At 31.1% G+C, this 57,535-nt stretch carries 71 protein-coding genes and 2 pseudogenes (2 of these 73 cut by a window edge); 4 read left to right on the top strand and 69 right to left on the bottom strand.

What is annotated here, in order from left to right:
• From ACREV6_RS20355 to ACREV6_RS20425, 15 genes and pseudogenes are all read right to left on the bottom strand, one after another.
• Nucleotides 1-155 carry the beginning of a GNAT family N-acetyltransferase gene (locus tag ACREV6_RS20355; RefSeq protein WP_431579874.1) on the bottom strand. The gene continues 361 nt to the left of window position 1, outside the view, so only the first 155 of its 516 coding nucleotides appear in the window; it begins with the start codon at nt 153-155; its stop codon lies off the left edge, out of view.
• Nucleotides 156-493: 338 nt separating this feature from the next.
• On the bottom strand, nt 494-760 hold the full coding sequence (locus tag ACREV6_RS20360; protein ID WP_431579875.1) for a YnaG family membrane protein: 267 nt from the start codon (nt 758-760) through the stop codon (nt 494-496).
• Between the two features lie 39 nt (nt 761-799).
• Nucleotides 800-991: a hypothetical protein gene (locus ACREV6_RS20365; RefSeq protein ID WP_431579876.1), complete on the bottom strand. Its 192-nt coding sequence runs from the start codon at nt 989-991 to the stop codon at nt 800-802.
• Nucleotides 992-1,074: 83 nt separating this feature from the next.
• On the bottom strand, nt 1,075-1,551 hold the full coding sequence (locus ACREV6_RS20370; RefSeq protein WP_431579877.1) for a DUF3888 domain-containing protein: 477 nt from the start codon (nt 1,549-1,551) through the stop codon (nt 1,075-1,077).
• 273 nt (nt 1,552-1,824) lie between these two features.
• Entirely contained in the window at nt 1,825-2,349 is a 525-nt protein-coding gene (locus tag ACREV6_RS20375; protein WP_431579878.1) for a 50S ribosomal protein L7ae, read from the bottom strand.
• 124 nt (nt 2,350-2,473) lie between these two features.
• Nucleotides 2,474-2,629, bottom strand: a complete 156-nt coding sequence (locus tag ACREV6_RS20380) for a CD1375 family protein (RefSeq protein WP_431579879.1) — start codon at nt 2,627-2,629, stop codon at nt 2,474-2,476.
• A gap of 1 nt (nt 2,630) precedes the next feature.
• Nucleotides 2,631-2,897, bottom strand: coding sequence for a hypothetical protein (locus ACREV6_RS20385; RefSeq protein WP_431579880.1), 267 nt, complete (start codon nt 2,895-2,897; stop codon nt 2,631-2,633).
• 17 nt (nt 2,898-2,914) lie between these two features.
• Nucleotides 2,915-3,724 (bottom strand): hypothetical protein, encoded by an 810-nt coding sequence (locus tag ACREV6_RS20390; protein WP_431579881.1) that lies wholly within the window; start codon nt 3,722-3,724, stop codon nt 2,915-2,917.
• Nucleotides 3,725-4,102 (bottom strand): hypothetical protein, encoded by a 378-nt coding sequence (locus ACREV6_RS20395; RefSeq protein ID WP_431579882.1) that lies wholly within the window; start codon nt 4,100-4,102, stop codon nt 3,725-3,727.
• Nucleotides 4,103-4,195: 93 nt separating this feature from the next.
• Nucleotides 4,196-4,405: a hypothetical protein gene (locus ACREV6_RS20400; protein WP_431579883.1), complete on the bottom strand. Its 210-nt coding sequence runs from the start codon at nt 4,403-4,405 to the stop codon at nt 4,196-4,198.
• Between the two features lie 18 nt (nt 4,406-4,423).
• Nucleotides 4,424-4,549, bottom strand: coding sequence for a hypothetical protein (locus ACREV6_RS20405; protein ID WP_431579884.1), 126 nt, complete (start codon nt 4,547-4,549; stop codon nt 4,424-4,426).
• Nucleotides 4,550-4,638: 89 nt separating this feature from the next.
• Nucleotides 4,639-4,767: pseudogene (locus ACREV6_RS20410) on the bottom strand (Gp37-like protein); the annotation flags it as partial.
• 145 nt (nt 4,768-4,912) lie between these two features.
• Entirely contained in the window at nt 4,913-5,359 is a 447-nt protein-coding gene (locus tag ACREV6_RS20415; RefSeq protein ID WP_431579885.1) for an HNH endonuclease, read from the bottom strand.
• Between the two features lie 55 nt (nt 5,360-5,414).
• Nucleotides 5,415-5,657 (bottom strand): hypothetical protein, encoded by a 243-nt coding sequence (locus ACREV6_RS20420; protein ID WP_431579886.1) that lies wholly within the window; start codon nt 5,655-5,657, stop codon nt 5,415-5,417.
• Between the two features lie 134 nt (nt 5,658-5,791).
• Nucleotides 5,792-5,929 (bottom strand): hypothetical protein, encoded by a 138-nt coding sequence (locus tag ACREV6_RS20425; protein WP_216298391.1) that lies wholly within the window; start codon nt 5,927-5,929, stop codon nt 5,792-5,794.
• A 639-nt stretch (nt 5,930-6,568) separates the two neighbouring features.
• Between ACREV6_RS20425 and ACREV6_RS20430 the strand changes: the two are divergent.
• Nucleotides 6,569-7,428 (top strand): annotated as a pseudogene (locus ACREV6_RS20430) (IS3 family transposase).
• Here ACREV6_RS20430 and ACREV6_RS20435 read toward each other — a convergent pair.
• The 29 genes from ACREV6_RS20435 to hflX all read right to left on the bottom strand — a co-directional run bounded on the left by ACREV6_RS20435 (nt 7,425) and on the right by hflX (nt 28,651).
• Complete coding sequence (locus tag ACREV6_RS20435; RefSeq protein WP_431579887.1) at nt 7,425-7,730, bottom strand: tyrosine-type recombinase/integrase; 306 nt, start codon at nt 7,728-7,730, stop codon at nt 7,425-7,427. The pseudogene ACREV6_RS20430 and the gene ACREV6_RS20435 overlap by 4 nt on opposite strands.
• Complete coding sequence (locus tag ACREV6_RS20440) at nt 7,727-8,002, bottom strand: site-specific integrase (protein ID WP_431579888.1); 276 nt, start codon at nt 8,000-8,002, stop codon at nt 7,727-7,729. Before ACREV6_RS20440 ends, ACREV6_RS20435 begins: the two co-directional genes overlap by 4 nt.
• A gap of 148 nt (nt 8,003-8,150) precedes the next feature.
• Complete coding sequence (locus ACREV6_RS20445) at nt 8,151-8,306, bottom strand: hypothetical protein (protein ID WP_431579889.1); 156 nt, start codon at nt 8,304-8,306, stop codon at nt 8,151-8,153.
• A gap of 3 nt (nt 8,307-8,309) precedes the next feature.
• The gene (locus ACREV6_RS20450; RefSeq protein ID WP_431580054.1) at nt 8,310-8,468 is read right to left on the bottom strand and encodes a hypothetical protein; all 159 of its coding nucleotides are present in this window, start codon (nt 8,466-8,468) and stop codon (nt 8,310-8,312) included.
• Nucleotides 8,401-8,571 (bottom strand): SH3 domain-containing protein, encoded by a 171-nt coding sequence (locus ACREV6_RS20455; RefSeq protein WP_431580048.1) that lies wholly within the window; start codon nt 8,569-8,571, stop codon nt 8,401-8,403. Before ACREV6_RS20455 ends, ACREV6_RS20450 begins: the two co-directional genes overlap by 68 nt.
• 138 nt (nt 8,572-8,709) lie before the next feature.
• Nucleotides 8,710-9,564, bottom strand: coding sequence for a hypothetical protein (locus tag ACREV6_RS20460; protein ID WP_431579890.1), 855 nt, complete (start codon nt 9,562-9,564; stop codon nt 8,710-8,712).
• Nucleotides 9,561-9,761 (bottom strand): hypothetical protein, encoded by a 201-nt coding sequence (locus ACREV6_RS20465; RefSeq protein ID WP_431579891.1) that lies wholly within the window; start codon nt 9,759-9,761, stop codon nt 9,561-9,563. The genes ACREV6_RS20460 and ACREV6_RS20465 overlap by 4 nt, the downstream gene beginning before the upstream one ends.
• Before the next feature lie 645 nt (nt 9,762-10,406).
• Entirely contained in the window at nt 10,407-11,018 is a 612-nt protein-coding gene (locus ACREV6_RS20470; RefSeq protein ID WP_431579892.1) for a recombinase family protein, read from the bottom strand.
• Between the two features lie 252 nt (nt 11,019-11,270).
• Nucleotides 11,271-11,459 carry a metalloprotease family protein gene (locus tag ACREV6_RS20475; protein ID WP_431579893.1) on the bottom strand — a complete coding sequence of 63 codons (189 nt, stop codon included), beginning with the start codon at nt 11,457-11,459 and terminating at the stop codon, nt 11,271-11,273.
• Between the two features lie 447 nt (nt 11,460-11,906).
• Nucleotides 11,907-12,767, bottom strand: coding sequence for a hypothetical protein (locus ACREV6_RS20480; protein ID WP_431579894.1), 861 nt, complete (start codon nt 12,765-12,767; stop codon nt 11,907-11,909).
• 117 nt (nt 12,768-12,884) lie between these two features.
• Nucleotides 12,885-13,016: a hypothetical protein gene (locus ACREV6_RS20485; protein WP_431579895.1), complete on the bottom strand. Its 132-nt coding sequence runs from the start codon at nt 13,014-13,016 to the stop codon at nt 12,885-12,887.
• 432 nt (nt 13,017-13,448) lie between these two features.
• Nucleotides 13,449-14,303: an SHOCT domain-containing protein gene (locus ACREV6_RS20490; protein WP_431579896.1), complete on the bottom strand. Its 855-nt coding sequence runs from the start codon at nt 14,301-14,303 to the stop codon at nt 13,449-13,451.
• 187 nt (nt 14,304-14,490) lie between these two features.
• Entirely contained in the window at nt 14,491-14,877 is a 387-nt protein-coding gene (locus ACREV6_RS20495; RefSeq protein ID WP_431579897.1) for a hypothetical protein, read from the bottom strand.
• Nucleotides 14,878-15,201: 324 nt separating this feature from the next.
• Nucleotides 15,202-15,582, bottom strand: a complete 381-nt coding sequence (locus tag ACREV6_RS20500; protein WP_431579898.1) for a hypothetical protein — start codon at nt 15,580-15,582, stop codon at nt 15,202-15,204.
• A 166-nt stretch (nt 15,583-15,748) separates the two neighbouring features.
• Nucleotides 15,749-15,988 (bottom strand): hypothetical protein, encoded by a 240-nt coding sequence (locus ACREV6_RS20505; RefSeq protein WP_431579899.1) that lies wholly within the window; start codon nt 15,986-15,988, stop codon nt 15,749-15,751.
• Between the two features lie 9 nt (nt 15,989-15,997).
• On the bottom strand, nt 15,998-16,261 hold the full coding sequence (locus tag ACREV6_RS20510) for a DUF2442 domain-containing protein (RefSeq protein ID WP_431579900.1): 264 nt from the start codon (nt 16,259-16,261) through the stop codon (nt 15,998-16,000).
• A 148-nt stretch (nt 16,262-16,409) separates the two neighbouring features.
• The gene (locus ACREV6_RS20515) at nt 16,410-16,652 is read right to left on the bottom strand and encodes a hypothetical protein (protein ID WP_431579901.1); all 243 of its coding nucleotides are present in this window, start codon (nt 16,650-16,652) and stop codon (nt 16,410-16,412) included.
• A complete protein-coding gene (locus tag ACREV6_RS20520) occupies nt 16,646-16,777 on the bottom strand; it encodes a hypothetical protein (protein WP_431579902.1) in 132 nt (43 codons plus the stop codon). The genes ACREV6_RS20515 and ACREV6_RS20520 overlap by 7 nt, the downstream gene beginning before the upstream one ends.
• Before the next feature lie 327 nt (nt 16,778-17,104).
• On the bottom strand, nt 17,105-18,457 hold the full coding sequence (locus ACREV6_RS20525) for a hypothetical protein (RefSeq protein WP_431579903.1): 1,353 nt from the start codon (nt 18,455-18,457) through the stop codon (nt 17,105-17,107).
• Nucleotides 18,458-18,770: 313 nt separating this feature from the next.
• A complete protein-coding gene (locus ACREV6_RS20530) occupies nt 18,771-19,643 on the bottom strand; it encodes a hypothetical protein (RefSeq protein WP_431579904.1) in 873 nt (290 codons plus the stop codon).
• Between the two features lie 455 nt (nt 19,644-20,098).
• Complete coding sequence (locus ACREV6_RS20535) at nt 20,099-20,998, bottom strand: tyrosine-type recombinase/integrase (protein ID WP_431579905.1); 900 nt, start codon at nt 20,996-20,998, stop codon at nt 20,099-20,101.
• Between the two features lie 180 nt (nt 20,999-21,178).
• Nucleotides 21,179-21,919 carry a YebC/PmpR family DNA-binding transcriptional regulator gene (locus ACREV6_RS20540; protein ID WP_431579906.1) on the bottom strand — a complete coding sequence of 247 codons (741 nt, stop codon included), beginning with the start codon at nt 21,917-21,919 and terminating at the stop codon, nt 21,179-21,181.
• A gap of 196 nt (nt 21,920-22,115) precedes the next feature.
• Entirely contained in the window at nt 22,116-22,757 is a 642-nt protein-coding gene (locus ACREV6_RS20545) for a YigZ family protein (RefSeq protein ID WP_431579907.1), read from the bottom strand.
• 14 nt (nt 22,758-22,771) lie between these two features.
• Nucleotides 22,772-23,431 (bottom strand): HEAT repeat domain-containing protein, encoded by a 660-nt coding sequence (locus tag ACREV6_RS20550; RefSeq protein WP_431579908.1) that lies wholly within the window; start codon nt 23,429-23,431, stop codon nt 22,772-22,774.
• A gap of 12 nt (nt 23,432-23,443) precedes the next feature.
• A complete protein-coding gene (pdxR, locus tag ACREV6_RS20555; protein ID WP_431579909.1) occupies nt 23,444-24,859 on the bottom strand; it encodes a MocR-like pyridoxine biosynthesis transcription factor PdxR in 1,416 nt (471 codons plus the stop codon).
• Nucleotides 24,860-24,885: 26 nt separating this feature from the next.
• Nucleotides 24,886-25,782 carry a nucleotidyltransferase domain-containing protein gene (locus ACREV6_RS20560; RefSeq protein ID WP_431579910.1) on the bottom strand — a complete coding sequence of 299 codons (897 nt, stop codon included), beginning with the start codon at nt 25,780-25,782 and terminating at the stop codon, nt 24,886-24,888.
• Nucleotides 25,783-25,834: 52 nt separating this feature from the next.
• Nucleotides 25,835-26,056 (bottom strand): hypothetical protein, encoded by a 222-nt coding sequence (locus ACREV6_RS20565; RefSeq protein ID WP_431579911.1) that lies wholly within the window; start codon nt 26,054-26,056, stop codon nt 25,835-25,837.
• Between the two features lie 131 nt (nt 26,057-26,187).
• Nucleotides 26,188-26,718 carry a hypothetical protein gene (locus ACREV6_RS20570; RefSeq protein ID WP_431579912.1) on the bottom strand — a complete coding sequence of 177 codons (531 nt, stop codon included), beginning with the start codon at nt 26,716-26,718 and terminating at the stop codon, nt 26,188-26,190.
• 145 nt (nt 26,719-26,863) lie between these two features.
• Nucleotides 26,864-28,651 (bottom strand): GTPase HflX, encoded by a 1,788-nt coding sequence (gene hflX, locus ACREV6_RS20575; RefSeq protein ID WP_431580049.1) that lies wholly within the window; start codon nt 28,649-28,651, stop codon nt 26,864-26,866.
• 104 nt (nt 28,652-28,755) lie between these two features.
• Here hflX and hpt point away from each other — a divergent pair, with 104 nt between their 5' ends.
• The gene (gene hpt / locus ACREV6_RS20580; protein WP_431579913.1) at nt 28,756-29,298 is read left to right on the top strand and encodes a hypoxanthine phosphoribosyltransferase; all 543 of its coding nucleotides are present in this window, start codon (nt 28,756-28,758) and stop codon (nt 29,296-29,298) included.
• A 91-nt stretch (nt 29,299-29,389) separates the two neighbouring features.
• Here hpt and yunB read toward each other — a convergent pair whose 3' ends face one another.
• Nucleotides 29,390-30,079 (bottom strand): sporulation protein YunB, encoded by a 690-nt coding sequence (gene yunB / locus ACREV6_RS20585; RefSeq protein WP_431579914.1) that lies wholly within the window; start codon nt 30,077-30,079, stop codon nt 29,390-29,392.
• Between the two features lie 196 nt (nt 30,080-30,275).
• On the opposite strand from yunB, the gene ACREV6_RS20590 reads away from it, so the two are divergent.
• Nucleotides 30,276-32,780 (top strand): transglycosylase domain-containing protein, encoded by a 2,505-nt coding sequence (locus ACREV6_RS20590; protein WP_431579915.1) that lies wholly within the window; start codon nt 30,276-30,278, stop codon nt 32,778-32,780.
• A 52-nt stretch (nt 32,781-32,832) separates the two neighbouring features.
• On the opposite strand, the gene spoVAE is transcribed toward ACREV6_RS20590, so the two are convergent.
• The 6 genes from spoVAE to spoIIAA form a co-directional block, all read right to left on the bottom strand.
• Nucleotides 32,833-33,192: a stage V sporulation protein AE gene (spoVAE, locus tag ACREV6_RS20595; RefSeq protein WP_431579916.1), complete on the bottom strand. Its 360-nt coding sequence runs from the start codon at nt 33,190-33,192 to the stop codon at nt 32,833-32,835.
• Between the two features lie 4 nt (nt 33,193-33,196).
• Nucleotides 33,197-34,213, bottom strand: a complete 1,017-nt coding sequence (gene spoVAD / locus ACREV6_RS20600) for a stage V sporulation protein AD (RefSeq protein WP_431579917.1) — start codon at nt 34,211-34,213, stop codon at nt 33,197-33,199.
• 6 nt (nt 34,214-34,219) lie between these two features.
• Complete coding sequence (gene spoVAC, locus ACREV6_RS20605; protein WP_431579918.1) at nt 34,220-34,672, bottom strand: stage V sporulation protein AC; 453 nt, start codon at nt 34,670-34,672, stop codon at nt 34,220-34,222.
• 189 nt (nt 34,673-34,861) lie between these two features.
• A complete protein-coding gene (gene sigF, locus ACREV6_RS20610; RefSeq protein WP_431579919.1) occupies nt 34,862-35,617 on the bottom strand; it encodes an RNA polymerase sporulation sigma factor SigF in 756 nt (251 codons plus the stop codon).
• A gap of 10 nt (nt 35,618-35,627) precedes the next feature.
• On the bottom strand, nt 35,628-36,056 hold the full coding sequence (spoIIAB, locus tag ACREV6_RS20615; protein ID WP_431579920.1) for an anti-sigma F factor: 429 nt from the start codon (nt 36,054-36,056) through the stop codon (nt 35,628-35,630).
• A gap of 13 nt (nt 36,057-36,069) precedes the next feature.
• Nucleotides 36,070-36,405 carry an anti-sigma F factor antagonist gene (gene spoIIAA, locus ACREV6_RS20620; RefSeq protein ID WP_431579921.1) on the bottom strand — a complete coding sequence of 112 codons (336 nt, stop codon included), beginning with the start codon at nt 36,403-36,405 and terminating at the stop codon, nt 36,070-36,072.
• Between the two features lie 336 nt (nt 36,406-36,741).
• Between spoIIAA and speE the strand changes: the two genes are divergently transcribed.
• Complete coding sequence (speE, locus tag ACREV6_RS20625) at nt 36,742-37,569, top strand: polyamine aminopropyltransferase (RefSeq protein ID WP_431579922.1); 828 nt, start codon at nt 36,742-36,744, stop codon at nt 37,567-37,569.
• Nucleotides 37,570-37,584: 15 nt separating this feature from the next.
• Here speE and ACREV6_RS20630 read toward each other — a convergent pair whose 3' ends face one another.
• The 18 genes from ACREV6_RS20630 to ACREV6_RS20715 form a co-directional block, all read right to left on the bottom strand.
• Nucleotides 37,585-39,333, bottom strand: coding sequence for an Eco57I restriction-modification methylase domain-containing protein (locus ACREV6_RS20630; RefSeq protein WP_431579923.1), 1,749 nt, complete (start codon nt 39,331-39,333; stop codon nt 37,585-37,587).
• A gap of 258 nt (nt 39,334-39,591) precedes the next feature.
• Nucleotides 39,592-40,752, bottom strand: coding sequence for a CD0519/CD1768 family membrane protein (locus tag ACREV6_RS20635; RefSeq protein WP_431579924.1), 1,161 nt, complete (start codon nt 40,750-40,752; stop codon nt 39,592-39,594).
• 34 nt (nt 40,753-40,786) lie between these two features.
• Nucleotides 40,787-41,422 (bottom strand): cyclodeaminase/cyclohydrolase family protein, encoded by a 636-nt coding sequence (locus ACREV6_RS20640; protein ID WP_431579925.1) that lies wholly within the window; start codon nt 41,420-41,422, stop codon nt 40,787-40,789.
• Between the two features lie 135 nt (nt 41,423-41,557).
• Nucleotides 41,558-42,802 carry an imidazolonepropionase gene (hutI, locus tag ACREV6_RS20645; protein ID WP_431579926.1) on the bottom strand — a complete coding sequence of 415 codons (1,245 nt, stop codon included), beginning with the start codon at nt 42,800-42,802 and terminating at the stop codon, nt 41,558-41,560.
• 73 nt (nt 42,803-42,875) lie between these two features.
• Nucleotides 42,876-43,772, bottom strand: a complete 897-nt coding sequence (ftcD, locus tag ACREV6_RS20650) for a glutamate formimidoyltransferase (RefSeq protein ID WP_431579927.1) — start codon at nt 43,770-43,772, stop codon at nt 42,876-42,878.
• A 50-nt stretch (nt 43,773-43,822) separates the two neighbouring features.
• Nucleotides 43,823-45,346 carry a histidine ammonia-lyase gene (hutH, locus tag ACREV6_RS20655; RefSeq protein WP_431579928.1) on the bottom strand — a complete coding sequence of 508 codons (1,524 nt, stop codon included), beginning with the start codon at nt 45,344-45,346 and terminating at the stop codon, nt 43,823-43,825.
• 312 nt (nt 45,347-45,658) lie between these two features.
• Nucleotides 45,659-46,201 (bottom strand): nitroreductase family protein, encoded by a 543-nt coding sequence (locus tag ACREV6_RS20660; protein ID WP_431579929.1) that lies wholly within the window; start codon nt 46,199-46,201, stop codon nt 45,659-45,661.
• A 53-nt stretch (nt 46,202-46,254) separates the two neighbouring features.
• Complete coding sequence (gene murJ, locus ACREV6_RS20665; protein ID WP_431579930.1) at nt 46,255-47,808, bottom strand: murein biosynthesis integral membrane protein MurJ; 1,554 nt, start codon at nt 47,806-47,808, stop codon at nt 46,255-46,257.
• A gap of 90 nt (nt 47,809-47,898) precedes the next feature.
• Entirely contained in the window at nt 47,899-49,050 is a 1,152-nt protein-coding gene (locus ACREV6_RS20670) for a glycosyltransferase (protein WP_431579931.1), read from the bottom strand.
• A gap of 1 nt (nt 49,051) precedes the next feature.
• Nucleotides 49,052-49,771: a WecB/TagA/CpsF family glycosyltransferase gene (locus tag ACREV6_RS20675; RefSeq protein ID WP_431579932.1), complete on the bottom strand. Its 720-nt coding sequence runs from the start codon at nt 49,769-49,771 to the stop codon at nt 49,052-49,054.
• A 112-nt stretch (nt 49,772-49,883) separates the two neighbouring features.
• Complete coding sequence (locus tag ACREV6_RS20680; protein WP_431579933.1) at nt 49,884-50,537, bottom strand: sugar transferase; 654 nt, start codon at nt 50,535-50,537, stop codon at nt 49,884-49,886.
• A 50-nt stretch (nt 50,538-50,587) separates the two neighbouring features.
• Nucleotides 50,588-51,829 (bottom strand): O-antigen ligase family protein, encoded by a 1,242-nt coding sequence (locus ACREV6_RS20685; protein WP_431579934.1) that lies wholly within the window; start codon nt 51,827-51,829, stop codon nt 50,588-50,590.
• A 28-nt stretch (nt 51,830-51,857) separates the two neighbouring features.
• Nucleotides 51,858-52,889, bottom strand: coding sequence for a glycosyltransferase family 2 protein (locus ACREV6_RS20690; protein WP_431579935.1), 1,032 nt, complete (start codon nt 52,887-52,889; stop codon nt 51,858-51,860).
• 74 nt (nt 52,890-52,963) lie between these two features.
• On the bottom strand, nt 52,964-54,034 hold the full coding sequence (locus ACREV6_RS20695; protein ID WP_431579936.1) for a glycosyltransferase family 4 protein: 1,071 nt from the start codon (nt 54,032-54,034) through the stop codon (nt 52,964-52,966).
• An 11-nt stretch (nt 54,035-54,045) separates the two neighbouring features.
• Nucleotides 54,046-55,095: a non-hydrolyzing UDP-N-acetylglucosamine 2-epimerase gene (gene wecB / locus ACREV6_RS20700; RefSeq protein ID WP_431579937.1), complete on the bottom strand. Its 1,050-nt coding sequence runs from the start codon at nt 55,093-55,095 to the stop codon at nt 54,046-54,048.
• A 19-nt stretch (nt 55,096-55,114) separates the two neighbouring features.
• Entirely contained in the window at nt 55,115-56,104 is a 990-nt protein-coding gene (locus ACREV6_RS20705) for a D-glucuronyl C5-epimerase family protein (RefSeq protein WP_431579938.1), read from the bottom strand.
• A gap of 53 nt (nt 56,105-56,157) precedes the next feature.
• Nucleotides 56,158-57,492, bottom strand: a complete 1,335-nt coding sequence (locus ACREV6_RS20710) for a glycosyltransferase family 4 protein (protein WP_431579939.1) — start codon at nt 57,490-57,492, stop codon at nt 56,158-56,160.
• A gap of 19 nt (nt 57,493-57,511) precedes the next feature.
• Nucleotides 57,512-57,535, bottom strand: partial view of an O-antigen ligase family protein gene (locus ACREV6_RS20715; RefSeq protein WP_431579940.1) — the end only. 1,476 nt of this gene lie beyond the right edge of the window; only the last 24 of its 1,500 coding nucleotides appear in the window; the start codon falls outside the window, past its right edge — the gene reads right to left on this strand; it ends in the stop codon at nt 57,512-57,514.

A 57,535-nucleotide genomic window follows, 5' to 3' on the forward strand; every position in this document is an offset into this window, starting at 1 on the left:
TTACGCGAATTTTTGTAATTATCGTATTTTATAAATATATCATAGGACCTTGTATCATCAAATGCATATGTTGTGACGTGGTTATCCTCATATTCGTCATATGCTTCAATATATGATTTCAAGTATTTTTCATTCGGTTCTGTAAGTCTAATCATAACTATCCCCCTCGATAAAATACTATTTGTCTGCATATTTTGTAAATAATCTTTACTTCGTCTTTGAATACGATTCCGAATCTTTATTACCATTATATAACATAACAGTAAGAATTGGAATAGTCCAAACTTTACTGCACCATAGTTTCCTAAGTCGTCATAAGTAAAAACGCCACAAACTTTTATTTTTTGTGACGGCTAATAAGAATATTGCTCATCAACAAAAGTAGATACTTTTATTTTATTTTTTGTGAAAAAATCATAAACGACCGTTTTTGATACAGTAATTTTTTAATATATTACATTTGTGAATTTCTATTCTCTCCAAATTAAAGCTCCTACATCCAAAGAATTATTGGCCAAAATAATAATATAAAATTAATTGCTATTAACAGTAACCCTAATTTTGTTTTGTGTTTAATTAATCCAACTATTGAAAGTATTCCACCAATAATTGCAAATATAAATGGTCCATAATATAATAAAAAGCCTTCTAAATGTGTAGAATGAGTCGGTATTAGTTGAATAAACTCATTTACTAATACCAAAAGGGATACTATTAAAATACCTAATGAACATTTTGTAAATATGTTTTCTTTTTTCATAGGATACCTCCTTAAACTATAAATAATTTTCACTTTACTTTACTGTGACGTATTATATTTATTTTTACAAAAATACTTTATTGCCGAACCAATTAGTACATCCAAATATAAAATCATACTTGTTACTAATAAATTTTTTCTATGATTTGACCAATAACTTAGAACCACTATAAAGGGTATACATGAAACTATAGCCAGAGGTTTCAACATATAATTTAAAAATTTCTTCATAAGTTCACCTCATTTTAATTGATGTACAATATTTTACCAGTGTGACAGACTTTAAGAACATTCCGAACATATTAACATTTATATTAAGGCAATTTTTTCTTTATAATATCTTGATAATACGGTGGTAACTCAGAACTATTGATATGTTCGAATTTCTCTACTTTTACATTATCAACTGGATTTACTCTTAAAGTAATATAATCAGTTCCAACATCAAGGTGTGGACCTACATATGGATGGATCTTTATTTTTAATCGAAAATCAAATCCTCTATAACCATTAACTCGATCAACCTTTAATATGTAAACACCATATGGCGCTACGCCAGGTAAAGTAGTTAAATATTCTTTGTAGTATTTGTCTACTTCATCTTGGATATAGGGTAAAAGTAAAGTCATAAAAATGTCTTGATACAATTCTTCTCGTGATTTCTCTGGTGGAATGTATGGGCTGCTGACTAAAGGCTTTATTCTATCTACGCCTACATAAGCATAGCAGTTAGATGCTGGACTGAAAACAAACACTAGTGTCATAAATGCTATTATTGCTTTTTTCTTCATTGATAACACCCTCCTCAGTAACTTTTATAATAGTATTTCCTATTTATAAAAATTACTGATTGGCAATTGTTTCATAAATATTTGTACCTGTTATTAATTCGCTGTTTTCTACGATTCCGAATCATTATTACCATTATATAACATAACAGTAAGGATTGGAATAGTCCAAACTTTACTGCACCATATTTTCCTAAGTCGTCACAAGTAAAAACGCCACAAACTTTTATTGTTTGTGACGTCTAATTAGAAACATCCGAATTAACAAATTCTAAATTAGTACTGTATTTTTTTTAATGTACCTTTCTCTATATGCAATTCAAGATTAATATCTGCTTCATTGTAGCCTACTACTTTTATACGGTTATTACCTTTCTTAATGGGTACAGTTATTGATGCTGGTCCCTTTATAGTAGCTTTCGCTGTATTTTCTACAAGATCAACAACTGTATTGTCAGGTAATATTAAAACAATTTTTGCCTTTTCGCTTTTTACTGATAAGCTATATGGAACTTTCAAATCAAAATCTGTACTACTTTCGTATGTCCAAATAGTTCCACTTCCACTTAATTTCAATTTCCCCTTATATGTTCCTGATTCTATTGTTTCATTAGTTCCATCTAATATAGTATGACCCTTATCTATGGAATAAAAATCAGATTCATCTGCTATTTCACTATTGTCATTATAGATTTTATTAAATTTATCCATATTAATATCATTATTGCTACCACATCCAATTAATAGGATGAGAGTCATAATTACCATAGCGATTAATACTGTTCTTTTTTTAGTAATCATTTTTATTCTCCTTTCTATAAAATAAATAATCTTCATCATTTTCAACGATTCCGAATCATTGTTACCATTATATAACATAACAGTAAAAATTGGAATAGTCCAAACTTTACTGTACCATATATTCCTAAATCGCAACAATTTCTCCTGTAGCCAAATACATAGCAACACTGCCTCTATAATTCTCAGGTACTACTTTCTTTGTGCTACCTTCCACTGGTTCCAAATCCCACACATTTACCTTAACCAAATAACCATAAGCCTTTATTAAATAATCTTTCATATTATTTTGCCTCCAATTCATTTATTTTTTGTGATAATTCTATTATAAGTTCAGCCATCTCAACTTTGGCTAAGTCAACTGGTTGGAATATTATTGGTTCTAGATGTTCGCTAAATGTCTTAGTTTTCTCGTCATAATCCCAACCACCTTCAATACCCTCATTACCAGTTATTTCTACCAAAACAATGTTTGATGCAAAATCGGGCTTTTCTTCTGCTTCAAAAATCCAATGTGCTCTGTTGCCTACTATTTGTGCGAATTTTTTCATAATTTATTTCCCCCTTATTAACTCCAAATTATAGTCAAGGCACCATTTTTGCCAGCTGAACCCCCTTGCCCACCTGTGCCTCCTTGCCCACCTTGACTATATAGGCTCGACATACCAAGAGTGCCCGCATTTCCATAAGCGCCTGCCACACCATAAACACTACCGCCTTGACCCCCTTGCCCACCATTACCGCCTTTGTCTGTGCCATTCCAACTATTACCACCTGCACCTCCTTGACCTCCTTGACCTCCTTGACCTCCTTGACCTCCTTGACCGCCTGCTCCAACAGTTATTAGCATAACTTCTCCTGGAGTAACCATTACAGGAGAATTAAATATCGTACCACCACAATATCCATAATCTCCACTTGCTCCATCTGGGCCTTTGAGACTGTAAGTGCCAGGCGATGAACCACCTGAACCACCTAAACCACCACTTCCACCATTACTGCCGCCAAGGCCATATCTACTCCAACCACTGGTATCCTTCAGATTATTACTATAAATTGATAACAATGACCCAAAACTTGTTACGCCACCATTATTTTGGCTTCCTGGGTAACCCATAGAACCATCGGCACCTCGACTTCCAGAATAGGAAGTTCCTGAACCACCTGTACCTCCTTGGCCGCCGGTGCTTCCATTTCCACCTGAAATTGCGGATATATGGACAACAAAAACTCCTTCTGGAACTTTCCACTGATATGTTCCAGGGGATATAAACGAGGCGCTCTTAACGTTACTCTTAACAGCGGCCAATATATTGTCAGCTGTAGTTTTAACTAAATCCAATGTTACCTTATCTGCAATAAAAATTTCTCCTACCAATTATAAAACCTCCTTATAATATAATAATCCATTTAAAATACCTAGTTGATAATGTTTTGAAGTTCCAACATCCAACATTCTGTTAACATGCTTCGAGTTATCAGTCGAGTGCGACGCTAGACTTTCACCTAAACTTGCTATATTTTTAGTATTTTTATTAATTAAATTAGTTAAATTACCAGCTATATCTCCATTTAATTGTCCTTGAATTGTTGCAAACCGTGTTTTAAAATTGCTTTGAAATGTTGCTTGATTTGCTATCATTTCAATATTATAATTATTTGATTGAGCAGTAAACCATGCTTGATATTGATTAAAAATTGCTGTGGTATCTGCTTGAATAAGCGAGTTTACCCAACCACAATAAGTGGTATTCATTCTTAAATCTGTTATATTAGCCTGACTTATACTCGCTACACCATTACTAATTAATATATCTGCTATTCCTAATTCAAAAGCATCAGCATCCCTTTACAAAACTGTAGCTATCGGAGAACTTGCAAATATACCTTTCTTGACTTTAGCAGTAATATTTCTATCTATTGTATTGAATTGTATTACAAGCCTATCTATCCTTTTTAATACACCGTCAGCCACTGATATAGGTAATATTAAATCGCTATCATTAATGTAGCAATAACCATTAATCCAAGCCTTACCTGCTTTAACTGTTAAGGTCATGTTATTATTACTTATGACTTATAAATTAGTGCTTGGGTTAGGAAATACACCATTAGTAAGTAGCGAATTAAAATAACTTGCGAAATCACTAGCTTTATATTTTCTGTCTCCTTCTACACTATTAAAAAAACTACTTTTCTCCATTACTATCTCACTTCCTTTTTGTTATTTTTTTTAATATCTGTTATGAAGTTAGGGACACTCGTTCCAAATATTACATTTAAACTAAAACCTCAAACTTCTTTTATTTCTATTATTCTACTGTGCATTATTAACCTCCAATTTTTATCTATTATAGTTACTATATCTCCCAAATTCCAATCTTTACGATAGACAAAAGAATTTGAATTTGAAGTAACATCACACTCAAAAGACTCCTAAACCTTAAATTCTTCAATACTTAGAAAAAGGGGTAAAACTTTATATATACCCCTCCCCTTGCTTTTCAACAATTAATAGACAAATAAAAAAGACATTAAATGAATAATATCCATTAGTTTCCATATATTAGCAATAATCTTCTTCCCATCTCTTAATCAATTCAAACAACATATCTTTCATATCCTTCTTATCCTTATCACTTCTATTGTAGGCACTATGTATCATTGAGTGTGTATTAGTATCAACATATAATAGATTACTTATGTCATACGCTCTACCTATATTATCCTCTACTAGTTCCACGTAATGGGAAATTATTTCATATACGATAGCACCTAAAACATAGTAACTATAAATATCTAATCCATTAAACTTATTCTTACATAGTTCTCTTAGTTGATGCCATATCTTATTAGCATACACATTAGCATGTTGCCTTATGTTCTTATCATAATACCTATTTCTATCAGCCTTATCCTTCTTAACCTTTGGTTCACATTCGCTGCAATACTTATGTGTGTAGTCTATAACCTTTCCACATCTACATAACTTCTTTAGTGTGATACTATTCACCTCCAAACAAATAAGGCAACTACATTACATAGTTACCTTACTTTTATTAATAATTTCATATTTTATTAAGCCTTTCTTTTGCAAGTTCCTTTTGTGTTTTTAAAAATTCCTCATATTTTCTTTTATCCTCTTCGGAATCTTGATATCCAATTAAGTTATACAAACTTCCACTCACATTAATTTCATCATTCTTTAAATCAAATATAATTTTTGACACTTCCGCATTCATATAATAAGTTAGTTCAACTATTTGATTTTCTTTATCTAATTTTGTATATTCAGATTTTATATCTGTCATTGTTTCATCTCCATTCATTATATTTTTATTATTCTTATAATCTTTTATTCTATACCTTTTCTTTAGATAAAATAAAAAAGCACCCAAATTAATGGATACTCTCTAAAAATTACTAGCATAATACTATTACCATCTTATTTGTTACATTCATTCCTAAGCGTGTTTATAAACTTAGCTATTTCTATTGCCATTTCTTCACTATTTGCTTTATTTTTAATCAATCCATTTTCTATTGCTGCTATTGTAATTTCTTTCAAATATTCTTCATCCATATTTTCACCTCCCCTCTATAAAACTGTATATACACTACATAATTCTATATAAGGAAGTGTTATCCTTTGTAAATCGATTCCAAAAACAAAATAAAAGCACCTGAATTAATAAGTACTTTATTTAATGATTTTATTATGTCTATATTTTCTAAGTTTTACTTTTACATTTCTGTTTAGTAACTGCTACTTTTTGTTGAGCCTTTCTAAGTTCTTCATCTCTTGTATTTCCCATTTTAATATTATTAGTGTATAGTGTATATACATATTGCTAATTTCAATTTCTCTATAATTCATTAATTCATTAATTCATTAATTCATTAATTCATTATTATCACATCTCAAAAAGTTTTTTAAATTTTAACTAAATATTTTTTTACTGGTGATAAATCTTTATAATGAAAATATAAAAAAGGTAACAGAATTTCTCTGTCGCCCTTTAGTGAATAATCTGCTTTTATAGATATGTAAACTCCTAAATTGTTCTTACAAAATCTATGTAATTCAAATCTTTATCTACTATAATATAAGCCCGACCCCAACATCCGCCATGTTCTTCATTGTGATGGACACTTAGAAAAAAAGTGTTTGGACTATAGGTACTTTTTCTGTATAATTTATATAAGGATAGGATGGTGTCAAATGAGTAAGATTTTATTTACCAAAGAAAATATTACAAAACTTAAAAACAATAAAAATGTTTTAAAAGTTAGTGAATGTGCAATCACATATGAGTATGAATTTAAAATATTATTTATAGATGAATATATGGCTGGAAAACTACCAAGACAGATTTTTGCCGAAAATGGATTTGATATAAATGTAATAGGATTAAACAGAATCGAGCAATCAGCGTATAGGTGGAAGGTAGCATACAAAAGGGATGGAATAATAGGGCTAGAAGATACTAGGAAAACGGCAAGTGGTAGGCCACGCTCTACCGAGCTTTCTAAGGAAGAAATAATAGAAAGGTAAAAAATATTTTAAATCGTGAATTTAAGCAGGCTACGCCAGGAAAGGTCCTTCTTACTGATATAACATATTTGCCCTATAGTAATGGTAAAATGGCATATTTATCAACAATTAAGGATTCTTCAACAAATGAGATATTATCCTATAAAGTTTCAGATAGAATAACACTTGATATAGCATTAGATACAATAGAAAAACTAGTTAAGACTAAACGTGTAACGTTAACAGAAGATGCATTTATTCATTCAGATCAAGGTAGTCATTATACAAGTCCTATATTTCAAAAATTGCTAAACAAGCACGGATTAGGACAGTCAATGTCACGTAGAGCTAACTGTTGGGATAATGCTCCTCAGGAATCATTTTTTGGTCATATGAAAGATGAGATAAATCTAAAATCCTGTACTACATTTGAATCCATTAAGAAAATGATAAATAAATATATCATATATTATAATAATTATAGATACCAATGGAACTTAAAAAAGATGACTCCCGTACAATACAGAAATCATCTTTTAGCTTCTTAACACTCTTTTTTATATTGTCCTTGACAAGGGTACCATATTAATCCGACTTGCCTTTCTTTATTACCTTTGCCTTGAATTAAAACATAATTGTCTTTTATGTTATTACTTAATATGCTACAGGTTTCAGCATTTCTTGCTCCTGTATCTACAAGAAAGGCTATAATAGTTTTGTTTCTTGCATTTAAATAATTTAAATAGTTAAAAGCATTTACCATATTTATTACTTCCAAATCAGTAAATGTATTTATTAAAGTTTTAGATTGCCTTTGCCATGACACTTTCAAATATGGATTTTTAATCACATACTCCTCATTAATACAATATACAAAAATGCCCTCATACACTTCAAAATTCCATTTGCATAAGTTTCTGCAAGCCCCTTATCTATTAAAAATCGAAAATATTGTTTAATATGCAAATGAGAAAATTCTTCTAGTTCAGTAATATTAAATTCCTTTTCAACATAGTTAAAAAACCTCAGATTATTGTTTCTATAATTTTTTAAAGTCCTCGGATTAATTTTTCTTATCTCACAATCAAATATAAATTCTTTTAAAGCATCATTTATTAACATAAAAAAACACCCTCTCATATTGATTAATTATCAATATAATAAGGTGTTCAAATAGTACATCCATAACTGAACTACATTAACCTACTCGTATACCATCATATAACGATTTTCTTAAACGTTTACCATCATACGATTGCCTCTCAGCCCCCTATCCCTCAAATTCCTCAGGGAACTCTGCATTATGATAGACATCCTGTACATCGTCATCTTTATGAAGATGCCAAGCAGTTAAACTCAGTGTTTTCAACGGGTTACACGTATCTCTATACTTAAAAACAACTCTCAAAAGTTGTATGTTTGTCATCGTCTACGACGTTCTAAAACCATAGTCAATCATATGTATATCATACTCTAAACAATAACTTATAGCAATAGAAAAGGCAGGATTTTCCCTGCTCTTAGTTAAATCTATTAATGTATCTAGTAAATACCCACCCCATATAATTGCAATTATCTTTTCCGTCAAATTGGATTTTTGTCCATTTTCTATTTTTTTCTATAATCGTAACTATTTCACCTAACGATAATTTGTATATTATAGAAGATTTAATGTTATTGCTTGCTTTCACATATAAGGACTTTTGATTAACTACACCAAAATTGCTATGGAAAATTTCATCAATCAATTCACTTTTAAATTCGTCTTTAATTGAATTTTTAATTTGCCTTTCAATTAATTTTATAGTCCTTTTTCTATCATTTAAAATTTAATCTGAATATTTGATACTTTCCTTTTGTTTTTTTGCAACATACTTAATTATTCCTATTATATACGGTATCATAAAAAGCATTAAAGGATACTGCCCTGGATATTTTGTTGCAATATCATCTATTGCCCCACCACATTTAATCGGAAGTGTAAAAAGAAATAGAGAAAGTTTTGCCATTTCTTCTAAACCATATTCAATATTTTTATTTAAGTCTGCCAGATTTTCAGCAATCTGATGTTCAATGGAATTATCTTCGGATGGCAAATTGTAGGATTTGGGGTATATGCTTATAAATAGTACAAACAAAAAAGCATATATTATTATACTAATTTTAGAATTTAATTTTTCGTGGTGTTCAGTATTTTGTTCAACTTCTTGTTGATTTGATACATCTTCAATGAAATACGAATTTACCTCTTCTACAACATCTTCAATATTGATAGTTTCATTTAAATAATCAATTGTTCCATTTTCATTTATTCTTATGTTACTAAAATCTACATTCTTGTAATATTTGCCCCAATTGTTTTGCATCTCTGCTAACACTGAACTTATGCCCATGAACGGTGTCATACTTGCCGCAACCCCACTAATGTCCTTGAACTGACTTCCAAACTTGTTTTGCATCTCTGCTAACGCTGAACTTATGCCCATGAACGGTGTCATACTTGCCGCAACCCCACTAATGTCCTTGAACTGACTTCCAAACTTGTTTTGCATCTCTGCTAACACTGAACTTATGCCCATGAACGGTGTCATACTTGCCGCAACCCCACTAATGTCCTTGAACTGACTTCCAAACTTGTTTTGCATCTCTGCTAACACTGAACTTATGCCCATGAACGGTGTCATACTTGCCGAACCCCACTAATGTCCTTGAACTGACTTCCCAACTTGTTTTGCATCTCTGCTAACGCTGAACTTATGCCCATGAACGGTGTCATACTTGCTGAAATTCCAACAATGTCTTTGAACTGTTTGTCTAACTTATCAAATTGCTTTTTCGATGCTTCTTCATTTTCTTCGTCATTACCCTCTTGATTTCCCACTATTTAATCCTCCACTTCATTAGTAATTTACATCTAAAAATAATTTTTCCCCATTTTCTATTACACAGCCGAACATATCACATATGTCTATTATACAATTAATGGTACAACCTTACAACTTAACTCTCACTAATCTTCTTTGAAAGATTTCCGTATTAGTATAGTAGTTTTATCCTGTCCTAGTAATACTCTATATCATTTATAGACTCAGTGTTGGAGGTACTATACCTATATATAGAGTGGGGCATGTGAAAACATATTGTTAAGTACCCCCCACCTCTTTCATATACCTTGAATCTGCTATAAATTAGCGTTATTTCAACAGGCAATCATTTATTCATATTCAATTGTATTGAATGATTGTATCGGTAACTGAAGGGTTACGGGCGTTATTGACGATACTTTCACGGTATATAGTTACATTACTTTGATTTACTAGCGTAGCTGATTGACAACGTCAACATTAAATAATTTCCAACGTGATGGATGTGGATATCAACACTTTCGAAGCAAAATAAAAAGGATATATCCATCGATACACCCCCTTAACCATATATTATTCTCCCACTTCCTTATCCTGTTCAATCCGTATCTCAATGCCTGCATCTGTCTTCCAACCCTTACTTTATCCTTTGACAATATTATTTAACAATTTGTAACATAATTGCCTTCATGTTGTTTTACTAATTTGTAGAATGTATTCTTCTTTAGTCCTAATTGCTCCATTGAGTTTACTGCCGTTATTTCGCCTTCTTTCCACTTTACATATACTTTCTCCCAATCCTTCGGATACTCTGCCTTTGGTCTACCTAAATGCTTACCCTTCGCTTTTGCGATTGCAATACCTTCCGATTGTCTTGTCCTTATGTTTATTCTTTCTTGCTCTGCCATTGTGCTTAATACCTCTAACAATAGATTGTTAATCATATCTATTAACCATTCTTGTCCTTCTTGTATATCCATCATAGTTGTTGGTATATCTAGTATCTTTACCCTTATACCTTCTGACTTATAGTATTCTAATTCATCTTTTATCTGTTGTTTATTCCTTCCTAACCTATCCAATGACTTTATATATATTGTGTCACCTCTCTGTGCAATCTTCCTAAGTAATTGATATTGTGGTCTGTCCATATCTTTCCCACTTTGCTTATCAGTGAATATGTATTTTTCATCAACATACTTTTCCAATTCTATTGTCTGCCTATCTAGGTTCTGTTCCTTAGTGCTTACTCTTGCATATCCATATATTCTCATTTGTCCAACCTCCAACGTTTGTTTACCTTATGTAAATAATATACCACTGGTGTTTGTAAAGGTCAATGCATTATTAAAAACGTTTCTAAATTATTTTTGTACCTTTTCAAACAATACGAATGCGTTGGATTGGTCAATTTTATTTTGTCCTTTAAGGTATACCTTTATAAACTAAATTGTGACTATTAGTTTTGACTATATTCAATTCATTGACACTACGTCATATCCATGATTTCTATCTATAACCCCACTTCAACTATCTAGCTTCATCAAAGAGAATGCCATTAACAAGTCGCCACTTGAACCTAACAGATTTAAAAAGAAAATCATTCCACCAACCCATAGTGGAAGAAACAGAGAAACCACCGATATCACAGTAACAGGCAAGAGCAACACAATTAGAAACTTCACTCTTTGTATAGGCTTTGCAGACACCTCCATTGTATAGACATATACACCTCTAAACCCTCATCTAACCTTTCCACCAAAGATAGTATACGCAATGCCATGCAATGCTTCATGCACCGCCATAATAGGCACTAGCAACGTTAAAACTACGACATAGAAGTTCACAATAATAAACTTTGTAGGGTACTCAACAAAACCCTGCATGATAAAGTTTTCATCTATCACATTCGCAGTGTCTCAAAGAATCAAAACGATAATGGCACTTATGAAAGAGCATGTCAAATGGGTTTTCCAAGTAATTTAAAAAGACATATCCAATCACTTCATTAATGAGATCGGACATGTCTTTCATTATATATTAAAATTATTTATTAAAACTCATTTAAACCGCTTCATAAGTGTTCAAGTTTGACGTTGATTATTCTTTTGTTAATTCAGTCTATCATAATACATGATATGCAAAAGATCTTATACCTCATCTTAAAATATGTCTACTTTGAAAAACTTATAAATAGGGTCAATCATTCTTATATGAGGTGAATCTATATACCCGCCAATTCTTTCAGGTGAAAATTCTAGTAACGCTTCTTTTAAAAACTCATTGAAATCATTGATAAAAATCTCTTCCCCACTCATGGTATATTTTATAATGTTTAGGGGTGCCAATATAAACATTACCATTTTAATATCTTCACTTATATCCATTGGTGGTATGCCATCCGCAATCATATACGCCTTGTAAAATTCGTTATACTCTTCTATGTTTACATATTTCTGTTGTTGGCAACACATATGCAAGAAAAACATATGACTCCTAACATACATGGGGAACTTAAACAAAAGAGATCCTAATTCATCTTTACTAATTAACCTTTCAGTTAGTTTAAATTCATAATTAGATTCCTTATTTGCAGTTGGATCATGTCCTATACTTGTCATAGCCATTTCTTCTAATATTTTGAATTTTTCCGTGCTTATTTGGTTACCCTTACTTACATTAGTTTCCAAATTATTCATAATGATTTTTAACTCCTCTATTCCTTTAAGATTATTAGTTGCAGTCTCAATGTCATTAGTTATTTTTTCAAGTTTGCCTGCTGTAGTCTGTATACTATCAGTGGAATCATTAATTTTAGAACTAATACGATTGCTATCTTGACTCTGTATAAGGGTATATATGATTGCTATAACTGATAATATTATCGATGATACTGTAGCACCAAATGAAAACATTCCCACAAAATTGTAATCAGTATAGCACATATAAACAAAACTTGTAACCAAGAATGTAACTATCCCTGTGAAAATCTGAGAATAATATTCTTTAATATAATTCTTCATATGTTATCCCCCCTTTTTTCCTCAACATATTATACCATATTTTTCTATAATATACCATAGAAGCAGTAACTTATAATAACAAAGACACCCTTCACTTCGGTGTTAGATGTCTCTATTTCAGTATTGGATTAATCTATTTTGCATTTCCACAATCCCTATTATAAACCCTTGCAAATCCACTAACATTGCTATGTCTGCGTCTTCAAAACTCCAAACGCCTACACAGCCTATTTCAACTGAGTATATCATTACCGTACCACCTAGTCTTTGCAATTCTAATTCTGTTCCTTTTGCACGTTATTTTACATACTAAATGCATAGTGAATGAAATCAGACTTTCATTTGCCAGGGGTTATCAGTGTATCTCTATGCCATTTAAACGCCCATTTGTCCTTCATAAGCAACTTTAATGTTTTACTCTTAATAAACCCATGCGATTGATTTCCATGGTCTTAAATCAAGTATTATGATATGCGCGGTATATTCCCAAAATAAGTAATCTCATACTAATTATTATTTATCTTACTACATCTATACTAGTCTATACCCCTTGAGTTATGGTTTTCGATTGTAAAAGTAACTGCAAGGTGTAAACCAAAAGAAATGATTTCATTTAGGACGCATGTTCGTATTTTGCATATTAAAAAGGTGATAGATTGCTCCATCACTTCTTTGTATTTGTTAATTTATTTTATCCAATAATACTTTTTTCTTTTCGTCAAATTCTTCTAATGTCAAAATACCTTGCTCTTTTAACTCTGCAAGTTTTTTTATTTGTGCATATACATCATCGTTAACAGGTTGTCCTATTTCTTTACTGGCAAACTTTATTTCCTTTTGTGGTATCAACTTCAAGAGTATGTCATATCCTTCCGAAGTTAAAAACATATAGCATGTTTCATTTTCATTTTCATATTTAAATTGTAATATAGTTTTACGGTTATCAATTCTTTTAGTTTCGGTTTTTATACTTCCCGTTTCTTTTCTACTTCCGATTATAGCGCCTGCTCCACCTGCAACAATAGCACCTACAACCGCACCTCCAACAGAACTTCCGCCCCCTCTGCCTCCAGAAGTATTGGTTTCTGTGTACACATCACCTTCTCTTGTAAATGATATTATATCTTGTAGCGGTAAAATAATCCTACTCCTATTACTTTTTGGTGACATACGATAAGTTTTATGGAAAACTAATTCATTATTATTTTTCCATAAATGATAATAATATGTGTTTGAAGATTCCTTTGACCAATGAATTTTTGTAATTTTTACCGTCGGTGTATTATGTGGTATATTATTACAAGTTTCATATTTTTGCATTTGATTTACGGTACGTTGTCGCTCTAATCTTTCACGTTTTTTATTCTCTTCTCTTTCTTCTGTTTTCCCCTTATTAATTGCAACTGCACATATTATACCTAATAGAACTAATCCAACTGTGAATGCAGGATAGTCCTCTGTCGCTATCAGAACAAATAATATTGCTCCCGAAATTAGACATCCAATACATCCAGAACGTGCATTATTTTCTGCCATTTCTTTTCCCCCTCGTAATTTAAAAACATAATTATTGATTCTTATGTCTCCATTTTTCTCAACACACTGTACCATAATTTTCTATAGTATACAATACAATGCACTAACTTGCACTAACAAAGACACCCTTCACATCGTGTTAGGTGTCTCTATAACCGCATTAGAGTATTCTTTTCTTTTCACTATATTATGACTTATTTTTACAACAGCAAACCAACTTAAACAATTCTTCTTTAGATTCTTGCGATAGTATTTCTAGTAGGTGTTTAAACCCCATACTATATAGCAATCCCATTAAAACCCTGTCTCTTTCGTCTGGATTGCCAAATGGTACACCATCGTAATATTGCCATTTATGTTCACAAGAGGTGTGGGTATCCCACATTCGTAAATCCAATTCTTGTCCTTCTGATTTAGGCACAAGATAACTGATAGGTAAATTACAATATTTTAATGCTTCAAAACAAAATTCATTTCTATCCAATATTTCTCGTTCTGTATATCCTTTTATTTTCAACTCTTCAATCTTTTTAATTTGACTATTTAAATATTCTTCATAGTTCCATCCATTCATATATAACATCCCTTCATTTTAATTGTCTTAATATGTTAAATCGTTAATACTTAATTGTATATACTACCATTTCTTATACAAATTACATACCTGTACAGTGTTAACTATCTTGTTATCAACGAATAGAGTTCGAATGAACAAGTCCTGAAAAAGGATTCTCCATCTCAAACCTTGGTTTTACTGCGTGTTCATAGTTTTCCTTTTATACTATCACCCTCAAGCCGAATTCACTGCCCTTTGCACGTTATTTTACACACACTAGATACATAGTATAAAATCAATATTTTATTGAACAAAAACTGTTATCATTGGGCAACAAAAACTTTAAACACTACCCTCTACCTTATATCCTCTTTTTTTGAATCTTGTTTTGTATTTTGGTTTAATTAGAAGTTCGCTAATCCATTCGAAATTATTATTAATTGCAATAATATGTTTATTCATGGTTTTATCCATTTTCACATTTATATATTCCTTCAATTGGTCATATGTTGGTATTTCTCCAAAATCCCATAAATGATGTTGTATATGTCCAGTTAACGAAATACATTTACCTTTGTCGTCCCGACAATCATACTCTTTAGTAGTATTATGCATTTCCTCATAATAATTCTTTGAATACGGAACCCAACCAGCATTAACATGCCTTCCTACAATTCTAAATACAGTCTTGTCTAAATTCAATTCTTCTCTTTTAGTCACCATATTTCCTATAAATCTCCTTTTTAATTTCAGTATCATCGTCTGTATTGCTAGGACTTAATATTTTAACTATTAATTGTGGAACTCATAAAAACGTTCTTTTAAATATCTGTTCCTTATCACAATATACCGCAATGTCGGGAAATAACTCTGTTTTTTTTTGCAGATACTATTTTTTTATCTTTACAACATCTCTCCTTATTTGAATAGGATTTTCATTTGTTAAAAACAAAGAAATTTCTATTCCTACTTTACATGAATTGTTAAAATATTTCCTTAATTTAACATCAATAGCGTATTGTATTTCCATGTGATTGTATTGCGGTCTTTTGGACATCATAATCTTTCCATTAATCCATTCTTCTTTTACTAAATTATTTTCCATAATCAACTTCCGTCTACAATTCATTTAACACTTTCATTTCATTATAGGTATTTCAACATTTTCACCCTTGATATAAAAAGTATCTCTACTCAACTCCGCCCCACATTCCCAACATACTGTGCCAAAGTCAATATGATATTTTTTAAATTCCTCTAAATCTTTTAATGGTTCAAAAACCTCATATCTCAAATATGGTTTTATATCAAATGTTTTTACAGCACCAGTTTCAAACGTTATAGTCAAAGTGTGGTTTTCATGCATTATAGCATTGGAAACTTTAGGACTTATATCTTTCATTTATTTCAACTCCATTTAATATTTTTCTTTAATGCGCTCGATTTTAACCCCTCTAATTGTATTGTTTCAGCATAATAACCCTGCCTATCCTACCATTACCATCTTGGAAATGGTGCATTGTTCAACTTTTAAATGGAACTCTGCTATTTCATTGCTCAATCTCCACGTCTTCACAGTTGTCTATGTCTTCTTGGGTTATGCCATATTTTTTCATAACTTCTTCTTGTGAAATCGAATCATTGTCTGTTTCATTATTCTCTCGTTCCATCGCCAATGCATACAATTCTAAATCTTCCATTTCCTCAATCATTTTCTGATATGGTTCAAAATCAATATAGACACCTTTTTGTGGAGTAATCTTTCCTAAGATTTCATTCTGTATGATTAGCATAGTATAATGATATCTTCTTCACTGAAAATTGCAGGAACATTTTTAATCAAAAATTCTTCCCCGCCATAACTTCTTCGATATTCTGTAGTGATTAACTGTTGTTCTTCACTTAACTCGCTTCTCATTTTAGTTTTCATAGTTTCACTTTCCTCTCCCTATTATTCCTTAAACTCCTTCTAATCTCAATAAAATGCTTATTGTCCATTATGCTTTTACAAATCAATAAGTTCGTCTAGTTTAGATATTATCCCGTATATTGTCGAACTTATTTTATTAACTTCTACTTCTAATGAAACAATATCCTGCTTAGTGCCTTTACTCTCTTAATTTCCCATTGTACTTCTGTGTATATTTTTTCCATTAAGTCAAATATAATATCATCCATTAAAACCCTTCCTACTAGCCATCATTCTTTTCAATCATAAAACTTCTTATACCCTTATAACGTTTTCTTATCCAAAATACATCTCTAATTCCCTCTGTTCACCTTCTTGCGTTGCTAATGTAATATTGATACTAATAAGCATTTGCAACAACTCTTCTTTAGTTCTGTATGCTTTTCTAATCTTGAATGCTTCCTCTTTAATATCTTGTTCTGGATATTGTTGTTGCAATTCACATAACTTGTTTGTAATTTCTTCACTAAATTTATCAACATCAAATATTTTTTTAAGATATTCACCCACATCTAATTCTTGCATTAATTCAACATTTTTTTCATTTTCTTGCATTTCACGCTCTTGTTGTTCTTGTTTTCTCTGAACCACTTCAAAGTTTTGTTCCAAATCGACTTTAATGATTTTCATAACATAATTAACCTTATAATTTACGTCCATAAACACTATTGATTTTGAAATCAAAATCCGCATAATATAATCATAGTTCTGTTCAACTATTACATTTATCACCTTATCATCATATTTTTTTCTTAATCTATTCAATGAACTAATTAAATACGGTGATTTAGGACTTTCATCTATAATTTTGCTAATGTATTTCAATAAATCATCCTCGCCTTCCTCTTTTATATCATTTTCTGCTCTTTTGTGTTGTCCCTCATCGCAATTGTTTACCCTTACTTTTTTTTCGTCTACAACCATTTCAGTTGTAATATTATTTTCTTTCAGTTGCTCCTCTAATTCTTTTCTAAAACGTTCGCCTTCACCTAATGCTTCTTTCTGTTTTTTGTCACCAATTAACTTTAATAACAACGCATATTCCCCTCTAAAGTCTTCCATATTAGATTTTAATATATTATTTCTAACATCATCTTTAGGAATGTATATATTATTTTTCCCTTTAGGATTACTTTTCTTTTCAATTATTCCGAGACAATGAAACAACTCTAAACTTTTACTTATTGTTGCCGATGAAAATGTTGTTAAGTCGTGTATCCTTTCAAACTCTGGAAATGCATACTTGTAATTGCTATTATAGAATCGTTTGATAAGGCAATATAACTTGAATTCATTGTAATTTAAAAATTGTCTAAATACCAAATCTACATCATTACTTTCTAAAAAGGTATAGTTATTTGGGGTATCATTAATCAGTATTTTTATCTGTCCTCTTATATCGTTGTCAGAAGGTATCTCCTTATCTAAAGTAATCAATTTATGTTCGTACAATTGATTTAGCATATTAATCACCTGTTTCTTATCTCTTTTATCCAATTGTAATGCCTTCTTGATTTCGCTTACCGATGTATACAATTCATTTCTTGTTGCTTTCGTGATTAGCAATATATATACACAAAATCCTTTACCTTTACATTTGATATTAAAAACCTCATTATTCATCTTCATTTGTTTATCCCCCATCCTTAATCATAAGTTTTTTCTGTCTTGAAAAAGTCCAAAACAAATAAATTGTTTATTTATATATAGTTATATTTATATATGTAGTTATACTTATATACTTCATTTTAGCACCTATAAAGGAACGATTTTGAAGTTGTCCATTATTTTTTGCACCTCTATAGATACATTTTTAAAGTACAGTAACTTTACTTTTGTCCCATCCTTGATCCTTGACATATTCATGTTAATGAATTATTTCTCGATAGATGTAAACCAAAATATAACTATATGCATCACCCCTTCGTCTCAATGCAAATCACTAATCTTCATTTAAACCAAAAGCATTCCACAACTTATTCAACTCACTTTCTTTGTCATATTTGAAATCTAATTCTTTATCTAATATTCTATCGATATACCGTATCTCCCAATATGGTATCCTTATTAACCTCGTATTAGTACTTTCACAAAAATCATTCCTAATTTGGTCATTCAGTTGGCACTTCAATAATCTTTTTTCTCCCCCTATGCAATTTCTAAAATGCAACTCACCATCTACCTCAATAAGAAATTTTATTTTTCCTTCATCATCCAATATCCAAAAATCAAATTCATATTTCTTTTTCCCAAGATTTATTTTCTTTCTTCTTTTGTAAATGATATTTTTTCTATTCAAACATGCTTCAACAGTTTCCTCATGCTTTGATTCACTCTTTTTGTATTGGTTAAAACACTGTTGAGGTGATATTTGCTTATTAAACGTTTTTGAATTACCGTCTACTATATCTACTAATTTGTCTGAAAGAATTGTTTGAGAACCTCTTGCTTCCATACCATCGATAAAACTTTGTTGAGTAAATTTTTCTCTTGAAACTTGAATAACAACAGTTCTTATAGGCATTGCTATGTTTTCATTAATTATGTCATTGTTACTCTTCAAACTTTCAACACAGTTACTGAATTTATTTGCAATGCACTTACCACATCGTTTATCGTATAAAAAGTATTCATATGCCGTTGCCTTATACACATTACCACAGTTGCACTTTAACTCTAAATTTTCATTATACCCTCTGTATACCGTCGACATTACTTTATCACCTTGTCCACCTTCATCTTCTATATATGTTTTAATTTCACTAATAAACCGTATTTGCTCCAAATCCTTAATACAAGTAAATTTCTTTATCATTTTGTTCCCCCTTCACACTTATAACACTAATTATTTATATTTTGAATCCATTACTTCACCAGACACCACACAAGTTTGAAAAAAAAATTAAATTTTTGTGGTGCTTGGGATTGTTTTTTGTTTTTTGATATGATATACTATAATTAAGTTAGAGTATAATGATGTAATTATTTTTAAATTTACATATGCCTTTTAAGTATACTTTTTTTGACATTGTTTGTCAAGTTTTTTTGTGTAATTGAGCGTATCTTTTGTTTACCCTATACTAATATGCTTTGCTTCTTTCGCATCTCTAACCCCCTTTTATTTCCATATTAGATGCATGTATATTTATGTCATTAAAGAAGTGTATGTTTCATTTAAGAAAAGCGCCTACATAATAAACTGATATTTAAAGCAAATTTGTTTAAAAATATAACGCAGGGATTAACAACCTCTGCGTTTTTTGTTTTGTATTATAGATTCATTAATGGACTTGTTTTGATACTCATTTCCACTATTCTTTCATCTTGCAACCCATCTAAATACCTCTTTGTTATGCTCACAGTTTCATGTCCTAGTAACCTAGACAATGAATACATATCTAATCCATTCTGTAACTGTTTCTGTGCGAAATAGTGCCTTACCGTATGTGGACTAACTCTAATACCTTCTCTAACATGTTCTCCACTTTTTTTTACTACACGTTCAATCCCTTCAACAGTTAATGGTTTTGCCCTGTAACTCAAAAAATAATTTGAAAATTGTATATTATGATTTTTAAAGTACATTTCTCTTACTCTTTCGTATTTGATTAGATACTTTTTAAGCATAGGTGAAATGTATACATATCTTTCTTTGTTTCCTTTTCCCAATATCTTAATTGTAGTTTCGCCTATATCATTTATTGTTAGGGTACACAATTCATTATTCCTAATCCCTGTATCAACAAGCATTGCGATAATACACTTATTTCTTATACTTAAATAGTCAGAACCCTTGTAATAGTTAAGCATATCAACTACCTCTTTATCTGTGAATGTATTAATGATTACCTTTCCCTCTTTTACCCACTTTACTTGTTTACATGGATTTTTATTCACATATCTCTCGCCCACGCAATATTCAAAGAATGAACGAATATTTTTAAGTATTCCATTTACATAAGTTGGTTTCCTTCCCTTTTGCAGTAGATATGTTACATATTGTTTGATGTGCAAATGTGTAACTTCTTCAAGTTCTGTTATTTGGTACTCATGGTCTATCCAAGTGTGGAATAGTGCATTATTATTTTTGTACCCCTTCTGTGTCCTTGGTGAATAGTTCCTAATTTTAATTTCAAATAAAAATTCTTTTAATACATCATTTAATAGCATAAAAAATCACCCCTATTGTTGTATTCATACAACTTTAAGAGTGATTTTACGTATATCATCGTGTAGAGGATTGCCTATTTAACATATGTCATAGTCAAAGGAGTTTTTTGTACGTATATCGTAGTCAAAACTCGTTTTTTCATCAATCCAAATATGTTCTAATCCATTGAAAACACTAAACTATCCCTCAAATTCCTCTGGGAACTCTGCATTATGATAGACATCCTGCACATCGTCATCGTCTTCAAGCATATCTATAAGCCTTTGTACCTTAGCTGCGCCTTCTAGGCTGATAGGTATCATGTTATCTGGTATCATAGTAAGCTCTGCAGATGCAAATTCAAAACCTGCTGTTTCTAGTACTTCTCTTACTGCTCCAAAGTTTTCTATAGCTGTGATAATTTCGAACATTTCTGCTTCTGCATTAAAATCTTCTGCACCAGCTTCTAGAGCGAGCATCATGATTTCATCTTCGTCCATATCTGCTTTTCTTTCTATGATAAGTTGTCCTTTTTTAGCAAACATCCAGTTTACGCATCCTGCTGCTCCCATGTTTCCACCGCATCTATCAAAAGCATGCCTTACAGTTGCTACACTTCTATTTTTTTTATCCGTTAGTGTGTTAATTACCACAGCAACACCTTCTGCTGCATAACCTTCATAAACTATTTCTTCATAGTTTATGTCATTAAGCTCCCCAGAACCTTTTTTTATAGCTCTAGTTATTGTGTCTGCTGGCATATTATTAGATTTAGCTTTTGCGACTACATCTCTAAGTTTAGCATTAATTTCTAAACTTGCACCACCAAATTTTGCTGCCATTATTAATTCTTTACCTATTTTTGTAAATACTTTACCCCTTTTAGAATCTACCTTACCTTTTTTCTGTTGAATGTTATGCCATTTTGAATGTCCCGACATTTGAAATTCCTCCCACCTAACTATATTATGTATGAAATTTTTCCAATTACTCCTAATAAATAGCAATAATCCTATGAATTAGTTATAAACACATTACTTTCCCATTATATCATCGAATAATGTACTTTTCAAATAAAAGAAGAAAAGTATTTACACTTTTCTTACAATTTACTAAAGGATGTAGTATATCCACACATTATTCGTACAATCTGTTTTCTAATTTGAAGTACATTTTCGGCTCTTCTTCTTGAAACAGTGCTTTTCCAGAAGTAATTTCAGTTATTTGAGACTGTAATTTTTCTAGATTACTAAACTCACAAAGTATTTTAATCTTCACTTTGTCAGTATACTCAATATTCTCTATATGGGTGTTCCCTTCCGCACATACATGCTGCAACTTCCCAAGTAAATCATATTCAATTACTATTTCTAGTGGAATACCTTTAACCTTCTCCACTACCCCAGCTTCTTTAATAGCTAGGGAGGCTCCTTTAGAATATGCTCTTGCGAGCCCTCCAGTGCCAAGAAGAATTCCTCCAAAATACCTTGTAACTACTACAACTACATCTGTAATGTCACTCTTTTTTAGAACCTCTAGCATAGGAATGCCCCCTGTACCATGAGGTTCTCCATCATCACTATATCTTTGTATCATTCTATTTTCACCAATTATATAGGCATAAACATTATGCCTAGCCTCTTTATGCTCATTTTTAACCTTTTGGATAAATTCCTTAGCTTCCTCTTCGGTTTCAACTCTTTTCCCATGGCCGATAAAAATAGACTTTTTCTCTTTAAATTCAGATTTTGATTCATCTTTTATTGTAAAATAACTCATATAAGTTCTCCCGTCTATATTGGCTCCATCAGTAGTAAAAAGTTCTGCGCAGCATCTATTATGTATTTTTTATCTGTATTCTCATATAAGTATTTTATTTTTGTAATAGCTTTTTCACTTTTTATTTTACCTAGAGATTTTATTGCATAACTTATCACTTGTGGATTCTCATCGGCAAGGGATCTAAGTAATGCCACTTCCGCTCTTTCATCTCCCAGTTTTCCCATTGCGGAAACTGCCATTCTGCGTATATTTATGGATTTATTAACAGAAGCTTTCACTAAAATATCTAAACAAGATACTTCCTTTAATTCCCCCAAAATCCAAACTGCAGCCTCTTTGTCCTTAGGATACATCTCACCATAACTAGTTTTTATAAGCGCAGTTAATTTATTTTTATTATCCTCACCCATGGAATTCAAAAAATTAATTTTATCTTCTTTTCCTGCTCCTGCAATGCTCTTAAAAAGTTCAGAAGGATCATTGCTTTTCACTAAAAATCTATATTTTATTTTACCATCTATAATATGTTTTTGCACAATGGCATTATCCAAATTTCTTATTTTACATATAGCTTCCATGGTTTTGCCCTCTAAAAATAAGAAATAGGATATTTCTTCCTCTGAATATGTGCTAATGCATTGCCAGTCAATGTCCACTAATCCCTTTCTCAAAAGCTTCTCTCCTTATCTTGTTGGTATTTTTCCTAGTATCTCTGAGATAATTTTAATTCCTTCTTCTATTTCAGGCTTTTTTAATTCTGAAAAACTCAATCTAAAATAATTATTGCCTTGCTCTGCATTTTTATAAAATAAAACTCCAGGTGTAATTAGAACTTTTCTATTCTTACAGCTATAAAACAAATCCATAGAATTAATTATCAATTTTTCAGCTATTTTGAAATAAAAATTAATTCCCCCTCCTGGAGTAAAATAACTAACTTTTCCGCCTAAATATTTATCTATACAATTTATCATAAAATCATATTTATCTTTATAAGCCATATTGAGATAATTTATATGCTGCTTCCAAAGATCTTTATTTATATATAAATCCAGAGCACGTTGCATAAGACTTGAAGTTGATATATCTGTGTTGATTTTTGAGTTTTGAATACACTCCTTATATTTCTCAGGTGAAATCATATATCCTAGTCTTATTCCTGGCAGAAATATTTTTGAAAAACTCTTAATATAAATAACTCGGTCAAATACATCTAAGCTTTTAAAACTCTTATATTGCTTTTGGTCATATATTAGCTCAGATAAATAATCATCTTCAACAATGTAAAAATCATAGAACTCTGCAAGCTCTAATATTTTTAGCTTTTTCTCTAAACTATAGGTGGCTCCTGTAGGATTTTGAAAATAACTCATGGCATAAAAACATTTTATTCTATTCTTCTTTAGTATTTCTTCAAATTGTAGTAAATTTATTCCATCTTCTAATATATCGACTTCAAATATATTAGCCCTTCTCCATTTGAAAACCGTTAGTGCCCCCCCATAGGTTGGCTTTTCTACAACAACATTATCATGAACATTTATTATAGATTTTGACACTATATCAATACCCTGTTGTGCCCCGGAAAGGATCAATATATCATCAGTGCTTACCTTATTGTCCCAAAAAAAACTACTTATACTGTTTCTAAGACCTTCATATCCCAAAGATTCCTTATAGGCAAAAGCTTCTGCACCATCTCTATCTAATACTTCATTTAATACATCTTTAAATACTGTTACTGGGAAAAATTCACTACTGGTGATTTCTCCTGTAAAATCTACATATATTTTAAGATCTTGCCCAGAAATCTTTTTTAAGGTATTTGAATACTCTTTTTTAAACTTTATGTTTGTATCTCTTCTTTTAGCATAAGTTCCACTGCCCATCTTTTGATATGCGTAGCCCTCAGCTTCAAGCTTTTTATAGGCACTGACTATGGTAACCTCATTAACCATAAGTATTTTTGCTAATTTTCTTATAGATGGTAATTTTTCACCATCGTCAACGCTATTTTCATCAATCATTTTTTTTATATGCTTAGAAATTTCTATATATTTGGGAATGTCTATGTTAAATTTAATTTCATACTTCTCCATATCTGCACCTATTTACTTCAAGAATATTAAACAAAATAAACATTTTGTTTAAATAAGATTTTATCCTTGTCAATCTTAAAATCTCTTGTTTCCTTTTTAATAATATCTCTTTCCCACAATTTATTAAGCAATTCTTCCATGTCTATATCAAAATTCTTAAACAAATCCTCTGCCATAATTTCCTCAGCACTTAAAAATTTATCTTGTTCTCTCATAAAGTTTAAGAGCAAATTACAATTACTCTTAATACTTGAATTTATGCTTTCCTCTAAAAACGTCATAGTTTCTTGAATTGTTTCTGCTATGTTTGACTTTTCAAAAAATAATTTATCAACACATTGTTTAAATTCTTCATTTAAATTCAAAGCCATAGTCAATACGTCTTTACTAATCATATACCCTGATGAATTAACAAAGAGTCTTGAATACTTTTCTATACATCTTATAGCTGTAGTATATGACGTATATATCCCATTGCTCCATAAATACTTTTTACATACTCCCATATCTTTTAACAGTTTCCCTAAAAAAAACATACCCCATCGTTCCCTATCAATATCCGGAAAAAATCTACCACCATCAAACCTTACTGTTATATCCATATCTTTTGAAAATACTAGCCTTGAAGATGAGAAAATTCTATGGATATATCCGCCCTTTAGATTGTCAGAATAAATTTGTATAAATTTTTCTTTACCCATAAGTTTAATATGAACAGGAACACCCTTTTCTTCTGTATATATATCTCGAATTTTCTCAAAATTCTCTTTGACAATTACGAAAAGATCAATATCTGATTCTTCCCATAAATCACCTGTCACCATGCTTCCGAATACCATTACTGATAAAACAGCTTCATCAATTTTTATCCTATCTACTACACTATTAAAGGCCTTTTGATACTGTAAAATAGTTTTTGTCATTCCCGTTCCCCCCCGTTTTTAATGTGCTTTAGTATCCTAATAAGTGTTTTTTCTAAATCAATATTTTGTTGATTTTAATTCTTTCATAAAAATTACAATTACTACACTGATATATATGAACACAGAACTTATCATGGTCATTAATCTCCATATTAGCACTGTAATCATCAAAATATTCTTGTATTATTCCTTTATCCTTCATTATAGCACTACATTTTTCACACTTGCAAATCTTTATTTCTATATTATTGCAAACTGGACACACTTTTTCCATGATATCACCTCCAAATTCATCATTATTATATTTTTACCAGTTTTCATAATAATAATACACAATTTTCTAGTAAATAAAATAAAGAGAACCAAGCTCAAAGCAAACCTGATTCTCTTTAATATTAGAAAAAATTATTTGCAATCATACCTTGATAATTTCAGCATGTTATCAATTTTACATTTCAATACCTCAATTAAATCCTCAGCAATTACATTGACATCTTCAACTAAGTCTAGCGCATCTTTTATCTTCTGACTATGACCAAAGTTCGTATTTGCCATATTAATTGCAGCGATTGAAAAATTATCAGATGCAAATGATAAAACTGTTAAAGTATCTGTTAATGGTTTCACATCATTTTCAAAATAAGCCCTTGCTTTGAAGTCCAAGGGTAATCTATCCAACTCAAATCTTAAAACATTTATATTTACAAGATTATCTGCCAAGGATTTAATATCAGAATTATTACATGTGTCACTGGTATTACTGCTATCAGTTGTGTCAGATAATGGTTGTTTCATAGATGAATCTCCATTGCTATTCTTATCTTTCTGAGTAATATCATCTATAATTAATTTTTCATATTGGTTCTTCACATTTTGCTTAACTGTTTTTTTATTTTGCCTCTTTTCATTATCTGAATTTAATTTATCCTCTCCCATATCTACTCCTAAACCCTATGATAAATGCTATAGACCTAATACTTAATTATATAAGCTGGCTGCAAATTTTATTACACTTATTTTGATTTTTTTTAAAAGTGTAATAAAACAACTTTATCCATTACAACATTAACGCCAATTTAAATTAAACTAAAATATATTTTTCACACTTATTATAAACTTCATTGTCCCCTTGTACTGTCATAAGTGTTCCCTCTTCGTTATATTCTTCTGATTCTACCTTAGAACCTCTATGCAAATATGCCACCATGGACTGATCAGTGTATGGAATAAGCACCTTAAATTTTTTAAGAGTATATGGAAGATCTTCACATGCTTCTTTCAATAGCTCTTCCAAATTTGTACCATACTTAGCTGATATTTCTATGCATTTCAAATTTTTATATTTTTCTTTAATCTTCAAGATGTTTTCTGGTGAGGCCTTATCAATTTTATTTAATACCAATATCATTGGCTTATCAATTGCCGCAAGTTCTGTTAATACCACATCTACAGCTTCTATTTGGAGTTCTGCATTCTCTGAGGATACATCTACTATATGCATCAATAAATCTGAGTATACAACTTCTTCTAATGTAGATTTAAAGGCTTCCACCAAGTCATGTGGAAGTTTTCTTATAAACCCTACAGTATCCGTTACTGCTGCCACACGATTATCAGGTAATAGTAGTGCTCTTGTTGTTACGTCTAATGTTGCAAAGAGCATATCTGCTTCAAAGACTTTATCTTTTTGAACGGCACTTTTTAGTGATGCTACATCGCATAATACATTTCTAAGTGTTGATTTTCCAGAATTAGTGTACCCAACTAAGGATATTTTTGAAATACTTTCGCGACTTCTCTTTTCCCTTTGTACATTTCTTGTGGTTCTTATTTTTTCTAATTCTTTATTCAAATCAAAAATACCTTCGCGTATTCTTCTTTTATCTATTTCTAATTTTTTCTCTCCAGGACCTCTTGTGCCAATTCCCGCACCTGTTCTTGAAAGCATAGTTCCAAGTCCTGTTAAACGTGGTAACCTATATTTTAATTGTGCAAGTTCAACTTGAATTTTTGCTTCCCTAGTTCTTGCTCTTCGTGCAAATATTTCTAATATTAATGTAGTCCTGTCTATAACCTTACAACCAAGCACTTCTTCCAAATTTCTAACTTGAGAGCCAGATAATTCATCATCAAAAATAACTACGTTTGCTCTTAACGCTTGCCTAATACCCGCAATTTCTTCAGCTTTACCACTACCTATGTATAAGGCTGGATCTATTTTATGTCTATTTTGCAGAATTATATCAACAGTTTCTACATTACAAGCCTTAGCAAGTTCCCTTAGCTCCACTAAATCCTCTTCGCTTTCTATGCCTACTAAAATAGCTCTTTCTACATCATCTTCAGTGATTTCGCTTGTCTTCATTAATTTTTCTATGTGTTTAACTTTGTCTATGATATCATATTCTATTACTTTATCTATACTCAGAGGTCCTATTTCTTCTTCTACTAGAATATTATTATCTATTCCACAAAAACCTACATTATATTTTAAGTCTTCTTTTTCTGATATTCCAATAGCCACTATACAATCTAACTTTAGTTTTACTAGTGCCGACATATCAAGAGCAGATAATCTAGAATTTCCATTTGGATGAGTGTGTACTACTTTAACCCCAGATAATCGACCTTCTCTTATATCAATTATAGGCAGTTCCACTGTACTACTATCCCCAATTGCCATACTAATTATTTTACCTTTTCTATCAATTGCTGCACTGACTTCTCTATTTAAATCTTGTGTTACCTCAACTAGTATATCTACCAATTCTTCTGATAAAATACAATCTTTTGAAACTCTTATATCGCAAGCAGTTTCTAATTTATTTAAAATTGAATTCTTAACCCCATCAATATTTCCATATATCATCATAAATCACTCCATTCTAATAATATTTTAACAATTTTTCTTATTCTTATACTTGACAACTATCCTATAATTTTATACTATTGAATCAATATTGTAAATATATAATGAGGGCGGGATTAACATTGGATGATAAAAAAATAAATATTCTTATATCTAAAGACCAAATTGATGAAAGAGTTGGACAACTTGGTGCCGAAATATCCAAAGATTATAATGGAAAAAAATTATATATTCTTTCATTACTCCGAGGTAGCTTCATATTTACTGCAGACCTTGTACGTCAAATTACTGTACCTACAAAAATAGGCTTTATGACAACTTCAAGTTATGGTGCAGATGAAGAGTCAAGCGGAACAGTTAATATTATAAATGACATCCCTGACAATATTTCTGGCTTTGATGTGCTAATAGTAGATGATATTGTTGATACAGGAATAACTATGAATTCCATTATGACTAGGGTTAGGTCCCTTGGTGCTGCTTCTGTTAAATCTTGTGTTCTTTTAGATAAACATGAGAGAAGAAAAATTGACATAATACCAGATTATTGTTGTTTTGAAATTCCGGATCTTTTTGTAGTTGGTTATGGATTAAATTACGGAGACTACTATAGAAATATACCCTACGTGTTTAATTGGGAAGAGTAAGTTGTTTTAATGACTTCCTTTGTAAATGTCCACAAAATATAATTAGAAATGAAAAAAGTACGTTTAAATAACGTACTTTTTTATATTTATGTTACTTATCACCACTATTACCCAGTTTAAAACCTGTACCATTTAAGTCTAACCCAATTGCAGTATTAGGTGTTTTTCCCACTATAATAGTTTCCGCAATGGGTATTTCATTAGCTACCTCGATATCATTACTTTTCAAAGGAATAATTACTCTAACCGTGGTTTTTACTTTAACATAGATCTTATGTCTCGTTTGATTTATACCTGCACTTTCAAACTCAGAAGAATATTTAGTTTCTACAAGGCCTATAGGCTGCATTTTTATTGTTATCTGTGGCCCATAGTAAGACAAAATGTTATTTCTTGTTATATAACCTATAGGAATTTTGATGCCTATATCCCCCAATTTCAAGAGTTCCTTTTGTGATTCTAAAGCAACATCACAAGCTATTTTATTCATTTTCAAAGTATCCGCTTTCAACATTACAATATTTCCCTGGGAATCTTTATCAATTTTTATAATCTCATCGTAATTAAACTGCTTGGAATATTCATTTATAATTGCTCTATTAACAATTTCTGTAGCTTTTGCTCTCATTTCTGCATCCGCCACCGCCATTACAGTCGGCATTACGGTTTTATCAAAAATATATATGAATATTGTAAAATTTATTATAATTATGGATATAATTAATAATACTCTTGTTTTAATATTGTGTTTAAGCTTATTTTTAATATTTATTACCTCCATTTAAGGCTATATGTTATTATATGTAACTCCTTTAAGCTAAAGAATTAAATAGCATATCAAAATGGATATTTTATATTACCATACTTATATGGTATAATATTAAAAACTAATTATACTTAGATAATATGAATTTTACACTAATACCTGGAAATTAATAATTTTCATCCGCTCCAGATAAATACGAGGAGGATATTGAATGAAAGATAAAAAAACCACTCCGAAGAAGAAGAAAAAATCAACTGGTAAGAAAGTTTTTAAAAGCATTTTTTTTGCAATTTTGTTTATAACCATAATAGCCATGGTAGCTATGGGGGGAGTAGTTCTAGCTATGATTAAGACAGCTCCTGACTTAGATATTAATGCATTTTTAAAATTAGATGAACCCTCAATACTATATGACAATTCTCAAAAGTATATGGATGAATATATTACCTCAGAAAGAAGAACTAATATATCTATTAATAACGTTCCAATCATCCTTAAGGATGCATTTATAAGTATTGAGGATTCTAGATTCGATACCCACCCTGGTATTGACATAAAAAGATTGGGTGGCGCTGTATTCAATGATATAAAAATAAAAATAACTGGTAGTAAAAAAAGTCTGCAAGGTGCTTCAACTATAACTCAACAATTGGTTAAATATAGAATGTTTTTAGAGGATTCTATAGAAAACAGAACTTCTATAAAAAGAAAAGTTCAAGAAATTTTTCTGTCGCTAAAGCTAGAGAAGGTTTTGACCAAACCCCAAATTCTAGAGGCTTATATGAATACTATTTTTTTAGGTGGAAAAGCCCACGGTGTAGAAGCCGCCTCCCAGCAATATTTTGGTAAGTCTATTGGTGGTTTGTCCTTAAAACAATCTGCTTTTATTGCTAGTACTGCACAAAATCCTAGTTTTTCTTATGATTTGTCATATAAAGCATCTAAATCTAAAAAAGATTTAGTTTCAAATAGAACAAAAGCTGTTCTTGAAAACATGCTAAAATATAATAAAATCAGCAAAACTCAATTTGATTCAGCTATAGCAGAAAAGCTGGTATTTAATTTTTCAATAAAAAACTCAAACAAAATGAACTTTGAGTCCTTTTCTAGACCTGTAATTCTTCAGGTTTCTGAGGATTTAATGAAAACATTAAATATTAACAAAGAAGAGGCCTACTCCATGCTTATGTACGATGGTTTAAAAATTAGTACAACTATGGATAGAGCTATGCAAACTAAATCACAGACTATAATTGATGACCCTGTTCAAGCGAACAAAAAAAATAGCTATGATTATATATTTCCTAGGTATGATAACCTTAACCTTAAACAAGCAAATATCCAAGCTTCCTGCGTTATCATGGATTATCGCACCGGTGAGGTTAAAACTATTATAGGTGGCCGTGGTGTTGAAGGTCCTATGTCATATAATAGAGCTGCCTCTAGTGACTTCTTAAAGGCTCCTGGCTCAAGCATTAAGCCACTAACCGTATATAGTCCAGCTATTGATTCGAAAATTGCTACAGCTTCTACAATTATTGAAGATTCCCCTGTACCTGCGGAAATCGGAAAGAAATACGTTGCTCCCGGTGACCCTCCTTATGATCCTAGAAATTCACCTGATAAATATTATGGGTATTTAACTCTAAGAGAATGTTTGAAGAAGTCAGTTAACGTGGCTGCTGTGAAACTCGAGGATATGATTAGTCTTAAGACAGGTGTTTCTTATGGTCAGAAATTCGGATTACAACTAGATGAAACCGATAAGAAAAGTATGTCTGCTATGGCACTAGGTCAATTAGATGGTGGTAGTTATAAGGGAACTAATCCTCTCACAATGGCCGCTGCATATGGTGTTTTTGGTAACAACGGGATGAAAACTACTCCAAGATTATATACTAAAGTAGTTGATAGAAGTGGTAAAGTATTACTTCAAACAAAATATGATCCAAAAACTGTATTATCTCCTCAAAGTGCCTATATAATGTATGATTTACTACAAGGACCTGTAAGCGAAGGTGGAACTGGTCCAGGTGCTGTTTTTAGCGAAATGCCTGTAAGAGGTAAAACTGGGACTTCTTCTGATTCAAAAAACTTATGGTTTGTTGGCTTAACGCCTTATTACTCTGCAGCTATTTGGATTGGAACAGATGATGGAGCTAAAATAAAAGAAATGGGTAGTACTACTGCCGCCTTACTGTGGGGGAAAATTATGAAAGAAGCCCATGCCTCTCTTCCAGTTAAGGAAGTAGAGCGGCCTTCTGGTATATCTTCCTATTCTGTCTCAAAGGATTCTGGTGATATACCTACAGATTTTACTAATGCGGACCCAAGAGGCAATAGGGTGTACTCTGAACTATTTATTGACGGAACTCAGCCTACAACACTAGATAGCATACATGTTCTGGCTGAAGTTACCAAGGGTCCTAATGGCAACTATGTTCTCGCCTCAGATTTTACTCCACCTGGAAAAATCGAAAGAAGGATTTTTATAAAGAGGAATTCTCCTAATTCACAATTATTAGACTCAGCTTACGTATTACCAACGGCAGTTGATAATTTTTCAAATCAAATTATTACTCCGCCCGTTATAGTTCCTCCGGTTGACACTCCTCCAACTGATGATGGAATACCAGTGGAACCTAATAATCCTGAAGTTGTTACTCCTCCAGTTGTTACTCCTCCAGTTGTTACTCCTCCAGTTACTACTCCTTAAACAGAAATAAAAAACTACTATCAAATACTAAAATTTTGATAGTAGTTTTTTTTTAGCCTTTAGTCTTAGGATTAAATATTAACGCCATAATATATCCAAAAAAAATCGCAGCGGTAATCCCTCCAGCAGTTCCTTTTATTCCTCCTGTAAATGCGCCTATAAGACCAATCTCATCTACTTCCTTCATTACGCTTTTAGCTAAGCTATAACCAAACCCTGGCAGTGGTATGCTTCCACCTGCTTTCCCATATTTTATTACCACATCATATATATTTAATGCACCTAATATTACACCACCAGTTACAAATACAACTAATATTCGAGCTGGAGTTAATTTTGTAGTGTCCATGAGTATTTGACCTATTACGCAAATTGATCCCCCAACTATAAAAGCCATAATGTAATTATTCATCCATTTATTCACCTCCAAACTCTATACAAACGGCATGTGCTATTCCAGGTATTGTTTCTCCTTGCAAAGATGAGGTAGGACTTAGCAACGCTCCTGTAGACACTAGAAGTATTCTTTTGAATTTTCCCTTTAGCATATTTTTGTATAAATACCCTGTTGCAACTACTGCAGAGCACCCACAACCACTACCACCTGCATTAGTTCCTTGTTTTTCAGCATTGAAAATTTTCTCACCACAGTCAATATAACGCCCTTTCATATCATACTTATATTCTAAGAGCAATTCTTCTGTAAACTTTCTTCCTACCATGCCTAGGTCTCCGGTAGCAATAATATCATAATCTGATGGTTTTCTACCCGTGTCCATAAAGTGTTGCTTAATAGTGTCCACCGCTGCGGGCGCCATAGCAACCCCCATATTATTTACATCACTTATTCCATAGTCTTTAACTTTCCCAGTTGTAACATGTGTTACATAAGGAAAATCGCCTTTTTTCCCCAAAACCATTGCCCCTGCACCTGTAACCGTCCATTGTGCCGTTGGAGCTCTCTGACTTCCCATCTCTAAGGGTAATCTATATTGTCTTTCAGCCGAGGAGAAATGTGACGAAGTAGCCGCTACAACATAATTAGCCATGTTTCCTTCCATTATCATTGCACCTATACTTAAGGACTCTGCCATAGTAGAACAGGCTCCATAAAGCCCCAAAAAAGGTATATTCAAATCTCTTGCTGCAAAACTTGAAGATATTAACTGATTTAGTAAATCTCCTGCTAGTAGATAATTTATATCAACTTCTTTTAGTTTTGCTTTTTTTATACTCTCTACAACAGCCGTATACAATAAACTAGTTTCAGCTTTTTCAAAACTCTCAGTTCCATTAAGATCATCTTCTAGAATTCTATCAAAATACTCTTTTAATGGCCCTTGCCCTTCCTTAGGCCCCACTATATTATAGGTACCAATAATTCTAGGTTTACACTGAATTTCTACTGTTTGAAGTCCTATTCTTCTACCCATTTTTAATCACCACCTTAAAAAATAATATAAAATCCCTACAATTACAGATGAACCAATACCATATACTAAAACAGGTCCTGCAATAGTAAACATTTTAGCCGCTACGCCAAAAACAAAACCCTCTTTTTTAAATTCCATTGCTGGTGACACAATTGAATTTGCAAACCCAGTAATTGGCACAACAGAGCCTGCTCCTGCAAAATCACCTAACTTATCATATATACCAATTCCCGTAAATATAGCTCCTAGAAAGACCATAACTATGGAAACATAAGTCCCTAGTTCATCACTAGGAACACCCATTTTAGAAAAAAAATCACCAATAAATTGTCCAATTACACATATTGTTCCTCCAACCCAAAATGCATTAAAGCAATGTAGCCCTAATTTAGGCTTAGGGATTTTATTAGAGTTAAGATGCTCAAATTTTTTTCTTATAGTTTTTTCTTCCACTTTCATGAAATGCCTCCTTGTAGTTCTCTAGAGTAGATACTAATTATTAATTAAATTGCATCATTTTATTAGAATATGTTAAATCCTTGTATTATTATTTGCAATTATATAATTTTTAGTCAAAAAAAAATAAGAATCATTTATAGATAAACAACTTCAAAATAGAACATTGAAATTGTTTATCTATATTTCATCTTAACCACTCAACTTTTCTTTCATTATTTTCAAAACTTTCTTTTCAATTCTTGATACTTGTACTTGGCTGATTCCCATCATTTTAGCTACCTGAATTTGTGTATTATCTTTAAAATACCTGAGCATAATTATTTGCCTTGACTTTGCATCCAGTTTTCTAAGCGCTTCTTTAAGGGCAATTTTATCTAAAATCTCATTATCTTCTTCATATTTTTCACTTAATTTATCTATTAGCAGTACTGGTGCACCATCATCTTGGTGTATTGTATCAAACAAATACTGCATGTTGCTCGCAGACTCTAGTGCGTATACTATATCTTCTTTTTCTATATTAGAAAAAACTGATAGTTCTTCAATGGTAGGATCTCTACCTAATTCTTTTGTTAGCGTGTCTTTATCATAATGTAATTTTCTTGCAGTGTTTTTAACACTTCTACTTACTTTTATAATTCCGTCATCCCTGAGGAATCTTTTAATTTCTCCCATTATCATTGGAACTGCATAAGTAGAAAATTTCACATTGTACTTAGTGTCAAAATTATTAATTGCTTTTACTAGGCCAATACAACCAATTTGGAATATATCATCATACTCATATCCCCTATTGAGAAATTTTTTGCTAATTGATGCAACCAATGGTAAATTCATTTCTACTAGCTTATCTAGCGCACCCGGCTCCCCCTCTCTAGCCAATTGAATGAGAAGCATATTATCTTCATAATTATAATTATTTTTTTTAACTATTTTTTGATCCATAATATTCCACCTAACATAGAGGATTAAATATTTTTTTCATTATTATACTTGTTCCCCTACCTTTATCAGACTTTACTTCTAAGCTGTCCATAAAAGTTTCCATTACAGTAAAACCCATACCTGACCTCTCTAAGTCTGGCCGGGAAGTATACAATGGTTGCATAGCAATCTCTAGATTGTCAATTCCTTTTCCGAGGTCGTTTATTATCACTGTTAATTCATTTTCATTAATAATAGCTTCTATAGTAATCATTTCTTCTTCGCTATCATATCCATGAATAATGGCATTTGTAACGGCTTCTGATACCGCAGTTTTAACATCGCTAATTTCTTCAATTGTAGGATCTAATTGCGAAGCAAATGCTGCTACGGCTACTCTTGCAAAACCTTCATTCTGGGATTTACTTAAAAATTCAATTTTAATTCTATTTTGACCCATATTAATCCCCCCACTAAATATTGTTTACAGCTTGTTCAACATCGTCATACAGCATGATGATTTTAAACATTCCTGACAATTCGAACACTCTTTTTACTGAAGATTTAATGCTTGTTACACACACTTTTCCATTTCTCATATGTAACTTTTTATATCTTCCAATAACCACTCCAATGCCGGAACTGTCCATAAACGACACTCCCTGGAAATCCATAATTAATTTGTTGTAGTTATCCCGGTCTAAGCGATCGTCTATCATATTCCTTACTTCTTCAGCACTATGATGGTCTAGTTCTCCAGACATGTAAACAATCAATTTATCTTGGCTACTCTCAAAATTTAAATGCATCTTCTTCCCCCTTGAATCATTTTAAATTAAAACAACTTTTTAGTTATTTATAAATATTGTACCTTTCTTATATATTCTACTAATTACATAATTTTCCTTCTTTTTTTTTATAATATTTATTCGTTTTTTTATATTCTAACCATTTATATTCATTTAATACATTATGTGATAAATAAGTTCAATAAATAAGTTGACTACATCAAACTATTGCCCTATATCAAAATCATTGTTATACTATTGTTGTTTAACTTTTGAAAGTAACTGTTAATTGGGAAAATATAAGTAGATAACTATTGTTAATTATTATCTACCCCAAAAATATGAGGAGGAATAACAATGGATATGTGGTTTAAAGAAGGTCAAATAGAAAGTGCTGCTATGACTTATAAAATAAAAGAAACTCTGGTAACAAAAACAACGCAGTTCCAAGAACTTGCAATTCTTGATACTGAGGCCTTTGGAAGAATGCTAGTGCTCGATGGAATAGTTCAGACTACTATTGAAGACGAATACGTATATCACGAAATGATTACTCATATTCCTCTATTTACTCATCCGAATCCTAAAAAAGTTCTTGTTGTTGGTGGCGGAGACGGAGGCACTATTCGCGAAGTGTTAAAACACCCAGGTATTGAGAAAGCAGTTCTTTGCGAAATCGATGTAGATGTTGTTACAGAATGTAAAAAATATCTTCCTGAAATAAGTTGTGCTCTAGACAACCCCAAATGTGAAGTTTTTATTGGGGATGGTATAAAATACGTTCATGATCATAAAAATGAATTTGACGTAGTAATTGTAGACTCCACTGACCCTTTTGGAGCTGCTGAAGGATTATTTGGAGGAAGCTTCTACAAAGAAATATCTGAATGTCTAACAGAAGATGGCATTTTCATTGCACAAACAGAAACTCCCTTTTTCCTTCCTGAAGTAGTAAAAAGAGTTTTTAATGATGCAAAATCTGTATTTCCTGTTACAAAATTATTTATGGCAGCTATTCCTACTTATCCAAGTGGCTACTGGAGCTTTACTGTAGGTTCAAAAAAATACGACCCAGAAACAGTAGATTTATCAGCTACTTATGAATTTGATACTAGATACTACACTAAAAAGCTACATAAAGCTTCATTCGCCTTACCTAAGTTTGTAGAAGATTTAATTAAATAGAAAAAAAGATTATACTTACTCAAGTATAATCTTTTTTTCTTCTTCACTAAAGTGAAAATAATCATATAAATAATTCTCGTCTTTGTCTACAAAATCCATGGTAACTGGTATGCACAATTTCATTAAATTATTTGGATAATACTCATAAGCATCTTCACCTAGTTTTTTTGCAAAGGTCTTAAAGTAAAATTCATAGATTTTACTATTTAATAAATATAATAAAAAATCATAAGTAAAAGGTACATTTTCTTTTAATATCAATGCATATACATCCGCACTAAAATAACTTCCCTTGTCAAGGGCAAATCTATTACTACTTGCTTTAAAAGGGAAAATTATCTTTTCTGATTCAAATATATTTTGATCTCTACCCCATTGAAGTTCATACCATTTTCTAATACCTCTTTCGCATTCTCTTCTTTTTATTAGTTTTTCCACATTTTTTTCAATATGAGCTATGGCCCTTGGGTACTCTTCAGGATTATTAATTAAATCTGAATATATTATGTAACTATCTCTTCTTAAAACGGAATTTTTTTCTATGTAACTACTTTTAATCCAAGGTTTTATTAAATTCACTTCGATTTTTTCATTTAGATAAGTATCCTTACTTATCACAAAAGCTTTGTCACAACCAGTTATTACACCTTGATAGCTATTACATATATTACTTAGATGTGTAAAACACTTTTGTTCTATTTTATTTATTATATTTCTCTGGGTCTCATCTATTAAAATCCAGCCTTTACTATTTAATTTATTTTTATTAAGGATAAAACTATTATATTTATTTCCACTTTTTAAAAATATACTGTTGTAAAATTCATTTTTATTTTTACTTTTTAGGTCTATTGGTTTTATGATTTGAATTTCATTATCCTCATTTTGATAATTTGTTATAAATAAAATCACAGGGTCTATTCCTATATTTTTAAATGGCCTTATGCCATAAAAATCAATAATTTTGTCTATCTTGCATAATTCTTTTAATACCTTCCTTAAATCCTCTCCACTAGGTGATTCTAAAAAGTACCTAGAAGTAATAAAAGTGAGCTTTCCTCCATTTTCAAGGTCTTCTAATGCTTTTTTGAAAAAACAATAGGATAGATCCCCTTTATCACTATACACTTCACTATATCTAACTTTCAAATGGTCTGCGTATGCCTTATCTATAGATTTTTTACCCACATAGGGTGGATTGCCTATAAAAATGTCATATTTATGTTCACTTTCATATAATAAAAAGTCCATATTAAAAATATTATTGCATATGCTACCCTTACTTAAATCATATAAATCTATAATAAGAATTTTTGTAGCTATATCATCAATATCAAATCCATATAAATTATGTGTTATTATATGCTCATCAATACTTTCCAAATTTAAATCCAATCCGTTTTTTTCATTAATTATATTTAAATTATCCACATATAAATTTCTAAGAAATTTAAAACAACAAATTAATATGTTTCCTGTGCCACAAGAAGGGTCCACAATCTTTATATAGGGGTTCTCTACTACCTGTTTCGCTTTTATGGTGTTTTCTATCATATAAGAAGATATTGGTTCTGGCGTGTACACTGTGCCTTTTTCTTTATTGTTTTTAATAAACTCATAATAAGCACTGCCAAAGCTTTTCTGATGTAAAAATTCTATTTCCCTTTTATAATTTTCTAGTGCAGTTATTTTAAACATATCATCTATTGGACTTAAAATAATATTATATAGTTCACATATTTTCTGCTTAAACAAATCTAGCATTTATTGTCCCCCACCTATCTACCTTAAAAGTATATTAAAATTCTTTTAAAGTATATCATAAATGCATACTATGTTGAACCATATATCCCTTAATTTATTTTCATGTGCCTAACAGTAAATATTATCTTGGGTGCTGAAATATCGTAAAATCATCTTCTTCGAAGCTGAAAGGTCGTAAAAAAAACTGTGAACTCACAGTTTTCAAATGCTGAGAATTCACAGTTCATTATATTTGCTATTAATTTTACATATATTATTTTATAAAAATATCACATACATTAAATGGGCAGAAATTCCAGCCACAAGTCCACCTATAGTATGACTTAAGATTGCCTTTCCAGTAAGCTTTCTACACTTTAAGCTATCCATCATTGCTACATGTGTGCTTAGGTACCCACTCCAACACATTCCCATAGCTGTAAATACAGCTATTTCATTTCCGCCTATGAGCTTTTGCTTTAATAAACCTGGCACTAAACTGATAGCAGCTCCCACAGCACCTAGTGATGTAATTGGAAAAGCAATAGCTTCTGCATGTTCAAACCCAAACAATGGTTTAAGTATGAAAGAGAACTTTTCACCTATCCAAGGTAATACTTTAACACCTTCATTGGCCGCTCCAGTATATAACCCTGTATCAGCAGTTCCATTGGTTAACATAAGAACTGTTGTGCAAATTATTAAAACGCCCGGTATTATAGCTAGTCCCATTTCAACTCCTGATTTCCCGCCTTCTAGTAAAGCCTCAAGAAGTCTTGCGGATACACTACCTTCTCTAACTTCTCTGTGAGTTAGCATATCAAAATCTACTGTGACTTCTGAGGTGCACATTTCTTCTTTCCCATAAACCTTTTTAGTATGTCTAATCATAAATCTTACACTAACTATGCTTCCTATAACAGCAGCAATATTTCCAATTATAGCCGGTGCAATAAAACTTTCACCTATTGGGGACTTTTGCCCTATCATAAATGTAGTAACAATAAGGCCCATCCCAAATGATGTGCCTAAATTTGTTAGTGCAGGAAGTTGATACTTTTTAAAATACCTTCTAAACCCTTTATCCTGAGCTAAAGTTATAATTGCTGGATTATCAGATAAATAAGTTGTGACAATACCAAGGGCTGCTGCTCCTGGCAAATCATAAAGAGGCTTCATTAATGGGGATAATACCTTATTAATAATTGCTATTACCCCAAACTCTGAAAGCATTGAGGCAATAGCTCCTGCTACAACAGCAATGGCCATTATGTAAAGTACTACTTTAATGAGTAAATCGTAAGCTGTATTCATTAAAGTACTAAACATATTTGCAGTTCCCATTTTTTTACCTATTAACATAAAAAATAATATAAATAAAAATAAACATAAAAATCCTTCTAGTCCAATTGCTTCTTTTGTCTTTGTCTTATATTTCATTCAAAACTCCCAAAAATAGTATTTTAAAAAAATATTACATACTTTCATCCACAACAGATAGTATTTCGTCACGTTTTATTCTTCCCTGTTTTACTAATTCATTGCATCTTTCAGTAATCTCTTGTTTATAAGTTTCATCTTTTATACTAGAAAGATTTATTTTAACATTTAAAATTGCACTTTCAATGGATGCTTGAAGCATTAAAGCTGACACACCTGCATCTGAAATTGCATTTTTATTACCTAACCTGGCTGCTATTTTAACATACTCATATATTTTGTATGATTCTTCTGCAACGCTTAGTGGAATTTCTAATGCTTTTTGATATCCTTCTTGGATTTTAGCGCTTCTTATTTTCTTTTCATCAACACTTTCCTTTGGAAGCTTAAAAGCTGCCATGAGAATTAAAAAAACCTCTGTATCTTTGTTCATTAGATCTAAAAATTTGTCTTTATACTTAAGACATTCCTCTAAGTATTTGTCAACAAGCATTTTATCTTCATCACTATATTCATTGTATGCCTTCTTACCTACAGTTAAATTGAACACCATAGCGCCTAAAGCACTGGCCAGGGATGCTCCAAGGGCTGCAACACTTCCACCTCCTGGTGCAGGTGAATTTGAACCTAACTCATTAATAAATTCTCTTACAGTTTTTTCATCTAACATTTTATATTCTCCTTTCTCAAAACACAAATATATAAAGTGGATATTATAGGAATTGGATATTTTTTCAAGGTCTTAATAATGCCTATTTTATTATTAATCATTAGTTACTCATTGTCAATTCAATATTAATATAGTTTAATTTTTTACAACAATTTTTCCGTTTTTTATTACTGTATCGATAGCATTAGCACCAAAATGATATATTAGGTAATTTAAATTTTTACTATTAAATATAGCAATATCAGCTTTTTTGCCTACTTCAATGCTTCCAATTTCACTTTCGCGATTAATGGCACAAGCCGCATTTATTGTCATTGCATTAATAATCTCTTCTGGGAACAGTTTCATTCCAAAGCAAGCAAAAGTCATAACTGTCTGTAATGATTCTGTAGGCGAGGTGCCAGGATTACAATCTGTAGCCAGGGATACAGCCACACCTTCTTCTATCATTTTTCTAGCTCTAGCAAAATGATTTAACATTAAATAGAAGGAAGTCGATGGTAATAGCACCGCCACCACATCATTTTCAGCTAATGCTTTTATTCCTTCGTCTGAAGCTGCAACTAAATGCTCTGCTGATGTAGCTTTTAGTTCCCCTGCAAGCTCTGCAGCCTTTACTGTTTCAACTTCATCTGCATGGATTTTTATGTTTAACCCAAATTTTTTCCCTGCTGTTAAAATCCGTCTACACTCTTCTACTGAAAATACGCCTTTCTCACAAAAACAATCAATAAACTCTGCAAGTTTATTTTCGCTTACATAGGGAATCATATTATTAATTATTTCTGCAATATAGGCTTCTCTATCACTTTTGTATTCCTTTGGCAACGCATGTGCTGCCATAAATGTGGATACTACATCTATAGGATGTGTTTCGTTCAAAATTTTGTTTACCTCTAAAATTTTAACCTCTGTTTGTAAATTGAGACCATATCCTGATTTACTTTCAACAGTAGTAGTGCCATGTTGAAGCATTATATCAAGCCTTTTTCTACTTTCTTCTACAAGCTGATCTATACCAATATTTCTAGTGTTTTCAACTGTACTTAGTATTCCCCCACCACTATTTAATATTTCAATATATCCAACCTTATTTAACTTTAGTGGCAATTCATTTTCCCTTGAACCCGCATATACAACATGGGTATGTGGATCTATAAGCCCAGGCGTAACAGTTTTTCCTTCTCCATCAATAACTGTGCACTCACTAGTTAGATATTTACTATACCCGTCACCTTCTCCTACAGCTTTTATTCTGTCATTTCCAATGACTACATAGCCATTTTTTATTATTTTAGCATCTTTAAACTCTTCATTTTTTTTTCTATAGCTTCCTTCGCAAGTAACTAGGCATCCAATATTTTTTATTATAATATCCAATATACTTTCCTCCATTCTATATAAACTGTAATAGCGTAGCTATTACAGTTTATATATAGTAAATTTAAAAATTTTATTCCCAAATTCTCTTTTCTAAAATTTGATCCATTGAAAAATTTTCTATTTGTAAATAATATTCCGCACATTGAATTAGTGATTCCATTGGTACTAGTCCAATAACTTCACTTCCTATTACAGGAACACCATAACGTTTTGCTTCCATCTTAACCATTTCAAAAGCTCTATAAACTGCGGTTTTTTCATAATTAACTAAATTCATAGATACTTGAGCTATATTTCGATCCTCAAGTTTTACTCCCATAGCTTTTACAAATCTTAAACCTCCACCAAGGTTTCTAACAGTTTTAGCTATTTTATCAGCAATTTCAAGGTTATCAGTACCTAAATTCACATTAAAAGCTACTAGTGGTACTCTTGCTCCAATTGCAACGCAGCCACCTTTTACATTGACTTCAGCTTTGCCGTAATCAGGTGCCCATTTATCTTCTTTAATTTTTTCAAAAAAACCTTCATATTGTCCTTTTCTAACTACAGCTAAATTTTCTCTATGAGGTGCTGATGCAGCCTTTTCATATAGATATACTGGCACATCAAATTTACTAGCTATTTCACTACCTACTCTCTTAGCTAGTGCAACACATTCATCCATAGTTACCTCACTAATTGGTACAAAGGGAACTACGTCTAATGCTCCCATTCTAGGGTGTGCACCTTGTTGACTGGTCATATCAATGTTTTCATAAACTCTTGCTGCCATATCTAAAATAACTTGTTCTACTCTTTCTGGTGTTCCAAAAAACGTAACAACAGTTCTATTGTGATCACTATCTGATGAATAATCAAGCAGCTTTATTCCTTCTGCATTTCTAACTGCATCAACTATTTTTTCAATTACTACTTTATTTCTTCCTTCACTAAAATTAGGTATACATTCAACTATTCTTGCCATTTTATTTTCCCCCTAAAGTTTATTTTTTATTATAATTTAGCTATTGTAATTTAAACTATTACCTTTACCTTTTGTTCTACACTTTCTACTATTGAACCATCTGCAATTAAATTAGTAACTTTGTCGAGTTCAATATACATAACCACATCTCTTTCAATAAACTGTACTTTTTCCCTAACCACTTTATAAGCTTCCTTTGTACCTACCCCTAAAGTATAGCCTTCTCTAAAGTCTATAGCCTGGCAGGATGCCAAAATTTCAGTTGCTAAAACTCTTTGAACATTTTCAATAATATCTCTGCCTTTTCTAGCTGCTATAGTTCCCATACTTACATGATCTTCTTGATTTGCAGATGAGGGAATAGAATCAACAGAAGCTGGATGTGCTAAAATCTTATTTTCAGACACTAAGGCTGCTGCTGCATATTGGGTTATCATAAATCCTGAATTTAACCCACCTTCTTTTACTAAAAAAGCTGGTAAATCATTTAGTTGGTAATTAATAAGTCTCTCTAGTCTTCTTTCTGAAATACTAGCCATTTCAGCCATTGCTATTCCTAAAAAGTCAAAGCTTATTGCCATAGGTTGCCCATGAAAATTACCCCCAGAGATAACATCCCCTTCCTCTGTAACTATTGGATTATCCGTAACAGAGTTAATTTCAATTTCCACTTTACTTTTAATATACTCTAATGCGTCTTTGCTTGCACCATGCACTTGAGGTACACATCTTAGTGAATAAGCATCTTGTACTCTTATCTCTCCTTGAGAGGTTATGAATGTGCTTCCCTCTGTTAGGTTTAAAATATTTTTAGCAGTTTGCATTTGACCTCTGTGAGGCCTTAAGCTATGTATTCTTGGATCAAAAGCATCTCTTATACCTCTAAGCGCTTCTAAACTTAATGCTGCTGCAATGTCACTTATTTTCAATAAATTAATACTATCATATACAGCTAGCGCACCCACTGCAGTCATAACTTGTGTGCCATTTATAAGTGCTAAACCTTCTTTAGCTGTAAGCTCTACTATTTCTAAGCCTGCCTTTTCCATTGCTACTTTTCCCGGTAAAATTTCGCCCTTAAATTCTGCAGAGCCTTCTCCAAGCATTGGCAAAACCATATGAGACAGTGGTGCTAAATCTCCTGAAGCTCCAAGTGAACCCTTTTCTGGAACCACTGGGCATACTCCACTGTTAATCATTGCTATCAATGTTTTTAGTGTACTTAGTCTTATTCCAGAATACCCTTTTGCAAGAGCGTTTGCTCTGAGTAACATTATAGTTTTTACAATTTCATTTGAAAAACTTTTTCCAGTTCCACAAGCATGAGAAATTATTAGATTCCTTTGTAATTTCTTGCAGTCCTCTCCGGATATTGTTACATCACTAAATTTACCAAAACCTGTGGTAATACCATAAATAACTTTATTATTATCTACTATTTCATCTACAATATTTCTAGATTTAATAACCCTTTCTTCTGCATCCTTGGTTAATTCCACCTTGTACCCGTTTCTTGCAACCTTCACTATTTGCTCTAAAGTAAGATCATTTCCATTAATTTGTATCACTGTCATTTATTTTCCCTCCAACTTTTCTAATTTACTTAATAGTATTAGTATTCTTTATGTCCCTCCAATAACCCTCTTTAAAATCCATATTGAGTATTACGAATATTATTAATTCGTTAATGTATTACTAGGGTAAACTGCTACACTTTAAATGGTTTCTCTTGTTAATATCACTACAGATGTAACAATCATTATACTTCCAATGATAATCTTCATTTTTTAAAGACCCTATCTCCGCATATGCAGCTATAGGGTCTTCAAATATTATCTAAATCACGTTAGTTTTGGTTTGCTCATTATAGTGTTCTAACTTAGAGTCTACTGAGAATAAGGATTATCCCAGGAATTCATAAATACAAAGTCCCTTACATCTTTTTTATCATTATGCTCTTTACTTTCAACAATCTCTCCAACAGGAGTTATGGCAACTACTTTATAATTTTTTGGAATTGATAATGTGTTTTTAATAAGCTCTTCGTTAATTGCAGCAATCCAACAAGTTCCATAGCCCTCATTTGTAGCTGCTAAAACAAAATGTTCCATAGCTATGGCACTATCCACTAAATAGTACTCTTTGTTTTCTACTTCACCAGAATCATCCGGATCTGCAACTACAACGGCTGTCATTGGAGCCTCTAGTATTGACTGTGCTGCTGAATTATCCTTATTCATTATAGCTTTAGAAATTTGTTCTAGTTCATTTTTTCCATCTACTAAAATAAATTTGTAAGAAGTTTTATTTTTCCATGAAGGCGACATCATGGCAGCATTAATCATTCTAGCTAATTTTTCTGTATTTATTGGGGTATTCTTAAATTTTTTAATACTTTGTCTTGATTTGACTACATCATAAAATTGCATACAATCACACTCCTTTAATTTTAGTATGTGTAATTATTGCATAATTAATGTAGCTATTTTTTTACAATTTTATCTTTAAATATATTCCATAAATACATGCATTCTTCAATTTTAAAAATGTAAGTTATATAAAAATATAATAATATTCCTATAATTGAACATAGCAATAAAATCATAGCATTAACAATAAAAGCTGGTGCTAAACTCATTACAAATATTTTTTTAATGAAATACACTACCACAGCCATAATAATAGAAGCTATAGATATTTTTCCTAGGGTTTTAAGCATAGACCTAAAAGCAATGCCCTTAAATTTCTTATTCATCTGAAATAGCAACATTAAAGTAATAACTACAGATGAAATTGAGGAAGATAGTGTTAGCCCAGGAACTGACATATACCTGTATAAAATAGCACTAAGAATAATATTTATTACCACACCCACCACACTATATATCATTGGTGTTTTAGTGTCCTTTGCAGCGTAAAAGGCTCTATTTAAAATATCTCGAACCCCATAGGCTATCATAGTTGGTGAATAGAATATTAATGCCGTAGATACCGCTTGAACATCCCTTATGGTAAATTTACCTCTTAAGAATAATACACTAATTAGTGGTTCTCTTAATATTACTATGGCAAGTGCTGCGGGTACCATAACTAAATTTATTATATTAATTGATTTAACTAAGGACTTTTTATACTCATCATAATTATTTTGAACTATTAAGGTAGACAATATGGGATATATCACCATAGAAACTGCTAAAGCAAAAACTTCGTAGGTGAGCAGTGTTACTTTATTTGCATATTCAAGAATTGTAGTTGCCCCTTCATATAAGCTCATGGCAAAGGATCTATTTATAAATAAATTAAATTGCATAGTTGTAGTACTTATTATTATTGGTATCATCAATAAAACCATTTTTCGAAGATCTTTATCCTTAAAATCCACTTCTAATTTATACTTGTATCCTAATTTTTTAAAGGTTGGCACATTAATTATAAATTGTACAAAAAACGCTAGCACAGTTGTAATTGCAAATCCTGTAAGCCCAAATTTTTCTACAAATAAACTTAAATAAATTACGTATATTACGTTTGATGCCGCCGCCATGGCTGACGGAATAGAGAATTTTTTGTGAGCTTGAAGTACTCCTGCCACAACTCCTGTAAGAGTTAAAAATAGTACTGATATGAACATTATTCTAAGTATTTTCACCGTCTGGTTAAATATGATTGGGTCCTTGGCTAAGTTATTAGCAAAAAAATACACTATATAATAAGAAAACAGTATGCCAATCCCTGTAATAATAATGGTTAATATCATAGAAGCATTAGTTACATTATTCACAAAACTATTTCGCTCATGCAATTCTTTTGTTTCAATATAATCTGTAAGAATAGGTATTATGGTAGTACTAAGTCCATACCCTAAACTAGTAAAGAGAAATACTACACCAAAACACCATACATATATATCTGCTTGATAAGTAGTTCCAAATTTAGCAACCAGTAAGCTATCTCTTACTATAGCTAGCATCTTCCCAATTATTACAAATAGCATTACAATCATAGAACTTTTTAAAACTTTGTTCTCTTTCATCCTACACTCCATTTTTTATAAATTTGTAGATTATTATTCCACAACTCTTTATTATTAATTTTAATAAAAAAAATTATATTAAAAAGCACACTATTTATTTTTTAGTATGCTCTTATAAATTCTAAGATAACTTTCCCAAAATTTTTCTATAGTAAATTTTTTTACAACAATATTATATAAATTTTCACCTTTTACATTTAAATTGTTCACATCTGAATTATTCAAATCTAGATACGCTACTTTCATAGCTTTGTAAATATTTTCATTGCTTTGGTTTTCTATTTTATATCCGCTATTTTCATCTAATATAGACTCTAAGTCCCCTACCTCAGTATAAATCAAGGTTTTCCCTACAATTCCTGATTCTAAAACAGTTAATGGTGGTGCTCCACCCTCACTTAAAGAAGCCAAAACACTAACATTAGAGCAATTTATATAGTCTATAGGGTTTGGTACGTTTCCCACCATAGTAACACTATTTTCTAGTTTTAAATCCACTATTAACTTTTCTAGTTGGACTCGAAGCTCCCCATCACCAACTAAAAGCAATTTCACATCTTGAAATTCCAGTATTAGTTTGCTAAAGGCCAGTATTACTTCTCTATGGTTTTTTATAGGATGCAATCTTGCAACCATACTATATACAAAATCCTTTTGGTTTAATTTTAAATTATTTCGCATATCTTCCGCTGAGATCACAACAGCAATTTTTTTTATATCTATACCATTGTTTACAACTGCTTTGCTTCCCCTAAACTTTTTTTCTTCTAATAACTTTTTTAAATTATTTGATACACAAATATAATTATTAAAACTTTTTAACCCCTTAATACTAAGAGGAGTAAAAATAAAATATTTTACTTTATTATTAAGAAAATCATATCTAAAATCACTGTGAATTACAGCTACCGTAGGCACCTTTATTTTTCTTTTTAAAATTAAATGCATTAAAAAGGGTTTTGCACCATGGAAATTCACTATATTTATAGAGTTTTGGTTTATATAATGGACTAGTTCCATATTGTTAAGCTTATTTGTAAAAAGTTTATAGCTAACACCTATAGTTTTAGCTTTTGAGTAAAGTGGACCTTCTCCCACACAACCAATTATATTTTCAAAATTTTCATTACATTTATTGCATATGTTTAATACGTGGTTTCCACCCCCACCATTATCATTGCCAGATATGATATGTAAAACTTTAATGTGGATCCCCTCCTTGTACTCTTTTATTGGCTGCAAATTATTTACGTTTATGCTTATCCTTTATAACCGCAAAAATAAATTTAGGTATAGATGCCAATCTTTTAATTCTAAAGGGTTCTTTTGCAACCCTGTATAACCATTCCAGTCCTATACTTATCATCCATTTAGGCGCACGTTTAAGATTACCAGCTATAATATCAAAACTTCCTCCAACCCCCATAAATACATTGCAAGGAAGTCTGTCCATATATTTTGCTATAAATAACTCTTGCCTTGGGCATCCCATTGCAACAAATAAAACCTTAGGACTCACTTTTTCTATTTCCTCTAATATTTCTTCACAATTATCCAAATCGAAATATCCATCATGGCTGCCTAAAATATTTAAATTTCTATATTTAGTACGTAAATTAATATTACACATATCTACTGTTTCCTTTGTAGATCCTAGCAAATATATTCCCTGGTTTTCACTTTCACACTTTTTCACTATAGAATCCATAAGTTCTATACCAGCAATTTTTCCGCTCACCGGTTGCCCTACAATTTTTGAACATATCACAGTGCTGATTCCGTCTGGAATTATGATAGAATTTTTACTAGTAAAATTATTTAACAATATATTGTTTTGTAGTCCATTGTTAAGTACTTCTGGATTTCCTGAAACAATGTGTACTTTTTCAAATTTTTTTATACTTCTCAGCAATGATTCCATGTTGTCATTAAAAATTTCATATTGAAAAATTTTTGTTATCATAAAACTCCTCCAATAATCTACATTTTGTAGATATTCTACAAAATTGCATCATATATAATAAGTGGCTAAACTCCAGTCACTAAAGTGAATGAGCAGTCACTTTAGTGACTGCTTAATAAGCACCCTCTTTTTTAAATACAGATATCACTGTTAAAAAGAGGATTTTTATGTCTAATGCAAGGTTAAAATCCATAATATATTTCAAATCATAAAAAATAGTTTTTCCCAGTTCAATTTCTCCTCTTCCACTAATCTGTGCAAGTCCAGTAATACCCGGTAGAACTAAAAATCTTTGACGATAGTTTTCTGGATAGTAATTAACTACCTCTGGTATTTCAGGTCTAGGACCTACAAGGCTCATTTGTCCAAACAAAACATTAAAAAGTTGTGGAATTTCATCTAGGCTACTGCGCCTTAAAAAATTTCCAAATTTTGTTATTCTATTGTCTGACTTACTTTGAAACACGAAATTTTCTAAATCATTTGGATCTATATTAAGTTCTCTTTTACTTTCTGCTTGAACTATCATAGTTCTAAATTTATAAATAGTAAAATCTTTGCCATCCTTACCAACTCTAATTTGTTTAAATAGAGCAGGACCTTTTGAATCTAATTTTATTGCAATTATTAATGCTAAATATACTGGTGATAAAATTATGATTCCTATTAAGGATAGAATTATATCCATTAGGCGTTTCATAACAAAATGAAGCTTTTTATCATGTATATGTTTTTGTATATCAATTTCAATAGTGTTTTTTTGCATATTTACTCCTACCTTTTACCTTTAATAATATATTAGTTTTTTTTATATATTTAATTAGAACTTTTACTATTTAATAATGCCTCTGCAGTAGCTAACAAAAACCAAAAAAAAGTTGTTGTTTTCGGTACAAAAAATAAATTATCTGAAAAGTTCATAAATAGAAAAGCAACCATACTTGCCATTACACCCATATAAAATGCTCTATTAAACTTATCACTAGCTGTGCTATATAATTTTCTAACTCTAGATAAAGCCGTTACTATTACCCCTAAGAAAGAAGCTATTCCAACTATCCCAAGCTCACTTTGTACTTTCAAATATGAATTGTGAGCTGGATAATGGGTATATGAGTTATAATCCAATCTATATTTTTGAATATAAGTGTCATATTGAGTTACATAGTTTCCATTTCCAACTCCTAGTATTGGGTGTTCCTTTATCATCATTAGTGCTGTTTTCCAAAGCTTTATCCTTGCCTCATTTTGGGATGAATTAAAAATAGCTTGAACCCTCTGAAACACAGAAGGAATTAAAAGAATTAAGACCCCAAAACCTCCAAGAGCAAAAATTATTTTAATGCTATAAATTATTACAAGTACTACTAACCCTAATGCAAAACCTAATAATGCATTTCTAGAATAAGTCATAAGTATATTTGTAAAGACTAATATAGAAAGTAGTATATAAAAGATTTTTTTGTTTTTATTTTTCTCATAAATACTTAGCATGATCATTGGGAAAATTATCAAAATCAAATAACCAGCATAAGCGTTGGGATGAGAAAGTGTAGAAGACATCTTTATATTTCCTCCAATTGTAAATGCTTTTATATATTTTTCATCTAATCCAAATCTTGTAAAATATTGCATAATACCTATGCTGCAAAGTACAGTAGATATAAATATATAGCATCTTATTAGAATTTTAATTTGTTTCTTATTATTGAACTCATACTTTATAACAAAATATATAAAGACATAAGATATAAACCTTACACTTTCAGTTAATGCTAGTTTTTTGTCTACAGCGTAAATTGTAGATGCAAGCATTATGGCAAGTAATATAGCCATAAATATACTCAATTTATCTGTGAAGAAATCTATTACTGCACTAATAAAATTTTCTCTGCTCTTCTTAGACGTTACTAGATTTGCAATGTATGCAAAGATTAACAATGCTAAAAGTAAATCAGTAAAAGGTATTCCTGCAAGTACAATTTCTTGTGGAATTAATGGTAATAACATAATGTAAGCACAGGTTGTTAAAAATAAAATTTTTTTAGACAAATCCACTTCCCCACCCCATTTCAATTGATAAAAATTATCTTGATGATTTTGTGTTTTTCTCAACAGATTTATTAGATTTCAAAACGTAAAATACTATTAATCCCTCTAAAAATCCTATTCCATAACTTAGATGCAATATCAAAAATGACAATACCATCTTAGGAGCATTTTTTACTTTTCCACTGTAAGCTTTTAAGGCGAATGTAATAGCACCTGCTAAATACAGTAATATTTCTGCTGAAAATAAATATCTAACCATCTTAGAAAATGGGCTTAATAAGGTTCCCCCTATTAAACTGAGGACAAATAATAATGGAACTAAATGTCTTACTGCTGATGGCTTTTTATGTTTTTGAATTACTCTAACTTTCCAAAAACCATACTGAAAATATTGTGTCCAAAGCTTACTAAAGGATCCTCTTGTATAATAATGAGATATTATATCAGGGGCTAGAAGTATCTTATTGCCACTTTTCGTAATTCTAAAATTCAATTCATCATCTTGATTCCGTACAAGCTCTTCATCAAAATATCCTATTTCATCAAATATACTTCTTTTATAAGCTCCAAAAGCAACAGTGTCAACAAGTTGTTCTACATTTGAAAATCTAAACAGTGCATTTCCTACACCAAATGGGGATGCCATTGCAAGTGATATAGCCTCTGCCGTGCTGTCTTCACTAATGTTTATAATTCTTCCACCCGCACAAGCAATATCTGCACTTTTTAGTTTTTCTACACAGATTTTTATATAATCCTTATCCATATATGCATGAGCACCAAAAATTACAATTATTTCACCCACCGCAGCCTTTATTCCTAAATTCATTGCTGTAGGTGCCACTCTTTTTTCATTAACTACTAATTTTATCTGAGGATATTTAATGCTATATTCACTTATTATATCCAAAGTACTATCATCTGAACAGCCATCACAAACAAAAACTTCAATATTTTCCATACCATAGCTTTGATCCATTATGGATTGTAGACATTTCCCTATGTATTTTTCTTCATTTCTGCAGGGAATAACTACAGATACTTTTACATTTTCTTCACCATTCATTTTATCACTCCTAATTGAGTTTAAATCATCACCTGGGTAGCTGTTTATCTTTTTCAAACTACAATATCATTAAACTAATTGTTTCCTATCAAAGCTAAATATTTCTGTTCCACCAGTTTCATGTTCTGATCCCAAATAGCTTTTTTCAATATAACTTCTCTACTTAACCTAGCAGCCTTTTGTTTAAAATCCAAATCATTTAATGCAAGCTCCATAGATATTTTAAGACTTTCAACATCAATATTTTCTGTGATTAACCCATTTTTCTTATGATCTATCCACTCTCTATTTGCAGGTATGTCCGAAGCAATGGTTATTATACCTGATGCCATAGCTTCAAGTAGTGTTACAGATGTTGAATCTGAATCTGGTATAGTAATATGCATATGTGAACAATACAGAAGTTCTATTAAGTCATCTCTATTTACAAATCCTTTAATATCAACGTTTTTTTCCACATTTAACTGTTTTACAAGTGCCTTTATATTTTCCATTTCTGGTCCATCATTAGTTATAATTAATTTAAAATTATATTTTTCATTACTTGCAAGTAACTTTGCAAAGGCTTTTACAATTATATCAATGTTAGAATTCACATTAACCGTACGCAAGCTTAAAATTCTAATTTCATCAGTACTTTCTTTTCTATCCTTATAGCACAAAGACTGATCAACTCCCATGGGTACAGTTAATACATCAGTGTTTGTTAGCTGATGTATGGCTTCACTCATAAAATTCGAGTCTGATGTAATTAGCTCTGCACTATTTAATGCATATTTTGTAATAGCTTTATATATCTTATTTCTCTTAGGTGCCACAAGTATATCTGTACCCCAGGCTGATACTACTAGAGGCTTTGCACCAGATAGTGCCGCTAAAAATCCATAACTAGTTACAAAATGCGCATTTATTATATCAAAATTCATTTTTTTAATTAGCTTTCTAATTTGCATTGTCGAAAAAACATACTGCCAATTGCCACCGCTAATATTTATATCAAAATTGCCTATTTTGTGTACAATGATATTTTTGTGGACCACATTAGAAAAAGTTATTAAATGTACTTCATGACCCCTCTCATGAAAAAAATCTAACCATCTTCTAATATGGATACTATTACCATCTCCTAAAAAGCAAATCTTCATCTCATCTACCTCTATCCTATAATATCAACAATTTTTTTTACCGCATCGCCAAATCCAAAATACCCATTCTTAGGACTACTACAATTAAATCGTAGAATAGCATTTTTTATTTTTAATTTATCGCATCCAACAAGTATATTCCATCCATTTTCTACAGTTTCAATCCATTCAGTTTCTTCTCGAAGCGTAATACAAGGCTTGTCAAGAAAAAATGCTTCCTTTTGTACGCCACCACTATCAGTGACTATTTTTTTACAGTTCTTCTCTAGCATCACCATTTCTAAATAACCAACAGATTGAATAGTTTGAACATTTTTTTCAAAAGACAATCCATATTCAATTATATACTTTTGAGTTCTAGGATGTAGTGGAAGTATTATTTTTTCTTCACTTTCATTAAATGCTTCTACTATGTTTTTTAATCTATTGAAATCATTAGTATTTTCAGCTCTGTGAATAGTAGCTAATATATATTCTTCTTTATTTAAGTTAAGTCTATTCATTATGTTGGTTTTTTTTTCAGCAATTTTATTAAAATGTAATATAGAATCATACATAACATCGCCTACATTGTATACATTCTTAACTATTCCCTCTTTACTTAAATTGCTAACAGCAGTTTTTGTAGGTGCAAATAAAATATTTGATATATGATCCGTAAGAATACGGTTTTGTTCTTCCGGCATTGTCATATTATAACTTCTAAGTCCAGCCTCTATATGGATAAGAGGTATCAACATTTTGCTTGCTGCTAGTGCACCAGCTAAAGTAGAATTAGTATCTCCATAAACTAAAACACAATCAGGCTTTTCTTTTTGAAGTACTGATTCAATTTCTATAAGCATATTTCCTGTTTGATATCCATGATTACCAGAACATATATTTAGATTATAATCCGGTTTTGGGATATCTAATTCCTCAAAAAAAATTTTTGACATATTATCATCATAATGTTGCCCTGTATGTATTATAATTTCATTATTATTTTGTCTCAAAGCATTAGAAACCATTGATGCTTTGACAAACTGCGGTCTAGCCCCAATTACCGTTACTATTTTCATCTAATCTCACCTTTTATCCTTATTTGTCTGAAATTGATGGCACATAATTGCTTTGATTTCTTACAGAAAGTTTATGTGCAATCTTATATAATGTGGCAATAATATATATAATTATATTATTTTTAGATTTCTCCCAAGCTATATAATATTCTCGATATAAGTCATTATTTGTTAAAGTATACATTGATTTTAGCTGTTCTATATGAAGCTTATGATAAAAAATACTTGTTATATTATGGATTTTAAAATTATACAAGTCATATCTCGACCATTTTATTCCTTTAATATTAAATAAAGGTAAACTATCGCAAAGCGTCTTCTCACCTTTATTATATAACTCTAAAGCTTTTTTATTATTGGATACAATATTATAATCTAATAATCCCCAAAGTGAAAAAATCAATCCATTTAACACAAAAGAAGGCTCTTTAGATGGATACTCTTCATAAAAATATCCATTATTCAGCAGAGCAAGAACTCCTTTGTCTTGACTTTTAACTTCAAAAGATTTAAGAAGTTTTTCACAAACTTCTAAATATCTTTTATCTTTTGTTACAGAATAACATCTTGCAAGAACAGACATAGGTTGTCCCTGCGATAATGAAGACAACCAAGGCTTATGAAGCCCATAGGTCATCTTGTCATAATCATTAGCATATCCATAGACACCTTTTGATGTCTCCTGCAGGTTTTTCACAAACCATTCTGCACAAATTATAACAACATCAAAATACTTTTTATCTTTTGTCTCTATATATTTATCAAAATTTCCTAAGGCATACTGTGCAATAGTTACTGGAAAATAATAATATGTTCCATCCATTTCTAAAAGAGGTATATTATTTTCATCCATCTTACCAATGTAATTATGCTTAGGTTTTGTGTCAACATAATATTGGTCAATTTTCTTTAAACTACAGTTCTTATTGGCTATCATATCTGGATGCCAGTAATCTTGTTTCCCAAAAATCAAACTTCCATAAGCTTTAACCATTTGAAGAATATTCATGTGGATTTTCCTCTCCTCTATAACATCTTAAAAAGTATAACTAATTTATAAATTTACTGAAATAAATTCACTAATTGCTTTGTCAAATTTTTTCTTTCAAATTCTGCACATTTTTCTGCAGCATTAGTATTAGTATCTTCTTTGTTTTTCCATTTTTCATAATTACTTTTTATAAAATTGTAAACACCGTCTACATCGCCATGATCATATGAATATCCAATTTCTTTATCTATTATTAAATTTGAAGCTACACCATTTGAAGGCATAATTCCTAAAATTGGTCTTTGAGATCCTATATAATCAAAAATTTTACCGCTAAACACACCTCTGCTCTCATCTTCGTCTGTTAATATTATTAAATTAATATCCGCACCCTTCATATGTGAGATGCACTGAGAATGAGGCATATAATCAATTCTTTCAAAATTTTCATGCATGCTAGATGCTTCAATTAAATTTATGTATTCATCCAATATAAATCCAATAAATTTTATTTTTATGTTGTTTTTATATTCACTATTTTCATTAAACAATAGTTCTATTGCTTTTAAGAGTGTTTCTGGTGTTTGTCCTTTTGCTACAATGCCACTGTAACATATAGTAAACTTATCTTCTTTAACAACTTCCACTTTTTCAAAGTCATTAGCATCAAAACCATTAGTAATTGTAACAAATTTGTCTTTATACTGAGGGTATCTTTTTTTATAATTTTCACATATAGGTTCTGTAACCATAATTATTTTATCAGCATAGGCTACAACTTCTGCCTCTAGTTTTTCTTCTTTTTTCTTTCTTTTTTCTGAATGACCCACAGTCATTGGTGAATTTCCTATCCATGGATCTCTAAAGTCAGCTACCCAGGGAAGATTTGTTTTTTTCTTTGCTTGTAGCGCAATCAAATGTACAGTATATGGATATGAAGATGAAAAAATATATTGAATATCTTCCTTCTTTAAAATATTATAAACATCCTTTACTGCATGTTTATACCATCTTATTTTACTATCAGGTACTAAGAAATTAAGTTCAATGAATCTAAAAGTTCTTTCCTTAAGTCCTGGTGAACTTTGCACTGAAACACTAGTGCTACTACTGTTTTTGCTATCTTCATTTGATATAGCTTTAGGTTTTCTTATAGCGCTTAATTTTTCAATTATATTTCTAACCCATAAGGTCTCTCCAGAATTTGATCTATATACCACAACACTTTTTGGTACTTCTTCAAGTAAGGTTTCATCATATGCAAAATTATGACCAGCCTTAATAGTTGCAACTATTGGATTATATCCAAATTGCGGCATATATTTAACAAATTTTAAAGTTCTTTGTACTCCACTACCGCCCATAGGTGGAAAAAAATACAATATTGACAACACATTTTTACTCACTTTAACACCTCAATTACTTTTAGTTATTTGAAATAGTTTGTTC

The sequence above is a fragment of the Clostridium sp. genome, from assembly GCF_050717515.1.
Classification (GTDB): Bacteria; Bacillota; Clostridia; order Clostridiales; family Clostridiaceae; genus Clostridium_AD.

Excerpts from the sequence above, each read along its gene's own strand:
- ACREV6_RS20360 (WP_431579875.1), bottom strand. The coding sequence starts at position 760 with ATGAAAAAAGAAAACATATTTACAAAATGTTCATTAGGTATTTTAATA.
- ACREV6_RS20365 (WP_431579876.1), bottom strand. The coding sequence starts at position 991 with ATGAAGAAATTTTTAAATTATATGTTGAAACCTCTGGCTATAGTTTCA.
- ACREV6_RS20370 (WP_431579877.1), bottom strand. The coding sequence starts at position 1,551 with ATGAAGAAAAAAGCAATAATAGCATTTATGACACTAGTGTTTGTTTTC.
- ACREV6_RS20375 (WP_431579878.1), bottom strand. The coding sequence starts at position 2,349 with ATGATTACTAAAAAAAGAACAGTATTAATCGCTATGGTAATTATGACT.
- ACREV6_RS20380 (WP_431579879.1), bottom strand. The coding sequence starts at position 2,629 with ATGAAAGATTATTTAATAAAGGCTTATGGTTATTTGGTTAAGGTAAAT.
- ACREV6_RS20385 (WP_431579880.1), bottom strand. The coding sequence starts at position 2,897 with ATGAAAAAATTCGCACAAATAGTAGGCAACAGAGCACATTGGATTTTT.
- ACREV6_RS20395 (WP_431579882.1), bottom strand. The coding sequence starts at position 4,102 with ATGAATACCACTTATTGTGGTTGGGTAAACTCGCTTATTCAAGCAGAT.
- ACREV6_RS20400 (WP_431579883.1), bottom strand. The coding sequence starts at position 4,405 with ATGACCTTAACAGTTAAAGCAGGTAAGGCTTGGATTAATGGTTATTGC.
- ACREV6_RS20405 (WP_431579884.1), bottom strand. The coding sequence starts at position 4,549 with ATGGAGAAAAGTAGTTTTTTTAATAGTGTAGAAGGAGACAGAAAATAT.
- ACREV6_RS20420 (WP_431579886.1), bottom strand. The coding sequence starts at position 5,657 with ATGACAGATATAAAATCTGAATATACAAAATTAGATAAAGAAAATCAA.
- ACREV6_RS20425 (WP_216298391.1), bottom strand. The coding sequence starts at position 5,929 with ATGGATGAAGAATATTTGAAAGAAATTACAATAGCAGCAATAGAAAAT.
- ACREV6_RS20440 (WP_431579888.1), bottom strand. The coding sequence starts at position 8,002 with ATGTTAATAAATGATGCTTTAAAAGAATTTATATTTGATTGTGAGATA.
- ACREV6_RS20445 (WP_431579889.1), bottom strand. The coding sequence starts at position 8,306 with ATGACAAACATACAACTTTTGAGAGTTGTTTTTAAGTATAGAGATACG.
- ACREV6_RS20460 (WP_431579890.1), bottom strand. The coding sequence starts at position 9,564 with ATGACACCGTTCATGGGCATAAGTTCAGTGTTAGCAGAGATGCAAAAC.
- ACREV6_RS20470 (WP_431579892.1), bottom strand. The coding sequence starts at position 11,018 with ATGAGAATATATGGATATGCAAGAGTAAGCACTAAGGAACAGAACCTA.
- ACREV6_RS20475 (WP_431579893.1), bottom strand. The coding sequence starts at position 11,459 with ATGGAGGTGTCTGCAAAGCCTATACAAAGAGTGAAGTTTCTAATTGTG.
- ACREV6_RS20480 (WP_431579894.1), bottom strand. The coding sequence starts at position 12,767 with ATGAAGAATTATATTAAAGAATATTATTCTCAGATTTTCACAGGGATA.
- ACREV6_RS20485 (WP_431579895.1), bottom strand. The coding sequence starts at position 13,016 with ATGATATACTCAGTTGAAATAGGCTGTGTAGGCGTTTGGAGTTTTGAA.
- ACREV6_RS20490 (WP_431579896.1), bottom strand. The coding sequence starts at position 14,303 with ATGGCAGAAAATAATGCACGTTCTGGATGTATTGGATGTCTAATTTCG.
- ACREV6_RS20495 (WP_431579897.1), bottom strand. The coding sequence starts at position 14,877 with ATGAATGGATGGAACTATGAAGAATATTTAAATAGTCAAATTAAAAAG.
- ACREV6_RS20500 (WP_431579898.1), bottom strand. The coding sequence starts at position 15,582 with ATGGTGACTAAAAGAGAAGAATTGAATTTAGACAAGACTGTATTTAGA.
- ACREV6_RS20505 (WP_431579899.1), bottom strand. The coding sequence starts at position 15,988 with ATGAATTGTAGACGGAAGTTGATTATGGAAAATAATTTAGTAAAAGAA.
- ACREV6_RS20510 (WP_431579900.1), bottom strand. The coding sequence starts at position 16,261 with ATGAAAGATATAAGTCCTAAAGTTTCCAATGCTATAATGCATGAAAAC.
- ACREV6_RS20515 (WP_431579901.1), bottom strand. The coding sequence starts at position 16,652 with ATGCTAATCATACAGAATGAAATCTTAGGAAAGATTACTCCACAAAAA.
- ACREV6_RS20520 (WP_431579902.1), bottom strand. The coding sequence starts at position 16,777 with ATGAGAAGCGAGTTAAGTGAAGAACAACAGTTAATCACTACAGAATAT.
- ACREV6_RS20525 (WP_431579903.1), bottom strand. The coding sequence starts at position 18,457 with ATGAAGATGAATAATGAGGTTTTTAATATCAAATGTAAAGGTAAAGGA.
- ACREV6_RS20530 (WP_431579904.1), bottom strand. The coding sequence starts at position 19,643 with ATGATAAAGAAATTTACTTGTATTAAGGATTTGGAGCAAATACGGTTT.
- ACREV6_RS20535 (WP_431579905.1), bottom strand. The coding sequence starts at position 20,998 with ATGCTATTAAATGATGTATTAAAAGAATTTTTATTTGAAATTAAAATT.
- ACREV6_RS20540 (WP_431579906.1), bottom strand. The coding sequence starts at position 21,919 with ATGTCGGGACATTCAAAATGGCATAACATTCAACAGAAAAAAGGTAAG.
- ACREV6_RS20545 (WP_431579907.1), bottom strand. The coding sequence starts at position 22,757 with ATGAGTTATTTTACAATAAAAGATGAATCAAAATCTGAATTTAAAGAG.
- pdxR (WP_431579909.1), bottom strand. The coding sequence starts at position 24,859 with ATGGAGAAGTATGAAATTAAATTTAACATAGACATTCCCAAATATATA.
- ACREV6_RS20560 (WP_431579910.1), bottom strand. The coding sequence starts at position 25,782 with ATGACAAAAACTATTTTACAGTATCAAAAGGCCTTTAATAGTGTAGTA.
- ACREV6_RS20565 (WP_431579911.1), bottom strand. The coding sequence starts at position 26,056 with ATGGAAAAAGTGTGTCCAGTTTGCAATAATATAGAAATAAAGATTTGC.
- ACREV6_RS20570 (WP_431579912.1), bottom strand. The coding sequence starts at position 26,718 with ATGGGAGAGGATAAATTAAATTCAGATAATGAAAAGAGGCAAAATAAA.
- hflX (WP_431580049.1), bottom strand. The coding sequence starts at position 28,651 with ATGATATATGGAAATATTGATGGGGTTAAGAATTCAATTTTAAATAAA.
- hpt (WP_431579913.1), top strand. The coding sequence starts at position 28,756 with ATGAGGGCGGGATTAACATTGGATGATAAAAAAATAAATATTCTTATA.
- yunB (WP_431579914.1), bottom strand. The coding sequence starts at position 30,079 with ATGGAGGTAATAAATATTAAAAATAAGCTTAAACACAATATTAAAACA.
- ACREV6_RS20590 (WP_431579915.1), top strand. The coding sequence starts at position 30,276 with ATGAAAGATAAAAAAACCACTCCGAAGAAGAAGAAAAAATCAACTGGT.
- spoVAE (WP_431579916.1), bottom strand. The coding sequence starts at position 33,192 with ATGAATAATTACATTATGGCTTTTATAGTTGGGGGATCAATTTGCGTA.
- spoVAD (WP_431579917.1), bottom strand. The coding sequence starts at position 34,213 with ATGGGTAGAAGAATAGGACTTCAAACAGTAGAAATTCAGTGTAAACCT.
- spoVAC (WP_431579918.1), bottom strand. The coding sequence starts at position 34,672 with ATGAAAGTGGAAGAAAAAACTATAAGAAAAAAATTTGAGCATCTTAAC.
- sigF (WP_431579919.1), bottom strand. The coding sequence starts at position 35,617 with ATGGATCAAAAAATAGTTAAAAAAAATAATTATAATTATGAAGATAAT.
- spoIIAB (WP_431579920.1), bottom strand. The coding sequence starts at position 36,056 with ATGGGTCAAAATAGAATTAAAATTGAATTTTTAAGTAAATCCCAGAAT.
- spoIIAA (WP_431579921.1), bottom strand. The coding sequence starts at position 36,405 with ATGCATTTAAATTTTGAGAGTAGCCAAGATAAATTGATTGTTTACATG.
- speE (WP_431579922.1), top strand. The coding sequence starts at position 36,742 with ATGGATATGTGGTTTAAAGAAGGTCAAATAGAAAGTGCTGCTATGACT.
- ACREV6_RS20630 (WP_431579923.1), bottom strand. The coding sequence starts at position 39,333 with ATGCTAGATTTGTTTAAGCAGAAAATATGTGAACTATATAATATTATT.
- ACREV6_RS20635 (WP_431579924.1), bottom strand. The coding sequence starts at position 40,752 with ATGAAATATAAGACAAAGACAAAAGAAGCAATTGGACTAGAAGGATTT.
- ACREV6_RS20640 (WP_431579925.1), bottom strand. The coding sequence starts at position 41,422 with ATGTTAGATGAAAAAACTGTAAGAGAATTTATTAATGAGTTAGGTTCA.
- ftcD (WP_431579927.1), bottom strand. The coding sequence starts at position 43,772 with ATGGCAAGAATAGTTGAATGTATACCTAATTTTAGTGAAGGAAGAAAT.
- hutH (WP_431579928.1), bottom strand. The coding sequence starts at position 45,346 with ATGACAGTGATACAAATTAATGGAAATGATCTTACTTTAGAGCAAATA.
- ACREV6_RS20660 (WP_431579929.1), bottom strand. The coding sequence starts at position 46,201 with ATGCAATTTTATGATGTAGTCAAATCAAGACAAAGTATTAAAAAATTT.
- murJ (WP_431579930.1), bottom strand. The coding sequence starts at position 47,808 with ATGAAAGAGAACAAAGTTTTAAAAAGTTCTATGATTGTAATGCTATTT.
- ACREV6_RS20675 (WP_431579932.1), bottom strand. The coding sequence starts at position 49,771 with ATGATAACAAAAATTTTTCAATATGAAATTTTTAATGACAACATGGAA.
- ACREV6_RS20680 (WP_431579933.1), bottom strand. The coding sequence starts at position 50,537 with ATGCAAAAAAACACTATTGAAATTGATATACAAAAACATATACATGAT.
- ACREV6_RS20690 (WP_431579935.1), bottom strand. The coding sequence starts at position 52,889 with ATGAATGGTGAAGAAAATGTAAAAGTATCTGTAGTTATTCCCTGCAGA.
- ACREV6_RS20695 (WP_431579936.1), bottom strand. The coding sequence starts at position 54,034 with ATGAAGATTTGCTTTTTAGGAGATGGTAATAGTATCCATATTAGAAGA.
- wecB (WP_431579937.1), bottom strand. The coding sequence starts at position 55,095 with ATGAAAATAGTAACGGTAATTGGGGCTAGACCGCAGTTTGTCAAAGCA.
- ACREV6_RS20705 (WP_431579938.1), bottom strand. The coding sequence starts at position 56,104 with ATGAATATTCTTCAAATGGTTAAAGCTTATGGAAGTTTGATTTTTGGG.